The 56,145-nt window shown below is 71.9% G+C and carries 51 protein-coding genes, 1 tRNA gene, 1 pseudogene and 1 riboswitch (2 of these 54 running past the window's edge); of the genes and pseudogenes, 25 read left to right on the top strand and 28 right to left on the bottom strand.

Going from position 1 to position 56,145, the window contains the following annotated elements; genetic code table 11:
• Positions 1-1,030: the 5' portion of a DUF6801 domain-containing protein gene (locus OG917_RS28510; protein ID WP_328320981.1), read on the bottom strand. The gene continues 473 nt to the left of window position 1, outside the view; the window shows 1,030 of its 1,503 coding nt (coding positions 1-1,030); it begins with the start codon at positions 1,028-1,030; its stop codon lies beyond the left edge, outside the window.
• A 143-nt stretch (positions 1,031-1,173) separates the two neighbouring features.
• Positions 1,174-1,776 carry a hypothetical protein gene (locus OG917_RS28505; RefSeq protein ID WP_328320980.1) on the bottom strand — a complete coding sequence of 201 codons (603 nt, stop codon included), beginning with the start codon at positions 1,774-1,776 and terminating at the stop codon, positions 1,174-1,176.
• Between the two features lie 622 nt (positions 1,777-2,398).
• On the opposite strand from OG917_RS28505, the gene OG917_RS28500 reads away from it, so the two are divergent.
• The 3 genes from OG917_RS28500 (at position 2,399) to OG917_RS28490 (ending at position 5,442) form a co-directional block, all read left to right on the top strand.
• Positions 2,399-3,601, top strand: coding sequence for a helix-turn-helix domain-containing protein (locus OG917_RS28500; RefSeq protein WP_328320979.1), 1,203 nt, complete (start codon positions 2,399-2,401; stop codon positions 3,599-3,601).
• A gap of 143 nt (positions 3,602-3,744) precedes the next feature.
• The gene (locus OG917_RS28495) at positions 3,745-4,212 is read left to right on the top strand and encodes an SCP2 sterol-binding domain-containing protein (RefSeq protein ID WP_443059031.1); all 468 of its coding nucleotides are present in this window, start codon (positions 3,745-3,747) and stop codon (positions 4,210-4,212) included.
• A 15-nt stretch (positions 4,213-4,227) separates the two neighbouring features.
• Positions 4,228-5,442 (top strand): acyl-CoA dehydrogenase family protein, encoded by a 1,215-nt coding sequence (locus OG917_RS28490; RefSeq protein ID WP_328320977.1) that lies wholly within the window; start codon positions 4,228-4,230, stop codon positions 5,440-5,442.
• A 236-nt stretch (positions 5,443-5,678) separates the two neighbouring features.
• Here OG917_RS28490 and OG917_RS28485 read toward each other — a convergent pair whose 3' ends face one another.
• The 5 genes from OG917_RS28485 to OG917_RS28465 all read right to left on the bottom strand — a co-directional run bounded on the left by OG917_RS28485 (position 5,679) and on the right by OG917_RS28465 (position 9,816).
• A complete protein-coding gene (locus tag OG917_RS28485) occupies positions 5,679-5,945 on the bottom strand; it encodes a hypothetical protein (RefSeq protein ID WP_328320976.1) in 267 nt (88 codons plus the stop codon).
• Between the two features lie 57 nt (positions 5,946-6,002).
• Positions 6,003-6,590 carry a hypothetical protein gene (locus OG917_RS28480; protein WP_328320974.1) on the bottom strand — a complete coding sequence of 196 codons (588 nt, stop codon included), beginning with the start codon at positions 6,588-6,590 and terminating at the stop codon, positions 6,003-6,005.
• 365 nt (positions 6,591-6,955) lie between these two features.
• Positions 6,956-7,798, bottom strand: coding sequence for an ABC transporter ATP-binding protein (locus tag OG917_RS28475; RefSeq protein ID WP_328320972.1), 843 nt, complete (start codon positions 7,796-7,798; stop codon positions 6,956-6,958).
• Positions 7,782-8,834 (bottom strand): taurine ABC transporter substrate-binding protein, encoded by a 1,053-nt coding sequence (locus OG917_RS28470; RefSeq protein ID WP_328320970.1) that lies wholly within the window; start codon positions 8,832-8,834, stop codon positions 7,782-7,784. The genes OG917_RS28475 and OG917_RS28470 overlap by 17 nt, the downstream gene beginning before the upstream one ends.
• 106 nt (positions 8,835-8,940) lie before the next feature.
• Positions 8,941-9,816, bottom strand: a complete 876-nt coding sequence (locus OG917_RS28465) for an ABC transporter permease (protein ID WP_328320968.1) — start codon at positions 9,814-9,816, stop codon at positions 8,941-8,943.
• Positions 9,817-10,517: 701 nt separating this feature from the next.
• On the opposite strand from OG917_RS28465, the gene OG917_RS28460 reads away from it, so the two are divergent.
• From OG917_RS28460 to OG917_RS28440, 5 genes are all read left to right on the top strand, one after another.
• On the top strand, positions 10,518-12,581 hold the full coding sequence (locus OG917_RS28460) for an MDR family MFS transporter (RefSeq protein ID WP_328320966.1): 2,064 nt from the start codon (positions 10,518-10,520) through the stop codon (positions 12,579-12,581).
• A gap of 205 nt (positions 12,582-12,786) precedes the next feature.
• The gene (locus OG917_RS28455) at positions 12,787-13,158 is read left to right on the top strand and encodes a BlaI/MecI/CopY family transcriptional regulator (RefSeq protein ID WP_328320964.1); all 372 of its coding nucleotides are present in this window, start codon (positions 12,787-12,789) and stop codon (positions 13,156-13,158) included.
• Positions 13,155-14,096, top strand: coding sequence for a M56 family metallopeptidase (locus OG917_RS28450; RefSeq protein WP_328320962.1), 942 nt, complete (start codon positions 13,155-13,157; stop codon positions 14,094-14,096). The genes OG917_RS28455 and OG917_RS28450 overlap by 4 nt, the downstream gene beginning before the upstream one ends.
• Positions 14,097-14,183: 87 nt before the next feature.
• The gene (locus tag OG917_RS28445) at positions 14,184-15,434 is read left to right on the top strand and encodes an FAD-binding protein (protein WP_328322253.1); all 1,251 of its coding nucleotides are present in this window, start codon (positions 14,184-14,186) and stop codon (positions 15,432-15,434) included.
• 77 nt (positions 15,435-15,511) lie between these two features.
• On the top strand, positions 15,512-18,349 hold the full coding sequence (locus tag OG917_RS28440; RefSeq protein ID WP_328320960.1) for a glycoside hydrolase family 2 TIM barrel-domain containing protein: 2,838 nt from the start codon (positions 15,512-15,514) through the stop codon (positions 18,347-18,349).
• A gap of 57 nt (positions 18,350-18,406) precedes the next feature.
• On the opposite strand, the gene OG917_RS28435 is transcribed toward OG917_RS28440, so the two are convergent.
• Genes OG917_RS28435 through tdh form a run of 3 tightly spaced genes read right to left on the bottom strand, consistent with a single transcriptional unit; the run spans position 18,407 to position 21,559 of the window.
• Positions 18,407-19,321 (bottom strand): LysR family transcriptional regulator, encoded by a 915-nt coding sequence (locus OG917_RS28435; RefSeq protein ID WP_328320958.1) that lies wholly within the window; start codon positions 19,319-19,321, stop codon positions 18,407-18,409.
• Positions 19,318-20,505: a glycine C-acetyltransferase gene (locus tag OG917_RS28430; protein ID WP_328320956.1), complete on the bottom strand. Its 1,188-nt coding sequence runs from the start codon at positions 20,503-20,505 to the stop codon at positions 19,318-19,320. Before OG917_RS28430 ends, OG917_RS28435 begins: the two co-directional genes overlap by 4 nt.
• 25 nt (positions 20,506-20,530) lie before the next feature.
• Positions 20,531-21,559, bottom strand: coding sequence for an L-threonine 3-dehydrogenase (tdh, locus tag OG917_RS28425; RefSeq protein WP_328320954.1), 1,029 nt, complete (start codon positions 21,557-21,559; stop codon positions 20,531-20,533).
• A 349-nt stretch (positions 21,560-21,908) separates the two neighbouring features.
• On the opposite strand from tdh, the gene OG917_RS28420 reads away from it, so the two are divergent.
• The gene (locus OG917_RS28420; protein ID WP_328320952.1) at positions 21,909-22,304 is read left to right on the top strand and encodes a ribonuclease domain-containing protein; all 396 of its coding nucleotides are present in this window, start codon (positions 21,909-21,911) and stop codon (positions 22,302-22,304) included.
• A 54-nt stretch (positions 22,305-22,358) separates the two neighbouring features.
• Here the strand turns inward: OG917_RS28420 and OG917_RS28415 are convergent, their stop codons facing one another.
• On the bottom strand, positions 22,359-22,832 hold the full coding sequence (locus tag OG917_RS28415; protein ID WP_328320950.1) for a YchJ family protein: 474 nt from the start codon (positions 22,830-22,832) through the stop codon (positions 22,359-22,361).
• A 439-nt stretch (positions 22,833-23,271) separates the two neighbouring features.
• Here OG917_RS28415 and OG917_RS28410 point away from each other — a divergent pair, with 439 nt between their 5' ends.
• Entirely contained in the window at positions 23,272-23,565 is a 294-nt protein-coding gene (locus tag OG917_RS28410; RefSeq protein WP_328320948.1) for a YciI family protein, read from the top strand.
• Between the two features lie 187 nt (positions 23,566-23,752).
• Here the strand turns inward: OG917_RS28410 and OG917_RS28405 are convergent, their stop codons facing one another.
• Positions 23,753-24,403 (bottom strand): TetR/AcrR family transcriptional regulator, encoded by a 651-nt coding sequence (locus OG917_RS28405; RefSeq protein ID WP_328320946.1) that lies wholly within the window; start codon positions 24,401-24,403, stop codon positions 23,753-23,755.
• 183 nt (positions 24,404-24,586) lie between these two features.
• On the opposite strand from OG917_RS28405, the gene OG917_RS28400 reads away from it, so the two are divergent.
• Together OG917_RS28400 and OG917_RS28395 are read left to right on the top strand one after the other, a co-directional pair.
• Positions 24,587-25,489, top strand: a complete 903-nt coding sequence (locus tag OG917_RS28400; protein ID WP_328320944.1) for a phosphatase PAP2 family protein — start codon at positions 24,587-24,589, stop codon at positions 25,487-25,489.
• A complete protein-coding gene (locus OG917_RS28395; RefSeq protein WP_328320942.1) occupies positions 25,486-26,547 on the top strand; it encodes a DMT family transporter in 1,062 nt (353 codons plus the stop codon). The genes OG917_RS28400 and OG917_RS28395 overlap by 4 nt, the downstream gene beginning before the upstream one ends.
• Here OG917_RS28395 and OG917_RS28390 read toward each other — a convergent pair.
• Both OG917_RS28390 and OG917_RS28385 read right to left on the bottom strand, forming a co-directional pair.
• The gene (locus tag OG917_RS28390) at positions 26,438-28,648 is read right to left on the bottom strand and encodes an alpha-galactosidase (RefSeq protein WP_328320940.1); all 2,211 of its coding nucleotides are present in this window, start codon (positions 28,646-28,648) and stop codon (positions 26,438-26,440) included. The genes OG917_RS28395 and OG917_RS28390 overlap by 110 nt on opposite strands.
• A 144-nt stretch (positions 28,649-28,792) precedes the next feature.
• A complete protein-coding gene (locus OG917_RS28385) occupies positions 28,793-29,911 on the bottom strand; it encodes a chitinase (protein WP_443059030.1) in 1,119 nt (372 codons plus the stop codon).
• A 335-nt stretch (positions 29,912-30,246) separates the two neighbouring features.
• Here OG917_RS28385 and OG917_RS28380 point away from each other — a divergent pair, with 335 nt between their 5' ends.
• Positions 30,247-31,332 (top strand): terpene synthase family protein, encoded by a 1,086-nt coding sequence (locus OG917_RS28380; protein WP_328320936.1) that lies wholly within the window; start codon positions 30,247-30,249, stop codon positions 31,330-31,332.
• On the opposite strand, the gene OG917_RS28375 is transcribed toward OG917_RS28380, so the two are convergent.
• The 6 genes from OG917_RS28375 to OG917_RS28350 form a co-directional block, all read right to left on the bottom strand.
• Complete coding sequence (locus OG917_RS28375; RefSeq protein ID WP_328320934.1) at positions 31,326-32,831, bottom strand: cytochrome P450; 1,506 nt, start codon at positions 32,829-32,831, stop codon at positions 31,326-31,328. The two genes, OG917_RS28380 and OG917_RS28375, sit on opposite strands and share 7 nt — an antisense overlap.
• Before the next feature lie 149 nt (positions 32,832-32,980).
• A complete protein-coding gene (locus tag OG917_RS28370) occupies positions 32,981-33,595 on the bottom strand; it encodes a GTP-binding protein (protein WP_328320932.1) in 615 nt (204 codons plus the stop codon).
• On the bottom strand, positions 33,576-33,950 hold the full coding sequence (locus OG917_RS28365) for a DUF742 domain-containing protein (RefSeq protein WP_328320931.1): 375 nt from the start codon (positions 33,948-33,950) through the stop codon (positions 33,576-33,578). Before OG917_RS28365 ends, OG917_RS28370 begins: the two co-directional genes overlap by 20 nt.
• Entirely contained in the window at positions 33,947-34,354 is a 408-nt protein-coding gene (locus tag OG917_RS28360) for a roadblock/LC7 domain-containing protein (RefSeq protein WP_164266482.1), read from the bottom strand. Before OG917_RS28360 ends, OG917_RS28365 begins: the two co-directional genes overlap by 4 nt.
• The gene (locus tag OG917_RS28355) at positions 34,351-35,937 is read right to left on the bottom strand and encodes an ATP-binding protein (protein WP_328320923.1); all 1,587 of its coding nucleotides are present in this window, start codon (positions 35,935-35,937) and stop codon (positions 34,351-34,353) included. Before OG917_RS28355 ends, OG917_RS28360 begins: the two co-directional genes overlap by 4 nt.
• Before the next feature lie 259 nt (positions 35,938-36,196).
• Entirely contained in the window at positions 36,197-38,830 is a 2,634-nt protein-coding gene (locus OG917_RS28350) for an ATP-binding protein (RefSeq protein ID WP_328320921.1), read from the bottom strand.
• Between the two features lie 303 nt (positions 38,831-39,133).
• Here OG917_RS28350 and OG917_RS28345 point away from each other — a divergent pair, with 303 nt between their 5' ends.
• On the top strand, positions 39,134-39,907 hold the full coding sequence (locus OG917_RS28345) for a DUF2127 domain-containing protein (RefSeq protein ID WP_328320919.1): 774 nt from the start codon (positions 39,134-39,136) through the stop codon (positions 39,905-39,907).
• Here OG917_RS28345 and OG917_RS28340 read toward each other — a convergent pair.
• On the bottom strand, positions 39,897-40,520 hold the full coding sequence (locus OG917_RS28340; RefSeq protein ID WP_328320917.1) for a histidine phosphatase family protein: 624 nt from the start codon (positions 40,518-40,520) through the stop codon (positions 39,897-39,899). The two genes, OG917_RS28345 and OG917_RS28340, sit on opposite strands and share 11 nt — an antisense overlap.
• 192 nt (positions 40,521-40,712) lie before the next feature.
• Positions 40,713-41,282 (bottom strand): histidine phosphatase family protein, encoded by a 570-nt coding sequence (locus OG917_RS28335; protein WP_328320915.1) that lies wholly within the window; start codon positions 41,280-41,282, stop codon positions 40,713-40,715.
• A gap of 135 nt (positions 41,283-41,417) precedes the next feature.
• A riboswitch (adenosylcobalamin (AdoCbl) riboswitch) is annotated at positions 41,418-41,559 on the top strand.
• Between the two features lie 3 nt (positions 41,560-41,562).
• Here OG917_RS28335 and OG917_RS28330 point away from each other — a divergent pair.
• The 3 genes from OG917_RS28330 (at position 41,563) to OG917_RS28320 (ending at position 44,284) form a co-directional block, all read left to right on the top strand.
• Positions 41,563-41,787: a CbtB domain-containing protein gene (locus OG917_RS28330; protein WP_328320913.1), complete on the top strand. Its 225-nt coding sequence runs from the start codon at positions 41,563-41,565 to the stop codon at positions 41,785-41,787.
• A gap of 26 nt (positions 41,788-41,813) precedes the next feature.
• Entirely contained in the window at positions 41,814-42,581 is a 768-nt protein-coding gene (locus tag OG917_RS28325; RefSeq protein ID WP_328320911.1) for a CbtA family protein, read from the top strand.
• A 275-nt stretch (positions 42,582-42,856) separates the two neighbouring features.
• On the top strand, positions 42,857-44,284 hold the full coding sequence (locus tag OG917_RS28320; protein WP_328320909.1) for an alkaline phosphatase family protein: 1,428 nt from the start codon (positions 42,857-42,859) through the stop codon (positions 44,282-44,284).
• 116 nt (positions 44,285-44,400) lie between these two features.
• Here the strand turns inward: OG917_RS28320 and OG917_RS28315 are convergent, their stop codons facing one another.
• Entirely contained in the window at positions 44,401-44,835 is a 435-nt protein-coding gene (locus OG917_RS28315) for an HD domain-containing protein (protein WP_328322251.1), read from the bottom strand.
• A gap of 144 nt (positions 44,836-44,979) precedes the next feature.
• On the opposite strand from OG917_RS28315, the gene OG917_RS28310 reads away from it, so the two are divergent.
• The 5 genes and pseudogenes from OG917_RS28310 to OG917_RS28290 form a co-directional block, all read left to right on the top strand.
• Positions 44,980-45,705: a response regulator transcription factor gene (locus tag OG917_RS28310; protein ID WP_328320907.1), complete on the top strand. Its 726-nt coding sequence runs from the start codon at positions 44,980-44,982 to the stop codon at positions 45,703-45,705.
• Positions 45,706-45,772: 67 nt separating this feature from the next.
• Positions 45,773-47,776 carry a sensor histidine kinase gene (locus OG917_RS28305; RefSeq protein ID WP_328320905.1) on the top strand — a complete coding sequence of 668 codons (2,004 nt, stop codon included), beginning with the start codon at positions 45,773-45,775 and terminating at the stop codon, positions 47,774-47,776.
• Between the two features lie 181 nt (positions 47,777-47,957).
• Positions 47,958-48,401 carry a hypothetical protein gene (locus OG917_RS28300; protein ID WP_328320903.1) on the top strand — a complete coding sequence of 148 codons (444 nt, stop codon included), beginning with the start codon at positions 47,958-47,960 and terminating at the stop codon, positions 48,399-48,401.
• 122 nt (positions 48,402-48,523) lie between these two features.
• Complete coding sequence (locus OG917_RS28295; RefSeq protein ID WP_328320901.1) at positions 48,524-49,177, top strand: class F sortase; 654 nt, start codon at positions 48,524-48,526, stop codon at positions 49,175-49,177.
• A 140-nt stretch (positions 49,178-49,317) separates the two neighbouring features.
• A pseudogene (locus OG917_RS28290) lies at positions 49,318-49,749 on the top strand (SPW repeat protein); the annotation flags it as partial.
• A gap of 300 nt (positions 49,750-50,049) precedes the next feature.
• On the opposite strand, the gene OG917_RS28285 reads toward OG917_RS28290, so the two are convergent.
• The 3 genes from OG917_RS28285 to OG917_RS28275 form a co-directional block, all read right to left on the bottom strand.
• Positions 50,050-50,134: transfer RNA gene (locus OG917_RS28285), tRNA-Leu, on the bottom strand.
• Between the two features lie 91 nt (positions 50,135-50,225).
• Positions 50,226-50,921, bottom strand: coding sequence for a GntR family transcriptional regulator (locus tag OG917_RS28280; RefSeq protein ID WP_328320899.1), 696 nt, complete (start codon positions 50,919-50,921; stop codon positions 50,226-50,228).
• 101 nt (positions 50,922-51,022) lie between these two features.
• The gene (locus tag OG917_RS28275; RefSeq protein ID WP_328320897.1) at positions 51,023-51,961 is read right to left on the bottom strand and encodes a beta-ketoacyl-ACP synthase III; all 939 of its coding nucleotides are present in this window, start codon (positions 51,959-51,961) and stop codon (positions 51,023-51,025) included.
• 300 nt (positions 51,962-52,261) lie between these two features.
• Here OG917_RS28275 and fdhD point away from each other — a divergent pair, with 300 nt between their 5' ends.
• Together fdhD and OG917_RS28265 are read left to right on the top strand one after the other, a co-directional pair.
• A complete protein-coding gene (fdhD, locus tag OG917_RS28270) occupies positions 52,262-53,101 on the top strand; it encodes a formate dehydrogenase accessory sulfurtransferase FdhD (RefSeq protein ID WP_328320895.1) in 840 nt (279 codons plus the stop codon).
• A 77-nt stretch (positions 53,102-53,178) separates the two neighbouring features.
• The gene (locus tag OG917_RS28265) at positions 53,179-53,835 is read left to right on the top strand and encodes a hypothetical protein (protein ID WP_328320893.1); all 657 of its coding nucleotides are present in this window, start codon (positions 53,179-53,181) and stop codon (positions 53,833-53,835) included.
• Between the two features lie 19 nt (positions 53,836-53,854).
• Here OG917_RS28265 and OG917_RS28260 read toward each other — a convergent pair whose 3' ends face one another.
• Entirely contained in the window at positions 53,855-54,877 is a 1,023-nt protein-coding gene (locus OG917_RS28260) for a bile acid:sodium symporter family protein (protein ID WP_328320891.1), read from the bottom strand.
• 125 nt (positions 54,878-55,002) lie between these two features.
• Between OG917_RS28260 and OG917_RS28255 the strand changes: the two genes are divergently transcribed.
• A complete protein-coding gene (locus OG917_RS28255; RefSeq protein ID WP_328320889.1) occupies positions 55,003-55,869 on the top strand; it encodes a LysR substrate-binding domain-containing protein in 867 nt (288 codons plus the stop codon).
• A 46-nt stretch (positions 55,870-55,915) separates the two neighbouring features.
• On the opposite strand, the gene OG917_RS28250 is transcribed toward OG917_RS28255, so the two are convergent.
• Positions 55,916-56,145: the final stretch of an Lrp/AsnC family transcriptional regulator gene (locus OG917_RS28250; RefSeq protein ID WP_328320887.1), read on the bottom strand. 763 nt of this gene lie beyond the right edge of the window; 230 of the gene's 993 nt are visible here — the last part of the coding sequence; the start codon falls outside the window, past its right edge; its stop codon occupies positions 55,916-55,918.

The raw sequence follows: 56,145 nt of genomic DNA, 5'->3' as shown, positions 1-56,145 counted from the left end.
GCTTCAGGTCCGCCAGGGAGTCGAGCCGCAGATAAAGGCCGCCGGGCTGGACGCTGGACCTCACCGAGGAGTGGGTGACCGCCAGCACGCTGATCGTCACCGGCCGGCGTTTCGGGTCGTTGATGACCATCGCGCCGTTCAGCTTGCTGATGTTGGCCACGCCGATGGCGTACGCGCATCCCGGGCTCCCCGGCAGGTCGAACTCCCCGGGGGTGGCGCCCGGCGGCGCCACCGGAGCATCGCTGGGGTCCGCCTTGCCCTGCGGCACCACGGTCGGGCACTTGCCCACCGGGGCGGGGTCCGACCGGGGCTGGACCGTGACGCCGCCGCCCTTCCGGCGCCCCGTGTCCTCGCCCGGCTCGCTGGGCCCTGGGCTGCCCGGTGTGGCCGACGGCGCGGTGCTCCCGTCCCCCGGCACCGGAACGGTGCCCAGCCGCAGGTCCTGCCCGGCGACCGGCTCGCAGACCAGCGGAACGGTCTCCGGGGCGGCCTCCTGGCCCGCGGCGGGCGTCGCCGTCAGCAGCCCGAGCCGCAACTCACCGGCGGTCAGCGTCACATCGCCCGCGCCGCCGACCGTGACGGTGGGAACGGCGCCCGAGTGGACGAGTCGTACCTCGCCCTCAGCAGGGACCGGCGTGCTGGGAGCGGCGAGTTGCGACCACATCGCGGTGGCCTTCTGGTCGTTCTGGCTCACTTCGACGGCGAGCGATGCGGTGCTCAGCACCGCGGCGGTGTCCTTCGGCAGCAGCGCGGCGACGTCCGCCCGCGCGAGCCCCACCGTGACCTGCACAGGGCCCGGCTGCACCGGCTTGCCGACCTCGGCGGACGCCGGCAGGCGCGCCGCCACCTCGACGGTGGCGCGGACGGAACCGGAGGGCAGGCCGCAGTCGTAGGCGAGGGCGGCGGGGGTTCCGCCCTCGCCGGCGGCCGAGCCGTTGCCCGCCAGCAGTCCGGCGACGAGTGCCGCCGCAGCGGCGGAGGCCAGCCGTACCGGCCGCCTGCCGCCCCTCACAGGTGTCCTGGGATTCATGCCGGCCCCGCCCTCCGCCTCATACGCTCCGGTCCAGTTCTTCCGCTGCCGCCCGGCCCCGCCCGCGCGCCGGGCCCACAACGTGAAATCCGGGCCGGAGGCAGCATCCGCTGCCTCCGGCCCGTACCTCTGTGCCCATCGGGTTACGGGGTGCTGATCACCGGAAGGGTGCTCACCGCGTACGAGGCGTTGAACGACGCCACGTCACCGTTGTTGATGAGTCCGAGGCAGCTGGCGCCGGACGCGACGAGGCCGGTGCCGGTGCCGTCGATGACCAGGGCGTGCGCCGTGTTGTCGTAGTGGCCGTTGACCGTACCGGTGAAGTCAGCCGCGCAGCCGACCCCCGCGATGTGCGCCGAGATGGAGCTGACGGTGCCGTTCACCCAGGTCGGGTGGGTGGCGTTCACACTGACCGCGTTGATCTTCCACGGAGTGGCCTTCATCGTGACCTTGAAGGTGATGCCCGCGACGTTGCAGTTGGTGAAGGTGATGTTGTTGATGGAGCCGATCCCCACACCGGTGGGGCTCGTCGCCAGGAGCGAGCCCGCGGTCACGTCGGACGACGCACAGTTCAGAGTCGCCGCGGGGACCGCCAGCGAGGGGTTGACGGCGTGCGCGGTGTAGGCGCCGGAGTGGGTGACCGTCCACGAGGACGTGGCGGTGGCCGAGGCCGAGGTCGCGGCCAGCCCGACAGCCGCGCCGATGGCGGCGGTCACGAGTGCGGCTCTTGCGGCAAGCTTGTGCATGGTGTGATTTCCCTTCGTGGCGTCCTGATCAGATTCCCGGAGTTCCGTCCCGAACGGAACGGAGCCCCCACGAGGTTCACGTGGCCGGAAGGCGGTTTCGTCCCGGGCGACCGCCTGTTCCGACCGTGCGGCGATGACGCTACGAGTGAGTAACCTGAGTCCGCAATGGCCTGTACGAAGAAATCCGGGCGCGGTTTCCCCGCGATCAATTTCCTGTTGTCCGGCGAGTACAGGACCACGTCCGCATTAGCTGAAAGTGAGCAATTCCGCCGAGCCCTCCGTGTTCTCGGGTGACAGTTGCCCACGCCCGGCACCGACCGGATCCCGTGTCGGGCGCATCCGCACCGCACGCTCACACCGGGGCTTCCTGCTGTCAGAAAATGACAAGGAAAACACGCGGCCGGCCGAGAATTCAGCCCGGCCGTTCCGCCCGGCGGCCGCGGCACACGACACGAGTTGGCTGGATCCGCTCCCCCGCCCGTCCGCGGCCCTGTCCCGGCGGTGTCCACCGGCCCACGGATTCGACTATGTTCAGCAACTCACTGGTACGCACCTGAAGGTCTCCGGGAGCGCTCTCCCGTCGACCACCCCCACCGGGCGCTGGAGAGCAAGGGGTCGAGGAATGCCGGGAGTTGCACAACCCTCGGACATCGGAGAACCGCTGGGGCCGCTGCCTCAGGAGTTCGCTGCCGTCATGCGGCCCGAACTCCCCAGTCTGATCAAGGAGATCGGGCTTGAGGTCACCCGCGCCTACCCCGAGTACGCACGGCTGCTGGAGGGCCCCTACGCCCAGGGCATCCGTATCGGTGTGGAGCAGAACATCTCCGTCTTCGTCGACCAGGTCGCCGAACCCACCGCTCCGTCCGCGCTGCGGGACGAGATGTGCCGGAGGTTCGGCAGGTTCGAGGCATACGAGGGCAGGACCCTGGACCAGCTCCAGGGCGCGTACCGGCTCGGCGCCCGGATCGCCCTGCGCCGGGCGAAGCGGGTGGGGCGGCGCTACAACCTCTCCCCCACGCTGATGCTCACCTTCGCCGATGCGCTGTTCACCTACGTCGACGAGCTCGAAGCGCTCTCCCGCGAGGGCTATCTGGAGGTCAGGACCGCCGGCGGGGACCAGCTGGACACCCAGCGGCGCCGTCTGCTGCATCTGATCCTCGCCGGATCACCGGTGCCCCGCGCCGCCATCGCCGAACTCGCGGAGCAGACCTGCTGGACCCTTCCCGACCAGGTCACACTGGTCTCCCTGCGGCCGCCCGCGGGAATTCCGTCCGCCCTGCTGGACAACGATGTCCTCGCCGATCTCGCGGAGCCCCAGCCCCATCTGCTGATTCCCGGGCCGTTCGACGAGCGAAGACAGCACATGCTCGACGTCGCGCTCCCCGGGGCGCACCGCGCCATCGGCCTCACCGTCCCGCTCGCGAACGCCGCCGACTCACTCCGCTGGTCCCGCCGGGTACTCGACCTCATCGACACCGGAATCGTCCCGGACGCGCCGACCGTCCGCTGCGAGGACCACATGGTGACCCTCTGGCTGCTCTCCGACCGCGCGCTCCTGGAACAACTGGCCGGCCGTGAACTGGCCCCCGTCTCCCATCTCACCGCGAACCGCAGGGACCGCCTCCTGGAGACGCTGCACGCCTGGCTCGCGACCCGCGGCACCGCCGCCCACCTGGGTGAGGTACTGGACGTGCACGCCCAGACCGTCCGCTACCGCATGCGCACCCTGGAGAGCATCTTCGGCGAGCAACTGTCCGATCCCGAGCGGCGGTTCGCCATCGAGATCGTCCTGCGGGCGATGCGCCTCGAATCGGGCGACAGCTGATCCCGGCCGCCCCTCCGGGCCCCGGGAACGGCGCCCGGCCCGACACCTTGCACGGCAGGACACTTCGCCCGTACGCCCGCCTTGCCCGCGGCACCGTCGCGCCATAACCTGACCCTCCAGTAAGTTTACTCGGGAGTAAGGAAGTGTCCGTGGCGGACAACATCAGCGCGAAGCTCGCAGAGCTGGACTTCGCGTCCGTCTCCCCCCAGGAGTTCGCGGGCATCATCAAGGGGCTCTCCAGCCGGGAACTCGGCGAGATCGCCCGCGGTGAGCTGCGCCACCGCGTCCTTGCCGAGGTCTTCGGGCGCATGGGGCGGCAGTTCCGTCCGGAGAGCGCGGGTTCGCTCGCCGCCACGATCCGCTGGAAGGTCACGGGCGAGAGTGACGTCGTGTACGAGACCACGATCGCCGGGGGAGTGTGCACCGTCACCGAGGGCCGCTCGGACGCCGATCCGCGCACCACGCTCACCATGGGGGACGCCGATTTCCTCAAGCTGGTGTCCGGTAACGCGAGCCCGGTGACCCTCTTCATGCTGCGCAAGGTCAGGATCGCGGGCGATGTGGGCCTCGCCGCGGGGCTCTCCCGCTACTTCGACATCCCCAAGGCCTGAGGGAGGGCGCCGGACATGAGCGGATTCTCCCTCGAACTGACCGGGGAACAGCGTGACCTGAAGGAGTGGGTGCACGGTTTCGCCGCCGGGGTCGTGCGTCCGGCCGCCGCCGAGTGGGACGAACGCGAAGAGACACCGTGGCCGGTCATCAGGGAGGCCGCCCGGATCGGACTCTACGGTTTCGAATCGCTCGCCGACATGTACGGCGACCCCACGGGGCTCTCCCTCCAGATCGCCAACGAGGAGCTGTTCTGGGGTGACGCGGGGATCGGTATGGCGCTGTTCGGCACCTCGCTCGCCGTCGCCGGGATCTTCTCCTCCGGCACCCCCGACCAGCTCGCCGAGTGGGTCCCGCAGTGCTTCGGCGACCCGGACGACCCGCGGCTCGCGGCCTTCTGCGTCTCGGAGCCGGAAGCGGGCTCGGACGTCTCCGCGATGCGGACCCGCGCCCGCTACCAGGAGGCGACCGACGAGTGGGTGATCCACGGTCAGAAGGCCTGGATCACCAACGGCGGCATAGCCGATGTGCACGTCGTCGTCGCCTCGGTCGACCCGGAGCTCGGCTCACGCGGCCAGGCCGCCTTCATCGTGCCGCCCGGCACACCGGGTCTTGCCGCGAACCGCAGGATCAAGAAGCTCGGGCTGCGCGCCTCGCACACCGCGGACGTCTTCCTCGACGAGGTCCGGGTGCCCGGCCACTGCCTGCTCGGCGGCAAGGAGAAGCTGGACCGCAGACTGGCCCGCGCCCGGGAGGGCGGCCGGGCCAGGGGCCAGGCCGCGCTGGCCACCTTCGAGGTCAGCCGGCCGACCGTGGGCGCGCAGGCACTGGGGATCGCCAGGGCCGCCTACGAGTACGCGCTGGAGTACGCGGGCGAGCGGCACGCCTTCGGCCGCCCCGTCATCGAGAACCAGTCCATCGCCTTCGCGCTCGCGGACCTGCGGACCGAGATCGAGTCCGTACGGCTGCTGATCTGGCAGGCCGCCTGGATGGCCAGGAACGACAAGACCTTCGACGCGGGCCAGGGCTCCATGTCCAAGCTGCGCGCCGGTGAGCTGGCGGTCGCCGCGTCGGAGAAGGCCGTCCAGATCCTCGGCGGCGCGGGGTACAGCCGTGAGCACCCGGTGGAGCGGATGTACCGCGACGCGAAGATCTACACCATCTTCGAGGGCACCAGCGAGATCCAGCGGCTGGTGATCGCCCGGGCGATCTCCGGGCGCCACATCCGCTGACGGGGTCACTTTCGGCGGGGTCGGGTCGCACTGTCCGGCTCGGTCGGGTCTCATCAGCCCCCGAACGTACAGAAGGCCCCCGGCAGTAGCTGGGGGCCTCAAGTGAATCGCGGGCATACGAGCGCCACCGTGGGACACGGTGACGTACCAGTGATCAGCAGGTCGGGCAATGGTGCACACGGCCGCACGTGAGGATGCGGCCGCTCGGCCCACCAACCCATTCGAGTGGAGTTACGTCACACGCCGGGGACGCCTGCGCTGGCAGCGATCACGTTGTACCGGTCGAGGTTCTTCTCCAGCATGCGGTGGAGTTCACGCGCTGTGGTGGCGTGCAGGTAATGCTCGGCACCGTGGATGGTGACCTTGACGCACTCCTCGGCGTCGTCTCCAGTGAGCCCGACCCTTACATGGCTCTCAGGCCAGTTGGGGTGAGGGGTGGTGGGCTCGTGCGTCTCGCCGGCAGGGCGTTCGCGGCGGGGCTTGCCGACCTTGTCTCGTCCCATGAGGGCAGTCTCCTTCATCCATCGCGGGTTCTCGATACGGCGGGGGCGGGGCGCTGATCACTCCCAGCCACCGAGGAAGCCGCCGGAGAGCTGTGCAGAGCAGATGTTGTAACCGCCCTGCGCGTGGGCAGTCTTGGTCTTGCCACCTACCGACACTGAGCAGTGGATATCGCCTTTGCCCTGCAGCTGGGCGGTGACGTTGTAGTACATGGCGTCCTTGGAGACCTTCAGCGTCGTGGTCATCGGCACCCCGGATCCCTTGATGTTGTCCGAGTCGCTGCCATAGGTGATGTCGATCGGTCCGAGCGCACCGGCGGGGGCCGTGCCCCACACCTTGAACGTGACGACCTCGGCCTTCTTCTTCTCGGCGGGCTTGGCCTTCGGCTTCGCCGCGGGCTTGGCGTCGGCCTTCTCCGCGGGCTTCGAAGCCGAAACTGCGGGAGTGTCCTTCGCGGTGTCGGACTTCTTGTCGCCGTCGCTGCCGCCGAGGGCCGCACCGACGACGATGAGCGCTACGAGGAGGCCACCGAGGCCGATGAAGACGTTCCGGGCTGTGTGCTTCTTCTGCGGCTGCGGAGGTGCCTGGTAGCCGGGCTGGCCCCACTGGGGCTGGTGGCCGGGCCGCTGAGGGTCGAACTGAGACATAGCTTCCCCTTATGTGGATCAAGTGACGCACCCGTGGGGGGATCGTGAACATAGCGCTATCTCTTAACGTCTACTCACTTTTCGCTGAGATCGGTACGAATCGGTGACACCGACCTACGTGGCCCGCGATGACGTCACAGGCGGAGGGTGCCCGCACGGGAACGGTTCGCGCTCCATCCGCAAGCCAGGGCTCTTGATCCAGTACCGATGAAACGGGAAGTCCCGCACCCCCAGGGCCACGAGCGCGATAGCCCCGGCGGTGCCCGCCCGGCGAGCAAGGGACACTGGCATCAGCCGGGCGGCGCTGTCCGGCGCACCCCTCGGGGTGACCGGCGCAGCCCGCCCGGCCGGGGCGGTCCGCCGGTTCAGCGGGCGGCGTCGCGCACCGTCGCGCCGATCTCCGCGCGCAGCGCGGCGTACCCGGGCAGCCCGCGCAGCTCGTCCGGGTCCTCGCTCCCGGTGCGGGGCAGCTCGATCGGGATGTCGAGCGCGACGGTCCCCGGACGGGCACTCAGAACGACCGCGCGGGTACCGAGGAAGACGGCCTCGTCGACGCTGTGCGTGACGAAGACCGAGGTGATGCCGGTCTGGGCGCTCACGGTGCGCAGATCCTCCTGGAGCCGCTCACGGGTCAGCGCGTCCAGGGCGGCGAACGGCTCGTCGAGCAACAGCAGATCCTTGCCGCCCGCCAGCGCCCTCGCGATGGCCACCCGCTGCTGCTGGCCACCCGATATCTGCCAGGTCCTGCGGCCCGACGTCCCGGTCAGCCCGACGCGTTCCAGCAACTCCTCGACGCGTGCCGGACGTTCGGCCCTGGGGACACCGGCGAAGCGCAGCGCGAGCGAGATGTTGTCGCCGACCGTGCGCCAGGGGAACAGCCGTGGCTGCTGGAAGACCACTCCTGCCTGACGCCCCGGCTCCGGCGCACCGCCGTGCACGGCGACCGTGCCGGACGAGGCGCGCTCGAAACCGGCGATCAGCCGCAGCAGCGTGCTCTTCCCGCAGCCCGACGGGCCCACGAGTACGAGGAACTCACCCGCCGGGATGTCCAGCGTCAGCGGGCCGAGCGCCGTGACGGCGTCCGCCCCGCGGCCGTACCGGTGCCGCACCTCCCGCACGGCCACCGCGGCCGGGACGCTCGTGGCACCCGCGGCGGCTTCCCGGACGGTCGCGCTGCCCGGAGCGGGACCGTCACTCGGAGACGGCATCGCTGAGCCCTTCCACGTACACGGCCTTCTCCAGCGCGGGGAGTTCCGGCGCGGCCGGGATCTGCTTCTGTCCGACCAGGAAGTCCGCGGCGCTCTGCAGGTTCCGTGCCAGTCCGCCGACATGACCGGGGCGCCCCAGCCACTTGTCGTCGGCCTGTTCGGCGGGTTTGAGGAAGATGCCCTGCTTGAGCTGGGCGGCGGCGTCCCGGCTGGGGATCCCGAGCTGCTTCCCGACGGCCCGGGCAGCGTCCTGCGGGTCGTCGTGGATCAGGTTCAGGGCCCGTGCCTGCACCTTGCGCCAGGCGGCGATCACCTCGGGCTGGGACTTGATGAAACCGGCCGACGCCACTCCCAGGTCGAGGGTGGGCTTGCCTGCCGCGGCCAGCCGGCGGCTGGAGACCAGGGTCTTGCCGGTCTTGCCGAGTTCGTCGAGCGTGGGGAGCCAGACGTAGGCCGCGTCGATATCGCCGCGCGACCAGGCCGCGGCGATGTCCTGCGGTTCGAGGTCCAGCAGCTTGACCTTCGACGGGGCGACGCCCGCCTTGTCGAGTGCGGCGAGCAGGCTGTAGTGCGAGGTGGAACCGAACGGTGTCGCGACCTTGCGGCCCACCAGGTCCCTGACGTCCTTGATGCCGGAGCCGTTCCTGGCCACCAGCGCCTCGTTGTCACCGGCGACGTCCAGGACCCAGGTGACCCGGTAGGGGATGTTCAGCGGCTCGGACAGGCCACGCGCCACCGGGCTGGAACCTATCGCGGCCAGATCCACCGACCCCGCGACGAAGGCGGTGTTGATCGTCGCCCCCGAGTCGAACTTGATCCACTTGATCGTGCGGCCCGGCAGCGCCTTCTCCAGCCAGCCCTTCTCCTTGACGATCAAGTCACCGCTGGGGAAGGCCTGGTAGGCGATCCTGATCTCCTTGCCGCCCCCTCCGGCACCGGCTCCGGCGTCACCGGCGCCGCAGCCGGTGACGACGACCAGCGCTCCCAGAGCCGCGACGAGCGGGGAGGTGCGGCGCAGACCGCGTGTTCCGGGCATGGCGTAGTCCTTCATTTCGATGCAGGGGGCGGATGAGCGGGGAGGGGCGGGAAGCGGGGCCGCGGAAGGTGACGCGCGGCGCGGACGGCGGGCAGCTGTTGGAGCGTCAGGACAGTCGGCGCCAGGGGGCGAGCCGGTTCTCGGCGATCCGGAGCAACGCGTCGATCAGCAGGCCGGATATCCCGATCGCGAAGAGGCCGAGGACCACCACGTCGGACTGGTTGTAGCGCTGTGCGTCACGGATCATGCCGCCGATGCCGGGAAGTCCGTTGACGGTTTCCGCGGCGACGACCGAGGAGTAGGCGATCCCGAACGCCAACCGGACCCCGACCAGGATTTCCGGCAGCGCGGAGGGCAGGACGACGCAGGTCACGACCTGCGAGCGGCGTGCGCCGATGGCGCGTGCGGCCTCCACCAGCGAGGCAGGCGCGGAGGCGACCGCGGACGCGGTGGCCACGGCCACCGGCGGCATGGCGGCAATCGCCAGCAGCCACAGCTTGGGGGCCTCGTCGATGCCGAACCAGATGATCAACAGGCTGAAGTAGGCGAGCGGCGGCAGGGTGCGCAGAAAGGCCACCGCCGGTTCGAACACGACCCGCACCCACGGCAGGGTGCCCATCAGCAGCCCCGCCACGAGCCCGGCCAGCACCCCGGCGCCCGCCCCGATCGCGATCCTGCGCAGGCTGATGCCCAGGTGCTCGATCAGGGTGTGGCCCTGGTAACCGCGCACCCCGTCATGGGTTCCGGACGTCTCGACGAGCGCGTGCCAGACGGCCGACGGTGGTGGCACCAGCAGGGGTGACCACAGCCGCAGGGCCGTGACGGCCTGCCAGAGCGCGAAGAGCACGACCAGCGCGAGCAGCCGCAGCCCCGCCCTGCGCAGCAGCGCGGCCCGTTCCGGGGAACGGCGTCGCGCGGGAGGCGGCTCCGCGGCCGGCGCCGGGGCGGGCGGGTGGTTCCCGGTGGCGGTGGATGTGGTCAAGGCGGACTCCGGCGAGAGATACGGAAAGGCGGCAGGCCGCCAGGGAGGGGCGAGGCGGTACGGGAGGGGGAGACCGGCGGTGCGCACGGGCCACGGGGGTGGCCCCGGAGGCCACGCGTGGCCGCCGCACCGGACGGACCGGGCCGCTGACCGGCGCACGGGGGCGGCGGCCCGGTCCGTCCGGTCAGGCGGCAGGGAGCGGGAAGGCAGACGGACGACGCCGCGGGGTGCGGGATGTACTCAGCGCTGCCGGGCCAGGCTCAACAGGAGCAGCTGGTCACACGGCAGAGATCGATGGTGAGGCATTCCACCAGATACTGATCGCTGGTCACGGGGGATTTGTAGCACAGGCCCCAGACCCCCACCAGAGGCCGTCCGCCACCTGGTACGGAGCAGTCTCTCCCAACCCGCCTGGCGGGAAAGGGGATTGACCGGGCGGAGCGGGCGGCCCGGGCCCCTCCGGCGCTGATCGCACCGCGGGAGGGGCACGGACCGCGCGGTGCACGGCCCGGCCGGAGCGGCTGTCCGCGAGAGTGCCGGGACGAGCCGGTCCCTGCGGGCCCGCGGTGCAGCCCCGGGAGCGGGACGCGGTCACCGGGGCGCCCGCGGGTACCGCCGAAGGGCTGAACCGCACCGCCGGGTGATCGCTGGTCCGGCCTACAGCATGTGCGGCGTTCGCACCCCGGTGTGAGGGTGCCACTGTGACCACCGCCAGCACGGAAGCCCCTGCCGCACCACCCGTTCTCGATGTCCGGCAGCGGAATATCGTGTTCGGCACGATCATGCTGGGCGTGCTCCTGGCCGCTCTCGACCAGACGATCGTCGGTACCGCGCTGCCGACGATCGTCTCGGACCTGGGCGGGGCGGCCCATATGTCCTGGGTGGTCACCGCGTACCTGCTCGCCGAGACGGTCTCGACCGTCCTGGTCGGCAAGTTCGGTGACCTCTTCGGCCGCAAGCTGATCTTCCAGGTGTCGGCGGTCATCTTCATCACCGGCTCGTTCCTGTGCGGCCTCGCGACGAACATGCTGCTGCTGATCGCCTGGCGCGCCGTGCAGGGGATCGGCGCGGGCGGGCTGATGGTCACCGCGATGGCACTGATCGCGGATGTCATCCCGCTGCGCGAGCGTGGCAAGTACCAGGGCGCCATCGGTGCCGTCTTCGGCGTGTCCACGGTGATCGGCCCGCTGCTCGGCGGGGTGTTCACGGACCATCTGACCTGGCGCTGGGCGTTCTACGTCAACGTCCCGATCGCCATCCTCGTGGTGATCGCGGCAGCCCGCAACATCCCCTCGGTCAGATCCGCCGGCCGGCCGGTCATCGACTACGTGGGCATCACGCTGGTCACGGCCGGGGCGAGCGCGCTCATCCTCGCCACCAGCTGGGGCGGCAACCAGTACGCCTGGGGCTCAGCCACCGTCATCGGACTGTTCGCGCTGGGGCTGATCGCGCTCGCCCTGTTCTGCGTGGTCGAGACCCGTGCGGCGGAGCCGATGCTGCCCATGCGGCTGTTCTCCAATCCGGTGTTCGCGGTCTGCTCGATCCTCAGCTTCATCGTCGGCTTCGCGATGCTCGGCGCAATGACGTTCCTGCCGACGTATCTGCAGTACGTCGACGGGGACTCGGCGACGATCTCCGGCGTACGGACGCTTCCGATGGTCATCGGGCTGCTCATCGCCTCCGTGTTCAGCGGCAACGTCGTCAGCAAGACGGGCAGCTACCGGATCTTCCCCATCGTGGGCTCGCTGGTGATGGCGGTGGGACTGTTCCTGATGTCCCGGATGGGCCCGCACTCGGGCGTATGGCGTGAGTCGCTGTACATGTTCGTGCTCGGCCTCGGCATCGGGCTCTGCATGCAGGTGCTGACCATCGCCGTGCAGAACACCGTCGACTACTCGGATCTGGGGACCGCGACCTCCGGCGTGACGTTCTTCCGCACACTCGGCAGCGCTTTCGGTACCGCGGTGTTCGGCACCATCTATGCCAACACCCTGAAGCCGAAGCTCGGTTCGGCCATCGGCGAGGCGGCGGTCGCGACCGGTACGGGTCCGGCGCGGATCGCCAGGGCCGCCCAGGACCCGAAGTCGCTGCACAAGCTCCCCGGCGCCGCGGCGGAGCCGGTCATCCAGGCGTACGCCCACACCATCCACACGGTCTTCCTGTGGACCGTGCCCGTCGCGCTCATCGGTTTCGTCGTGGCGCTGTTCCTGAAGCAGGTGCGGCTCCGCGACTCCGCCCGCGCCGGGTCGACCGACATGGGCGAGGGCTTCGCCGCACCCGCGTCCGGCGACTCGGCCAGGATGCTGGAGTTCTCCCTCGCGAAGATCCTGCACAGCCAGGGCCCGGACACCGCCCGGCGGATCGTCGCGGATTCCGACACCCGCCTCGATGTGGCGGGCGCCTGGGCCGTGATGCAGGTCGAGCTGCTCACCCGGCTCGTCGGGCACGCGAGCATCGGACTGGCCGGGGCCCGGTACCGGATCCCGCCCGAGGTGCTGGTGCCGGTCTTCGACCGGATGGTCGACGAGGGCTATCTCACCCGGGACGGCAGTCTCTTCTCGCACACCGCAGCTGGCTTCCGGGAGGCCGAGACGATCACGGCTGCCTGGGCACAGTGGCTGAACGACCAGCTGGAGGCGGACACCGGCAGGCAGCGCAGCGCCGAGCTGCGGGCTGCTGCGGACGCCATCGCCAAGCGGCTGCTCGCCGAGGACCTGGCCACCGGGCTGCCGCGCGGCCGGGACACGGCCACGGCGGCGCGCTGATCCCGGCACGGCCACGGCGGCGCTGATCCCGGCGGGCTCTCCCCCGCCCGCAGGGCCGCGGGAGGCCGGGTTGCGGGCCCCTGAGCACGGACTCCGGGCTTTCTTTCATAATGGTGGACGGGGCTCCGCCGCGGAGACCCCGGACGACACAGCAGCGTGGCCCGTCCGCCGGATCAGCAGCGCGCATTCCTGGAGGAAGAGCCCCATGAGCGAGGAGCACCCGGAACGGCGCCCGGCCGGAGAGCTGGAGGCGAGTGTGCTCGCCGTGCTCTGGGCGGCCGGAAAGGCTCTGACCCCCGCCGATGTGCAGCGTTCCATCGACGGCGGGCTCGCCAGGACCACCGTGACGACGATCCTCAGCCGGCTGCACGACAAGGGGTGGGTCACGAGGACCCGCGAGGGCCGCGGCTTCGCCTACACCCCGACGGAGGACTCCCCCGGGCTCACCGCCCGCCGGATGCACTCCGAGCTGGAGAAGGAGCAGGACCGCTCCACGGTGCTCGCCCGTTTCGTCTCACGGCTGAGCTCCGACGACGAGCGGCTGCTGCGGGAGCTCCTGGAGAGCGAGGGCAAGTGATCTACGCCGTGTGGGTGCCCTTGCTGATGCCCCTGCTGGTGGCGCCCGCCGCCCGGTGGCTCGCGGAGCTGCTGGCGCCGCGGCAGGCCGTCCGGCTGCTGACGGCGGCTGCGGTCACCCTCGGCGGCTGCTCGGTCTCGGCACTTGGGCTGCTGGCCGTGGCGGGACTGCTGCGGCTGCCGCCGGTCGCCGCGGTCGGCCGGCTGATCCACCCGGTGAGCGACGAAGGACCGGCCACCGCGGTCGCTTCCGTGGCGGCCGGCGCCGCGCTCGCCGTCTGCGCCACCGCTCTGGTACGGACGGTGCTGCGTCAGCGCGCGGAGCTGCGGGAGGCCCGGCGTCAGGCCGGGGGCGGCGGAGAACTGGCCGTGGTGCGGGACCCGGCCCCCGACGCGTACGCCCTGCCCGGCCGCCCCGGCCGGATCGTGGTGACCACCGGCATGCTGCGGGCCCTGACCCCCGCCGAGCGAGAGGCGCTGTTCGCGCACGAGCGCGCACACCTCACGGGACGGCACCACCTCTTCATCGCGGTGGCGGAAGTGGCAGCCCTCTGCCACCCGGCGCTGCGCGGGCTGCGGGCGCCGCTCGGTTACGCCCTGGAGCGCTGCGCGGACGAGGCGGCGGCCGGCGCCGTCGGCGACCGCTCCCTCGCGGCCCGTGCCATCGGCCGCGCCGCGCTGGCCGCCCACCGCGGGGCCGCCGCACGCCCCGGCCTTGTACTCGCCGCCACGGCCGGGCCGGTCCCGCGCCGGGTCGCGGCACTGCTGGGCCACCGTCCGGCCGGGACCGGACACCCCGTATGGCGCGGACGGGCCGCGCAGGGCCTCGCCGCGGCGCTGCTGATCTGCCTCTCCCTGTCGGCGGGCGGTGCGCTGGACGCCGCGACGGACCTGCACGGCGGCATCGAGGCGGCCCAGGCCGGGGCCGGACACCGCTGACCCGCGCGCGCTGATCCCGCAGCCCCGGAACGCCTCACCGGATACTCCCCGGGCACCCCCTGCTGCGCCGCCCGGCCGCCGACTACGATCTCGAACATGTTGACGAACTGGGCGGGGAACATCACCTTCACGGCGCAGCACATCGACCGCCCGGTCACCCTCGGCGCACTGCGACGGCTCGTCGCCTCCTCCGCCCGGCTGCGCGTGCTGGGCAGCGGGCACTCGTTCAACACCATCGCGGACACCGAAGGCACGCTGGTCTCGGTGGCCGGTCTGCCCGCCGAGATCGAGGTGGACAGGGCCGGGTCGGCCGTCCGGGTCGCGGCGGGCGTGCGCTACGCCGAGCTGGCCCGGGAAGTGCACGCGCACGGACTCGCCCTGCCCAACATGGCCTCCCTCCCGCACATCTCGGTGGCGGGCTCCGTCGCCACCGGCACCCACGGGTCCGGCGCGGCCCTGGGCGGGCTGGCCACCTCGGTCAGGGAGCTCGAACTGGTCACCGCCGACGGTGAACTGCGCACGATCAGCCGCGACCGGGACGGCGAGCGGTTCGCAGGGGCCGTGGTCTCCCTGGGCGCACTCGGGGCGGTCACCTCGCTCACCCTGGATCTGGTGCCGGCTTTCGAACTGGCGCAGCGGGTCCACACCGGACTGCCGCTTTCCGTCCTGGACGCGCACTTCGACGCGGTGACATCGGCGGCGTACAGCGTGAGTCTCTTCACCGACTGGCGCGGCCCGCACTTCGGTCAGGTGTGGCTGAAGTACGCACCGGACCGGGAGCCCGATTTCCCCTGGGCCCCCGAGGCGCCGGGCCCGCTGCACCCCGTGCCCGGTGTGCCGCCCGTCCACTGCACCCAGCAGCAGGGCGTCCCTGGGCCGTGGCACGAGCGGCTGCCCCACTTCCGCGCGGAGTTCACGCCGAGCTCGGGTGCGGAGATCCAGTCGGAGTACCTCGTCGACCGGCGCCACGGTCTCGCGGCTCTGCACGCGGTCGACGCGATCCGGGACGTGATCGCACCGCTGCTGCAGGTCTGCGAGGTGCGGACGATGGCCGCCGACGCGCTGTGGCTGAGTCCGGCTTACGGCCACGACACGGTCGGGCTGCACTTCACCTGGGTCAAGGACACCGGAGCCGTCCTGCCGGTGCTCCGGCTGCTGGAGGAGCGGCTGGAGCCGTTCGCCGCGCGCCCGCACTGGGGAAAGCTGTCCACCGTGCCCGCCGGCCGGCTGCCCGCCCTCTATCCCAGGCTGGCGGACTTCCGCCGTCTGGCCGGGGAGCTGGACCCGCAGGGCAAGTTCACCAACGCCTTCCTGGCGCCGCTGCTCCGCGGCGCCTGAACAACACAGTCCCGGCGGCGGGGTGTCGAGATCCGTCCCGGCCGGGGTGTCCACCCGAGCGAGGAGATCCGGCAGCGATGAACACCCCGTACTACGAAGACGTCTCCCCGGGCAGCGGCGCCCTTCCGCCGCGCGCCAGGTACGCGGACTCCGACGCGATGACCCTCTCGCTCAACGGAAGGTGGCGCTTCCGGCTCTCGCCCACCGCCGATGGCGCCGACACCTCGTTCAGCGTGCCGGATCACGACGCGAGCGGCTGGGACGAGGTGGCGGTCCCCGGCCACTGGGTGCTCCAGGGGCACGGCGCGCCGGTCTACACCAACCACCTCTACCCCTTCCCGGTCGACCCGCCCCGCGTACCGACGGGGAACCCGACGGCGGACCATCTGCGCACGTTCGACCTGCCGCCGCGGTGGCCGTCGTCGGGTGACGCCGTGCTGCGGTTCGACGGGGTCGAGTCGTGCGCCCGGGTGTGGCTGAACGGCGAGGAGCTGGGCGAGTTCAAGGGCAGCAGACTGCCCCACGAGTTCGCGGTGGGGGCGCTGCTGCGGCCCGGCGGGAACGTCCTCGCGGTCCGGGTCCACCAGTGGTCGTCCGGCTCGTATCTGGAGGACCAGGACCAGTGGTGGCTGCCCGGGATCTTCCGCGATGTGACGCTGCTGCACCGCCCGGAAGGGGCCGCCGGTGACTTCTTCGTACACGCCGCCTACGACCGGCCGACCGGCCGGGGCACCCTGCGGGTGGACAGCGCGGTACCGGGCCGGGTGACCGTACCGGAGCTGGGGATCGAACTGGCGGCCGGTGACGAGGTGTCGGTACCGGCCGAGCCGTGGACCGCGGAGACCCCGCGGCTCTACGACGGTGAACTGGTCACGGCGGGCGAGCGGGTGGCGCTGCGGATCGGCTTCCGTACGGTCCGGGTCGAGGACGGTGTCATCACGGTGAACGGACGGCGGATCCTCTTCCGCGGGGTGAACCGCCACGAGTTCCACCCGGACACCGGCAGGACGCTGGACCTGGAGACCATGCGGGCCGACGTGACGCTGATGAAGCAGCACAACATCAACGCCGTGCGCACCAGCCACTATCCGCCCCACCCCGACTTCCTCGGTCTCTGCGACGAGATGGGGCTCTGGGTCGTCGACGAGTGCGATCTGGAGACCCACGGCTTCACCGAGCAGGACTGGCGGGGCAATCCGGTCGACGACGAGCGCTGGACCCCGGCGCTGCTCGACCGGGCCGCCCGCATGGTGGAGCGCGACAAGAACCACCCCTCGGTCATCGTCTGGTCACTGGGCAACGAGTGCGGGACGGGCCGCGGGCTCTCCGCGATGGCCGGATGGATCCGTGACCGCGACCCGGACCGGCTCATCCACTACGAGGGCGACCCGTCCTGCGCGGACACCGACATGTACTCACGGATGTACGCCTCGCACGCCGAGGTGGCGGCCATCGGACGCGGCGAGGACGGCGGCCCCCGGGGGCGGAGCGAACTCCCCTTCGTGCTCTGCGAGTACGGGCATGCGATGGGTAACGGCCCCGGTGGCCTCACCGAGTACCAACAGCTCTTCGACGCGTACCCGCGCAACCAGGGCGGCTTCGTCTGGGAGTGGATCGACCACGGTCTGACGCACCCCGGGTTCGGCTACGCCTACGGAGGCGACTTCGGCGAGGAGCTGCACGACGGCAACTTCGTCTGCGACGGGCTGCTCTTCCCCGACCGCACGCCGTCCCCCGCTCTCGCCGAGTACAAGAAGGTCATCGAGCCGGTCGGCATCGACGGGGACGGAGCGCCGGGGACGGTCGGCGTCGTCAACCGCTACGACTTCACCGGTCTGTCCCACCTCGTCTTCACGTGGTCGTACGACGTGGAGGGCGAGCCGGTTGCCGCGGGCGTCCTCGGCGTGCCTGAGCTGGCACCCGGCGAGCGGGCCGAGGTGCCGCTGCCGGCTCCGCCGGACACCGGCCAGGAGGCGGAGAGCCACTGGACGGTCCGGGCCCTGCTCGCCGACGGCAGCCGCCACGAGGTCGCCTGGGCGCAGCTGCCCGCCGCTCCCCGGCGGCCGGCGGCCGTGGCGACGGGGGCGGCGCCGCGCGGTTCGGGGGAGATGATCGGCCTCGGCCCCGGCTGCTTCGACGCGCGCACCGGAGAGCTGCGGAGCATCGGGGAGACCGCCGTGCGGGAGCTGCGGCTGGATGTCTGGCGTGCGCCGACGGACAACGACAACGGAGCGGACCCGGTGACCGGAGTCCGCCACGGGCCGCTCTGGCGTGAGCTGGGGCTCCACCGGATGCAGCACCGCCTGGACGCCGTGGAGCTGTCCGGCACCGCGCTGACGGTACGGACCAGGGTGGCGCCCGCCGCACGGGACGCCGGCCTGGTGACCGTGTACCGCTGGACCGGTGACGGGGACCGGCTGCGGCTCGCGGTCTCCGTCACGCCCGAGGGCGAGTGGCCGGCGCCCCTCCCCCGGCTGGGCATCCGCTTCGCACTGCCGGACGGCGCGGATTCGGCCGCCTGGTACGGCGGCGGCCCGGGCGAGGCCTACCCGGACACCCGCGCGGCAGCGCGGCTCGGCAGGTGGGAGTCGCCCGTCGGCGGCCTGCAGACGCCGTATGTCCGGCCTCAGGAGAACGGCGCGCGGGCCGGTGTCAGGTGGGCCGCGATCGGGGGTGTGCGGGTGGAGGGCGACCCGGAGTTCTGGTTCACGGCACGCCGCTGGACGACCGAGCAGCTGGACGCGGCGGACCACCGCACGGATCTGCGCCCGGGGGGCCGGGTCTGGGTGAATCTCGACCACGCCCAGCACGGCATCGGCTCGCAGTCCTGCGGGCCCGGCGTCCTCCCCGGGTACCGACTCCACGCGGCGCCCGCGGAGTTCGCCTTCACCTTCTCCGGGGCTCCGGCCTCCTGAGCGCGCGGCCGGGCCGATCACGGGCCGACGTACCCGGGCCCGCCACACCGGGTGCGGTCAGCCCGTGGTCAGCCCGGCCGCCGCCGCGACGAGAGCATCGAGGAGCGGCCGGAACAGCGGATGGTCCTCGGCACCGCGGCGTACGGCGGCGAACACCCGGCGGGTCGCGGCGGGGCCCTCCACCGGGCGGACGACCGCGTCCTTCAGCTCCATCCCGCGCAGCGCGGAGCGGGGCACCAGCGCGACCCCCGCCCCTGCGCCTGCCAGTGCGACCACGGCCCGGAAGTCGTCCGACGAGTGCACGAGACGGGGCTCGAACCCGGCGCGCTCACAGGCCAGGAGCACCACGTCGTGACAGGGGTTGCCCGGATAGGGGCCGATCCACTCCCGGTCGGCCAGCTCGGCGAGGGTGACGTGGGGGCTCCGGCCGAGCGGGTCCCCGGCACCGAGCACGGCGTCGAAGGGCTCGGCGTACAGCGGGACACGGGCGAGCCTGCGGTCGTCCTCACGGGGCGCGCCGCGGTACTCGACGGCGAGCGCCAGATCGGCCTCCCCGTCCAGGACCAGGGTGAGGCTCTCGTCCCCCTCCGAGTCCCGGACCCGGACCCGGATCCCGGGGCTGTGCGCGGCGAGGGTGCGGATCGCCGGGGCGAGCACCTCGGCGATCCCGGTCGCGAAGGCGGCCACGGTGACCGCGCCGGACGCGCCGCCCGCGTAGGCGGCCAGCTCGGCCTCCGCCCGCTCCAGCTGGGCGAGGACGGCGTGGGCGTGGGTGAGCAGGATCTCACCGGCTGCCGTCAGCCGAACCCCGCGACCGCTGCGGGTCAGCAGGGCGTGCCCGGTCTCCTGTTCCAGCGCGGCGAGCTGCTGGGAGACGGCCGAGGGGGTCAGATAGAGCGCTGCGGCCGCGGCGGTCACCGTACGGTGGTCCGCCACGGCCCGCAGGATGCGCAGGCGGCGGGGGTCGATCACCCTGCCATTGTCGCCCGTGCGTCGATGAACGCCGCCACGGCGCGTTCCACGTCGGCGGTGGAGTGCGCGGCCGACAGCTGGACCCGGATCCGTGCCTTGCCCATCGGGACGACCGGATACGAGAAGCCGATCACATAGACCCCGCGCTCAAGCAGCAGCTCGGCCATCCGGCCCGCCTCGGCCGCGTCACCGATCATCACGGGGGCGATGGCGTGATCGCCGGGCAGGATCTCGAAGCCCGCCTCGGTCATCCTCGTGCGGAAGAGGCGGGTGTTGGCGTCGAGGTGTTCGCGCAGCTCTCCTGCGGACTCGATGAGGTCGAGGACCTTCAGTGACGCGGCGGCGATCACCGGGGCCAGCGAGTTCGAGAAGAGATACGGGCGCGAACGCTGGCGCAGCAGTGCGACGATCTCGGCGCGCGCCGCGACGTACCCGCCGGAGGCTCCGCCGAGCGCCTTGCCGAGGGTGCCGGTGATGATGTCCACCCGGTCCATCACGCCGTGCAGCTCCGGGGTGCCGCGGCCGCCCGCGCCGACGAAGCCGACCGCGTGCGAGTCGTCCACCATGACCATCGCGTCGTAGCGATCGGCCAGGTCGCAGATCTGGGCGAGCGGGGCGACGTAGCCGTCCATGGAGAAGACGCCGTCGGTCACGATGAGCCGGCGGCGGGCTCCGCCCTCGGCCGCGGCCTTGAGCTGCTGCTCCAGGTCGGCGAGGTCGCGGTTGGCGTAGCGGAAGCGGCGGGCCTTGGAGAGGCGGATGCCGTCGATGATCGACGCGTGGTTGAGCGCGTCGGAGATCACCGCGTCCTCGGGGCCGAGCAGGGTCTCGAAAACCCCGCCGTTGGCGTCGAAGCAGGAGGAGTAGAGGATCGTGTCCTCCTGGCCGAGGAAGTCCGAGAGGCGCTGTTCCAGCTGCTTGTGGACGTCCTGGGTGCCGCAGATGAAGCGGACGGAGGCCATGCCGTAGCCCCAGCGGTCCAGCGCGTCCTTGGCGGCGGCGACCACATCGGGGTGGTCGGCGAGGCCGAGGTAGTTGTTCGCGCAGAAGTTCAGTACCTCGCCGGACGCGACGCCGACGGCGGCGCTCTGCGGGGTGGAGATGACACGCTCGGGCTTGAAGAGACCGGCTTCGGTGATCTCGTCGAGGGTGGCGCGCAGACCGTCGCGGACGGACTCGTACATCAGGGTGCTCCTCAGGGGGTTCGGGTCAGGCCGTCCAGTCGAGAATGATCTTGCCGCAGTCCCCGCCGGCCGCCTTGTCGAAGGCCGCGTCGAAGTCCTGGTAGGCGTACTTGCCGGTGATCACCGGGGAGAGGTCGAGACCGCCTTCGAGCAGCACCGTCATCGCGTACCAGGTCTCGAACATCTCGCGGCCGTAGATGCCCTTGACCGTGATCATCGAGGTGACGATCTTCGCCCAGTCCACGGCGAACTCCTCGGCGGGCAGCCCCAGCATGGCGATGCGGCCACCGTGGGTCATGTTGTCGACCATGTCGCGCATGGCCTCGGGCCGCCCGGACATCTCCAGGCCGATGTCGAAGCCCTCCTTGAGACCCAGGACGCGCTGCGCCTCGGCGATACCGCTCCCGGCCACGTTGAGCGCGAGGGTCGCCCCGGCCTTGCGGGCCAGGTCCAGGCGGTAGGGGCTGACGTCGGTGATCACGACGTTCCGCGCGCCGGCGTGCTTCGCCACGGCCGCGGCCATGATGCCGATCGGGCCCGCACCGGTGATCAGCACGTCCTCGCCGACCAGCGGGAAGGAGAGCGCGGTGTGGACGGCGTTGCCGAACGGGTCGAAGATCGCGGCGACATCGAGGTCGACCTCGGTGCGGTGCACCCAGACGTTCGACGCGGGAAGCACCACGTACTCGGCGAACGCGCCGTCGCGTCCTACGCCGAGGCCCACCGTGGAGCGGCACAGGTGCCGGCGTCCCGCGAGACAGTTGCGGCACTTTCCGCAGACCAGGTGGCCCTCGCCGCTGACCAGATCGCCGACGGCGACATCGGTGACGCCGGCGCCCACCCCTGCGACCTCGCCGACGAACTCGTGGCCGAGGATCAGCGGCGTCCCGACGGCCTGCTGCGCCCAGCCGTCCCAGGAGCGGATGTGGAGGTCCGTCCCGCAGATCCCGGTGCGCGCCACCTTGATCAGTACGTCACCCGGGCCGGCCTCGGGCTCGGGGACGTCCATGAGCCAGAGCCCGGGCTCGGCATGCTGCTTGACAAGGGCCTTCATCGCGGCGGCTCCAGGCGTGACGGTGACGTTCGGTGGACTGGGCACCAATCTGCCGAGCCGCGGCCCTCCAAGTCCATCGAGGATTTCTTAAGCGGGGTCACAGCGGAGCTTCACGCGGCGCGCCCGGGGGCCTCCCCGCCGGGTGCCGCGGTCCGGTGCGGAACCCGGGCGGCAGAGGCCCCGACGGCCCGGACGCCCCTCCCGCATCACTCCCCGGCACCACACAGCGGGCGGCCGTGCACGCGCATTGCGTGAAGGTTCGGTAGAGGTCAATCGGCCCCGGGTAAAGCGGAAGTGACGGTTCATCACACCCCTTCCGCTGGGCCCCCGGCAGCCTCATCCTGGACCCATGCGAATCACTCTACGCGCGTTGCGCACCCGTGCTGCCGCCGTCGGCATCGCCACCGCGATCGTCGTCACGCCTACCGTGTTCCTCGCGACCGAAGCCCACGCCACCGTGAGCGGCACCATCTGTTACGGCGCTCTCCCGTCACAGGCTCACGACACACTGGACCTCATCAAGACCAACGGCCCCTTCCCGTACTCCCAGGACGGCGTCGTCTTCCAGAACCGGGAGGGCGTGCTGCCGTCGCAGTCCACCGGCTACTACCACGAGTACACGGTGAAGACGCCGGGGAGCCCGACCCGCGGGACGCGGCGGATCATCACCGGTGAGAAGACCGCCGAGGACTACTACACCGCCGACCACTACGTCACGTTCAAGCAGGTCGACTTCACCTGCTGACCCCACGGGCCCCGGCCTCCGGCCTCCCGGCCGGGGCCCGGGCACCGGACCGGCTCAGCCGTCCGCCCGGTCGTCCTCGTCACCGTCCACATACACCCAGGCACCGTCGTACCGCTCGAACCGGCTGTGCTCGCGCAGCTCGCCGGGCTCCCCCCGGAAGGTGTAGCGGGCGCGGAAGGTGACCGTGCCGGTGGTGTGGAAGGCGGAGCCCTCGCCGGTCGCCAGGATCTCCAGTTCGTGCCACCGCTGCCCCGCGTCGAAGTCGACGCGGGGCGGCCTCGTCTCCGGGTGCCAGCTGCGCAGCAGGTACGCGGCGTCCTCGACCGCGAACGCGCTGAACCTGGACCGCATCAGGGCCTCGGCCGTGGGGGCGGCGGACCGCCCGCTGTGGAAGCGGCCGCAGCACTCGCCGTACGGGGCGGGAAGACCGCAGGGACAGGGCGACTGCGCGGAGACGCGGCTCGGCCGCGCCCGCTGGATGTGCTGAGCCGGCTGGGGTCTCCGGGAGCGGGGGGTGCGTCGGGACATGGCAAGCATTCTGCCCGCAGCCGGGGTACGGCGGCGCCGGGGCTCCCGGTGCCGGTCCCCCCTGCCCCGTCCGCCGGGTGCGCCCCGCCGCCGCAGCCGGCTTCACCGAACCGGTCGTCCCGGGCAGCGGCCCGGGCGACGCACCAGCACCACGGCACCGGCGTACTCCCGGGACACCGCGGGCGCGTACCGGCCCGCTGGATGAAGCGGCGTGGATCCGGCGGACCCGCGAACGTCACCCGGACCTCGCGGGGCTGCTCACGGCACCGCCGGCAGCAATCTGCCCGTCAGGGCCGTGAACGACACCCCGGGCTACGCGCCGACCCACCGCGCGGCCGAGTACCGACTCGGCCCGGGCACGAGCGGAGAGAGCGAGGACCACCGGCCGGCCCGGACGGGCGAGGGGCCCCCGGGACGGGCGCCGACTAGCCTGCCGGTCATGTTCGTACTGGAATTGACCTACACCGGCCCCATCGAACGCGTGGACGAACTGCTCGGGGAGCATGTCGCCTGGCTGGACGCGGCCTACGCAGCGGGCGCCTTCATCGCGTCGGGCCGCAAGAAGCCGCGCGACGGAGGGATCATCCTGGCCGTCGGCGAGGACCGCGCGGCGATCGAGAGGCTCACGGCGACCGACCCGTTCACGGCCGCAGGGGTCTGCGCCTACCGGATCACCGAGTTCACCGCGACGAAGACCGCGCCCGGACTCGCCGCTTTCCGGCAGGAGTTGTAAGCGGAGCGGATCACCCGCCGAGTGGCCCCTGCGCCGCCCGGAGCCTGCCCGCTGTACGGGCGGGCTCCGGGCGGAGGGGCGCGCCGCCCCCGTCCCCACGGTGCGGCGCAGGCGGTCCGCCGTCATCCGCTCGGCGACGGCCGCCAGTCTTCGGGGCCCGGTGGACCCGGACCTCAGTTCCCCGGGGTCAGGCCCGGCGCGCGGGGTCCGGCACCTTCGGGGCCGTACGCTCCTTGCCGCCCGCCAGTCCCAGTGCGGGGAGCACGGCACCCTCGACGAAGCGGATGAGGTACTCCGCGTCACCGTAGTGCCCCTCCAGCATCGGCCGGATCCGCATCGCCCCCATCAGCTGCGGCGCGACGAACTCCAGCGCCGGGTTGTCCGGCGCGACCTCTCCCCTGGCCACCCCGCGGGCGACCATCGCGTCGATGGCCGCCGCCGCCGGCTCGACCAGCCCTTCGCGCAGCGCCTCCAGCAGCTCCGGATTCTGCAGAGCGGCGTGGCTGAGCGCGTGCATCAGCGGAGTGTCCCGCCCGGAATGCGCCCCCAGCGACCTGGCGGTCTCCCGCAGGTCCCCCGCGAGCGTACCGGTGTCGATGGTGGTGAGGCTCCCGGCGCGGGTGCCACGCAGGGCGCAGGCCACCAGCTGCGGCTTGCTCCCCCACTGCCGGTAGAGCGTGGACTTGCCGCAGCGCGAGCGCGAGGCGACGCCTTCCATGGTCAGCGAGTCGTAGCCGCCCTCCCTGAGGAGCTCCAGTACCGCCTCGTAGAACTCCTGCTCACGCTCCGGTGTGATCTTGGAGCGCGAGGACGGCGTCGCGGAGTCCTGGGGCGGCATGAGCTCTCCCTCTCGGTGTGACGAGCAGCATCGGCACTTCATCGTACCGATACGCCAGTGTACCGATACGCTGGTGTACCGATACGTCTCCGTATCGGTACACTGTCGTTTCGATGGGGTGCGTACCGGACTTCCCGGCACCCCCCGGACATTCTGTTGGGCAATGCGAAGGGGGCCGGGGTGATGAGTGCCCTTACCGAGCCGGTCGAGAGGGAGCCGCACACCGCGGCCCGCCCGCCACTCGTACGTGAGCTCCTGCTGGTCGTCGGACTCTTCCTCGTCTACAAAGTGGGCCGGCAGGTGGCGAGCGGTCACGTCGGCGAGGCGTTCCACAACGCGGACCGCGTCTGGAGCTTCGAGCGCGCGGTGCATCTGCCCGGCGAGGGCTCGGTGCAGCGGGCGATGCTGCACAGCGACGCGCTGACCCATGTGGCGAACACGTACTACGCGGCCGTGCACTTCCCCGCGATCGTCCTCTTCCTGGCCTGGCTCTACTGGCGCCGGCCACGCCACTACGTGTGGGTGCGCCGCGTCCTGACCGCGCTGACCGGCGCGGCGCTGGCCCTGCATCTGCTCGTACCGCTGGCCCCGCCACGGATGCTGGCCGAGGCCCACCTGGTCGACACCGGGCAGGTCTACGGGCCGTCCGTCTACGGGTCCGCACCCGCCACCGACTCCGTGGCCAACCAGTACGCGGCGATGCCTTCGCTGCACTTCGGCTGGGCCCTGATGATCGCGATCGGCCTGATCGCCGCCACCCGGTCCCGGGCGCGCTGGCTGTGGCTGCTCCACCCGCTGGTCACCCTGCTGGTGATAGTGGGCACGGCCAACCACTACTGGCTCGACTCCCTCGTCGCCACGGCGCTGCTCGCCCTCGCGCTGGCCCTCATCCGGCTGCCCCGCGAGGCGGCCGGCACCCGCCGGCCGCCGGCCGGGGCGAAGCTCCCGGCCCGCGCGGCCGAGGCCGGCACCGGCGCACCGGTCCCGGCACCCACAGCCTTCGTACCGGCGCCCTCCGCGCCCTCCGACCCAGAGCCGTACTCCGAGCCCGTCCGCGCGCTCGCCGCCCGTGGAGCGTGCCCGTGAACGCCACCCTGGCCGCCGTCGCCCTCTCCCTGCTGTCCGCCGTCGGGTACGCCACGGCCGCGGTCGCCCAGGAGCGTCTCGCCTCCCGTTCCGGACCGGGTTCCGGGCTGCTGCGCCTGCTCGGCCACAGCGCCTGGTGGTGGGCCGTCGGCCTCAACGCGGCAGCGGCGCTCCTGCATGTGGCGGCGCTGAAGTACGGGTCGCTCACCCTGGTGCAGCCGCTCGGCGCGCTCACCCTGGTCGCGGCCGTACCGCTGGGCGCGCGCCTCGCCGGCCGGCGGGTCTCCCGGATCGAGTGGCGCGGTACCGTCCTCACCCTGCTCGGCCTGGCCGCGCTGCTGCTGGCCGCCGGTGGCACCCCTCCGCACGAGACGCTCTCGCTGCCCGAGGCGCTGGGTGTCGCGGCGGTGGCCCTCGTGCTGGTCGCCGCGCTCGTCCGGCGTGCGGGGCGGCCGGGCGCACGCCCCGGTCTGCGGTTCGCCACCTCGTCCGGGATCGTCTCCGGGGTCGCGTCGGCGCTCACCCAGACCGTGACCGTCTCGGTCACCGACCACACGCAGGGCCCGGCGCCCGGCTGGCGGACCGCCGTCGTGGCGCTGCTCGTCGCGGGCTTCGCGGTGGGCGGACTGCTGCTCTCGCAGACCGCGTACCGGGGCGGGCTCGGCGCCCCCCTCGCCCTGGTCACACTCGCCAACCCGGTCGCCGCTTCGGTGATCGGCCTGGCCCTGCTGGGCGAACGCCTCCAGGGCGGCGCCGTCGGCGTGCTGCTGGCCGCCGTGGGCGCGGGAGCCGCCGCCCGGGGAGTGATCCTCCTCACCCGGGCGACCGGCGCGGCGCAGGGCCCGCCGCGTCCGGCGGACGTACCGGCGCCGGCCTCGGCACCCGAGCCGCCGCGCGCGCTGCGCGTGTCCGTCCGGCCGGAGCTGCCGACCACACAGCCGCGCACCGTCACACCCCGGCCGCAGTCCGCACCCGCGTCGTCCGTGCCGCCCGCCGTACCTCGATCAGCAGCGCCTGGCCCGGATCGAGCACCGGCATCGGCACCCCTGCTCCGCTGAGCACCGGCCCCGGCAGCTCCACCCAGCCGCCGAGGGCGGCGGTGACCCAGGCGGGCGCCACGACCTGGCGGAACGAGGGCAGCCCGGCCTCGGTCCTGACACGGACCCGGTAACTGCCGGCCCGGTCCAGTCCCGGCAGCGCGACCCGGCCCGGCTGGGCCTGTGGCGAACTGGCCGTCTGCGCCCAGCAGTACACGGCGGCGCTCGCGTCGGCGGCCACCACCCCGTGCAGCAGCGCGCTGTCCTCGCCGAGGTCGGCGCGGACCACCCGGCCGCTGTGCAGCAGCGGCCGCAGCTCCTTGTAGAGGGCGCCCCAGGCCCGTAGCTCCGCCAGCTCGCCAGGGGTGCAGGCGGCGAGGTCACGCTCGATTCCGGCGTGCGCGAACAGCGCGGTGAGCAGCCGGAAGGAGCTGTCCGTGATCCGTCCGGTGGTGTGGCTGCGGGCATCGCCGACGTGGGAGCCGATCAGCTCGGGAGGCAGCAGCTGACCGGTCCAGCGCTGGATCGCCTGGCGCTCGACGGGGTCGTTGCAGTCCGACGCCCACACCCGGTCGGTATGGGCCAGGATTCCCAGGTCGACCCGGGCCCCGCCGCTGGAGCAGCTCTCGATCTCCAGTCCGGGGTGGCGGGACCTGAGCGCGTCGAGCAGCCGGTACAGCGCCTCCGTCTGGGCATGGACACCGGGGCGGTCGCGGCCGTCCGCCGCACGCCGGACCGCCTCGTGCAGGTCCCGGTTGTGGTCCCACTTCAGGTAGTCGACGGAGTACTGGGTGACGATCGTGTCCAGCGACTCCAGCAGATACGCCCATGCCTGCGGGTTTCCGATGTCGAGCGCGTACTGATGACGGGAGCCGGGGCCGAGACCCGCGCTCGGGCCGAGGATCCACCCCGGACGGGCGCGGGCCAGCTCCGAGTCCAGGCTGAGCATCTCCGGCTCGACCCACAGCCCGAACTGCATGCCGCGCGCGTGCACCCGGTCGGCGAGCGGGGCAAGCCCGTCCGGCCACACCGCCGGGTCGACGGTCCAGTCCCCGAGTCCCGCGGTGTCGTCCCGGCGTCCGAGGAACCAGCCGTCGTCCAGCACGAACCGCTCCACGCCGATGTCGGCGGCCGCGTCGGCGAGGGCGACAAGACGCCCGGGCCGCTGGTCGAAGTACACGGCCTCCCAGCTGTTCAGGGTCAGCGGGCGCGGTGTAGCGGGATGCGAGGGGCGGGACCTGAGCAGCGTGTGAAAGCGGTCGGCGAGGCCGTCGAGGCCGCTGCCCGACCAGCCGAACCAGCAGACCGGCGAGGTGTACGTCTCCCCCGGCGCGAGCCGTATCTCACCGGGGGCGAGCAGTTCCCCGCCGCCCAGCACGGAGGCGTGCGTCCCGGCTCCCTCGGGCAGCCGCTCGGCCAGCCAGCGCTGATTGCCGCTCCACCCGATGTGCACGCCCCACACCTCGCCGGTGCGGAAGCCGAAGCCGGGCACTCCGACGGTGAGCAGGTACGGGGCGTCCTGGCCGGTCCTCCCCCGGCGCTGTTCCCGTACGTGGCCGCCGTACCCGAGCGGCCTGCGCTGCGGGGACCGTTCGCGGCACCACCTGCCGGTGAAGTCGAGGACCTCCGATGCCCTGTGCGGCAGCGGCAGCAGGGTGGTGACGGCGCTGAGGTCGTACGGGGCGGGGCCGGCGTCCGGGCGCCGTGCGATGGTGGTCCGCACGGCGAGCACCCCGGAAGGGCCGAGCCGGTAGGCGAGGGTGAGGTCGAGCCCCGCGCCGTCCTCGGCGAGCCGCAGGACCAGTTCGCCGTCGTGCTCCTCGGCTGCGACGAGACGGGGCTTCGGCGTGGTGGCGGTGCCCGCCGCATGCCCCTGATGGGCGGGGGTGCCCGACCAGCCGTCGGCCTCGGTGGGCCAGACGGTGAACTGCCGTGGTTCGTCGAGCGAGTTGTGCAGCACAGCGCCATCCGCGGTGAGAGCGAGCGCGCCGCACTCCTCGTCCGTGAGCCCGCCGAGGTCCTCGCCCCAGTGCAGGATCCGTGGCAGCGGTGCGCACAGCTCGACGACCAGACCGACGCCCGCCGCACGCAGCTGGACGGTCCTGGGGAGGGTGCGGGGCATACGGGGCGTCCTCTCTCGTCTCCCGGGCGGCCCGGGAAGGTCATCGGTGCCCCGGCCCGGGACCGCGTATGCCTCCGTGGTCCGCGCCCCCGGCGCCGCGAGCGGGACGGCACCGGGGGCGGACGGGTCCAGGCGGTGGGCGGGTCAGCCCTGGTACTGCGCGAGGATCTTGCTGAACTGCCACGGGTCCTGGGAGACGCCCGAGCAGGTGTCGTCGTTGGGGTAGCTCCCGGGGCAGGGCCGGTCACGGTTGACCGACCAGAAGGTCAGCCGGGCCAGGTGGTGTTCCGACGCGTAGTCGGTGATCGCCTGGAAGTCCGCGGTGGTGACGGTCTCCTGGTTGTCCGTGATGCCGTTCATGGAGGAGATCCCGCTGTGCCGGTAGGCCTCGTCGTCGCTGTACCCGTAGGCGCTCTTGACGGAGTTCTTCAGCCCGTCCGCGGCCTGCTCGGTCAGGTCGGCCATGTTCTTCCCCGCCCCGCCGAAGTCGAACGGCATGATCGTCCAGCCGTCCACCGTGAGCCCGGCACCGGCCGCGCGCCGGATCATGCTGTCGTCGGGACCGCTCTGGTCGCTGGGGAACGTCACGTACGTGACCAGACCCGGGTTGTCGGCCTTGACCTGCTTGAGCGCGTCGACGGTCTTCTGCTGGGTGGCCGCGCTGTTGTACGCGTCGCCCTCGATGTCGATGTCGATCGCCTTGAGGCCGTACGCGTCGATCACCTTCTGGTACGCGCCCGCCAGCGCGCCCGCGTCCGCGCAGGACTCCTCCAGCTTGTTGCCGCTGGCACCGCCGAACGACGGCACCACATCGCCGCCGCCCTGCCGTACGGCGTTCACCGTCTGCTGGTCGACATCGCCGGTGAGCGGCCTGGAACCGTCCCACTTGGGGTTGCAGCCGCCGTCGCTGAGCACGAAGGCGAGGGTGAACCAGCGCACCCCGGTGGCCTGTTGTACCTCACTGGGGTCCGGCGGGCTGCCCCATCCGTTGTAGAGGTACGGCGCGACGGCCTGCGGCGCCGCGACCGGAGCGGGGGCCGCCTGTGCGCTGAAGGCGGTGCCCGAGGCGACGGCCGTCACCGCGACGGCGAGGGAGAGCAGACGGAGGCGGCGGCTCGGCGGCCGGACGCCCTGCCGGGAGGGGTGGCTCATGGGGAGCCTTCCTGATGTGGGGGAGGGAAGGGGCTGCGTTCCTGCAGGGGGGGGCGGGCGGGGGTGCGTGCAGGGTGTGCGGGAGTGCGCGCGGGGGTGTGTGACCGGCACGCGCCTGTCGGATCGTGGACAGCACGGACCCCTCGCATTGGTCCGGACTTTGATGCCGCGCCCGAGTCAACCCGCGCCGGTTGCCCGCGTCAACCACCTTGACCGGGAACGGGGATGAAGACGGCGGGGACAGGCGCGGAGCCTCTGCGGGCGGGCCCCGGCCGACGACGGGACACCAGAGGATCGACCGCAGGACGCACCTGCGCTAGATTCGATTCAAGACAATTATTGGTCAATTGAGGCCACTCGTCTGCTAGTTGTATCGTAAACAACGATCGGGCGTGGGCGTATACGCTCCAGCGCACCGTCAGGCATTCCGCACTTGGAGGCTGATTATGACCATCGCCCCGCATCAACGGCTGGTTCAGCAGCTCCCAGCAGCGCCTTTCTACTGCCCGGTGCCGCCCAGTACCCACCCCGAGGCCGCCTCGCTGAACGAGGCGACCGTACGGTGGATGCTGCAGCAGGACCTCGACACCGACGAGCAGCAGCGGCGCCGCCTCACCCTCTGCGATTTCGGCGGCCTCACCGCATCGACCATGCCGTACGGACGGATCGAGCCACTGACCCTGATGGCGCGACTGCACGCCGTGCTGTTCTCCCTCGACGACGGACTGTGCGACGAGTCGTACGCCACCGCGGGCCTGCTCGCCCAGGAGACCGGCCGCATCATGCGCGCCGTCGAGGCCCCCTACGCCGCTCCCGCACCGGGCGAGTCCGCGCGCACGGCGGCGCTGCGCTCCATCCGGCTCGACCTCGCCCGGCATGCCACGCCGGCCCAGCTGCGCCGGTGGACGGAGGCCATGCGCGTCTACACCTCCGGACTCGTCTGGGAGGCGTCCTGGCGCAGCAGCCCGGGCCTCCCCTCCCTGGACGACTACATCACTCTCTGGATGCGGGCCATAGGGATGGCCCCCTCCACCGCGATGATCGACATCGCCGGAGGGCTGACGCTCACCGACGAAGAACTGGACCATCCCCGGATACGCGCCCTGACCGAGATCACCTGGACACTGGTCAGCTGGGACAACGACCTCTACTCGCGCAACAAGGAAATCCTGCGGGCCGACGACGATCTGAACCTGATCGACGTACTGGCCCAGGAGTACGACATCGACGCACACCGCGCCCAGCAGGAGGCCGTGGTGATGCGCGACCGGGTGATGGTGCTCTTCATGCGGCTGCGGGAGCAGGCGCTGCGGGATGCCGGACTCCAACTGCAGGGCTACATCGACGGGTTGGCACAGTTCGTCCGCGGTCACCTGGACTGGGCATCGGTCTGCCCCCGGTACACGGTGCCGGGCGCCCCGGCGACCGGCCCCGACAGCTGGTGGAAGCGGCTCCCGGCCGTGGTCGACCAGGACCCGCTCCCGCTTGCGTCCGTCTCGTGGTGGTGGAAACAGCTCGACGACGGTCAGTAGCCGCGCCACCAGCCTGCCAGCGCCCGCCACAGCCGCTTGGGCGCCGAACCGCGCTGCGCCGGTACGGCGGCTGCGGGCGGTGTGGCCTGCGCCGGCGGGGTGGGGGCAGGCAGCGCCGGCCGCTGCGGCACGACGGGCGCCGCGGGGGCCGCGTGCGTGGTGACCTCCCAGTCGTCACGCGGCGGTGGCATCGCCGCGGGGGACGGCGCCACCATGATGTCCTGCGGCGGACGCGGCGCGAACGTGACGGGCAGCTGGTCCAGATGACGCGACATCAGCGAACCGGTCCAGCTCAGCTCGTGCTCCTCCAGGGCGAGTTCCACATCGGGGAGCCGCATCAGCAGCGCGTCGACACCCACGTCGGCGATGGCACGCCCGATGTCCTGCCCCGGGCACTCGTGCGCACCTCCGCTGAACGCGAGATGGGCCCGGTTTCCCTGCATGGAGGCGTTCGGGTCAGGACGGACGACCGGGTCGATGTTGGCTGCCGCGATCCCGACGACCAGGGCGTCGCCCGCCCTGATCCGCTGGCCCCCCAGCTCCGTGTCACCGACGGCCCAGCGCCCGAAGATCGTGGTGAAGGGCGGCTCGTCCCAGAGCGTCTGCTCGACCGCCTCGGGGACCGTCATATGACCACCGCTCAGCTGGGCCCTGAAGCGGGGATCGGTGAGGACCATGCGCAGCACGTTCGCGATCAGGTTCGCGGTGGTCTCGTAGGCGGCGATGAGCACCAGCCGCATGTGCTGGCTGACCTCGTCGTCGGTGAGTCCGGCCGGATGTGTGATCAGCCGGCTGGCGAAGTCCTCCTGCGGGGCCGACCGGCGCTGGGCGACCAGCCGGTTCAGCGCCGCCATCACATAGGAGTTGCTCACGATGGCGGTCTCGGTGCCCTTGATCATGTCGCGGGCGGCCTGCACCAGCCGTTCGCTGTACTCCTCGGGCATACCGAGGATCTGGCACATCACCATCATCGGCAGGTGTTCGGCGAACCGGCTGACGAGATCGGCCTTCCCGTCCCGGCAGAAGTCGTTGACCAGCCGGTTGCTGTAACGGTTGATGAAACGCCGGGTGTTGCGGGTGTCGATGTGCGACATCGCGTCGGTGACGGCGCCGCGCAGCCGCTCGTGTTCGGCGCCGTCGGCGAAGACACAGATCGGCTGCCAGGTGAAGATCGGGGCGAGCGGGTGGTCGGGCGGCGCCGAACCGTCCTGGAGGGCGCGCCAGCGGCGTGAGTCACGCGAGAAGAGCGAGGGCGTACGGGTCATGTACAGGTTCTCGCTGTGGCCGAGGACCAGCCAGGCGGGCACGTCCCCGTGGAGCAGGACCGGTGCCACCGGACCGTGCTCGGTGCGCAGCTTCTCGTACAGGCCCATCGGGTCCTGCTCTGCCTCGGTCCCGTACAGCCGCCGAAGGCCGCCGGGCCCGAGCCCGTGGGCCGGGCACTGCGGCGGCGGGACAGCCGCGCCGGTGCCGGGCTGATGGTCGAAGGGGGTTGTCACGATCACTCCAATACGTACGGACGGGACACGAGGGCTGGGGGTGTTGCGTGCGGACCGGGCGGGACCGGCCCGGCATGGTCCTGCTGGGCCGGGGGGCCGGGGGGGGCCGCACCGCCGCGTCGTCGTCCGGACGGCGGTGCGGTCCCCTCCTAGGCCCGTCGCACGGCGAGGGAGTGCAGATAGCGCATGAGGGCCATCAGGGTGTCGCGGCTTGAGGCGCGCTGGCGGGCGTCGCAGTCCACGATCGGGACCTCGTCGGGCAGGTCCAGCGCGACCCGCAGCGCCTCCAGGCGGTGCCGGGGCGCGTCGGGGAAGGTGTTGATGGCGACGATGAACGGCACGCCGCGCTCCTCCAGCCGGCCGATCACGTCGAAGCTCACCTCAAGCCTGCGGGTGTCGACCAGCACGACGGCGCCGAGCGCGCCTTCGAAGAGGCCGTTCCACAGGAACCAGAAGCGCTCCTGGCCGGGGGTGCCGAAGAGGTAGAGCACGAGTTGTTCGCTGATGCTGATCCGGCCGAAGTCCATCGCCACGGTGGTGGCGGTCTTGCTCTCCACACCGGAGTTGTCGTCGACTCCGACCCCGGCCTGGGTCATCGTCTCCTCGGTGGTCAGCGGGCGGATCTCGCTCACCGAACGCACCATCGTCGTCTTGCCGACCCCGAACCCGCCCACGATCACGATCTTGACCGCGGCCGTGGCCGTGTCGGGCAGTACGTCTTCCCTCCTGGGGCCTGCGATCGTGTCAGAGCTTCTGGAGTCCATGCATCACCGCTTCGAGAAGGGCCCTGTCCGGCAGCGCGGCGCGGACGATGGGCGCGCGCGACTCGACCAGTTCGGCCGCGAGGAGATCGGTCAGCAGCGCGGTCACCACGCTGAACGGCAGGCGCAGATAGGCGGAGATCTCAGCCACGGACAGCGGTGAGTCGCACAGCCGTACGATCGCTGCCTGTTCCGGCTGGACGGTCGGGGAGGGCTCGGCCCGGGACACCACGATGGTGACCAGGTCGAGTGCGGCCCGCTCGGCCCCGTCCGGCCCGCCGGTGATCACATAGAGCCGTTCCGGGTCCCCCGAATCCGGCTCGGCCTTCCGGCGTTCTCTGGGGGGCGGCACATTCATCCGGCCTTCCCGTCGTGCCGGGGCGGGCTGGCCAGATGGGCACCGATCCGTACCACCATGTCGCGCATCTGCGCGCCGACCAGGCCTGCTTCGACCCGTTCGTCGGTGAGGACGGCGAGATACGAGCCGGTGCCAGCGGCCATCAGGTAGAAGAACCCGCCGGTGATCTCGATGACGACCAGCCGCATTCTGCCGTCGCTCTCCGGGATCTCGGTGGCGACCGCCGCGGCGAGGCTCTGGAGCCCGGCGCAGGCCGCCGCGAGGCGGTCCGCGCCGTCCGGGTCACCGCCGTGCCGGGCGATCCGCAGGCCGTCGGCGGAGAGCACCACGATCTGCTGGATCCCGGGGACCCCGTCGGCCAGCTCCTTGAGCATCCAGTCCATGCTGCCCAGTTGCTGAATCACGCCAGGTCCCCCTTGTCCCGCGGATCGCCGGGCTCTCCGACGCCGGACGGCTCCTGCGGCACTCCGTTGGCCGCCTTGGTGAAGGCCTCAAGCCAGATTCCCGGCTGGGGCTCGTCCTTCTCCGGTTCCTGCGAATCCCCGGGCACCCGTGGCGTGCGGGGATCGGACTCGGTCGCGGGGGCCGGCACCGTCGCGGGAGCCTGCTCCGAGCCGAAGGACGAGCGGAGACGGCTGCGGCGCTGCGGCAGTCCGTTCGGGGTCCACTCGGTCACCACCGGTACGTCGTCCTCCATCGACAGCGCTGCCGGGGCGGGGCGCTTGGGCACGGTGGCCTTGCGCGGGGCCCTGGAAGGGACGCGGTCGGCGAACGCGCCGATGTCCGTGTCCGCTCCGGTGCGGGGCTGTCCTGCCGCACCGATTCCGTGTGCGATCCCGGTGGCGGGGCCCGTGGTGATCATCTCGCGGGGCACGATCAGCACCGCCCGGACGCCGCCGTAGGCCGACTGACGCAGCGCGACCTTGAGGTTGTACATCTGGCTGAGCCGCCCGACGACGGCCATGCCGAGCCGGGGCGACTCGCCGAGGTGGTTCAGGTCGGCGCCGGCCTGCGCCTTGAGCAGCATGCCCTCGGCACGCTTGCGGGCCTCCTCGCTGAGGCTGACCCCGCCGTCCTCGATCTCGATGGCGATCCCGGTCTGCACCTCGACCGCGGTGACATGGACGCGGGTCTGCGGCGGCGAATAGCGGGTCGCGTTGTCGAGGAGCTCGGCGACGGCGTGGATCAGCGGCTCGACGGCCGGGCCCACGATGGCGACCTTGGCGATGGAGTGCAGATCGACCCGCGGGTACTCCAGGATGCGGGACATCGCTCCGCGCAACACGCTGAACAGCGGTACGGGCTTGGGCCACTGGCGTCCCGGGCGGGCGCCGCCGAGCACGGAGATGCTGTCGGCGAGGCGCCCGATGAGCGCGTTGCCGTGGTCGAGGCGGAGCAGGTCGTCGAAGACCTCGGGCTGGCGGCCGTGGTCCTCCTCCATCTCCCGCAGCTCCGCGGCCTGCTGGTGGACGATGGCCTGGACGCGGCGGGCGATGCCGACGAACGCGAACTGCGCCCCCTCGCGCTGCGACTCCTCGTCGTCGACGATCTTCAGCAGCGCGGCGAGGATCTCGCGCTGCGCGGAGGGGAGGTCGCGGTACATCTCGTTGTCGTCGACGAGGATGCGCATGACCTCCAGGGGCGACTCACCGTGCTTGAGCCGGTGGATCGCGGCCGGCATCAGCTCCTTGGCGAGCCGTACGGTCTCCGCGTCGTGCGCGGCGAGCCGCTGCTCCAGGAACGCCAGCCGCTCGCCGTAGGCCCGGTGGAGCGTGCGGGTCGCCGAGGCGCGACGGACGAGCGCGGTGACGAGTACGGCGATGACGACGGTGGCCAGGGCGCCGGCCCAGACAAGGGGTATCCGGGCGGCCCGGTCGACCACGACCGCGCCCACGGCTGTGGCTGCCGACGTCGTCACGACGGAGAGCAGCAGCGCACGAACCAGTGGCGCTGTCCGCTCGGTTGGAGGCGCCTCAACGCGAACCATGTAATCCCTCTGGCAGTTGACGGTGGGCAGAATCGAACTATCAAGACATGTGGGAACAAGTGCATGAATACATGTCATCTCAACTCACAATGAGCGAGCGTAGCCCGATCAGATCACCGCGGCGGCATATTCTTCCAACCTTGTGCGGTGGCCACTTCAGAGGAATAGACTCACCGGTTTTGCACAGTCAGCTCTCGTTCACACACGGGGAGTGACCGAACATCTGTCCCAAGTGCCCCCGGAAGGGGACAGGTTGGTGTCAGCGCAGGTGCAGGGCGCGGCGGGCCCTGTCCGCCAGGCCGTCGGCGCCGCAGGACTCGGCGAGGGCGAGCCCGCGTTCGAGGTCGGGCCGGGAGCCGGCAGCCATGCCGAACTCGACCCGCGCCTGGGCGTGTTCGTAGGCGCACGGGGACGCTTCGAGATAGGCGACGGCGCCGCCGAGCAGCTCCACGGCACGGCCGCCGCTCTCCAGGACCGCGGCGATCCGCAGCGATTCCCCGATGGCGGTGTCGGTGCCGAACCGCTCGGCGCGGTCCCGGACGTACGTCACCAGCTCCGCTGCGCGCTCCGGGTCCTCGGTGGCGAGAGCGCGCACCAGATCGCCCGCCCAGGGCGCCATGACGCTGTTGTGCCGGCCGCGCACCCGCAACGCATCGCCCGCCGCCTCCAGTTCGGCGATGGCCTCCTTCGTGCGGCCGCAGGCGAGCAGCAGCCTGCCACGCACCGATGGCGCGTCGGGAATCACGATCGCGGAGGGGTACGGCGCGGCGAAGCCGTACCGCTCGGCCGCCTCGCGGGCGGCATCGACATGGCCGCGCGCCAGCAGGGTGTCGATGAGCATGCAGGCCGCGTCCCAGTTCATCGGGAGGCCGTTGCCGACCCGTTCCGCGAGCCGCAGGCTCTCCCGCAGATAGGTCTCGGCCTCGGCCAGCCGGCCGCGCCTGCGCTGGAGGTAGCCGACGAGGGCGTTGGCGAACGAGAGATGGCCGCCGCTCCAGCCGGACACCTCGAACGAGCGGAGCGCCTCGGAGAAGAGGCTCTCGGCCCGGTCGAGCCGGTCGGCGTAGGCGTACGAGAGGCCGAGGAGCGCGGCCGGTTCGAATCCCCACGAGGTGCCGGTCCAGCCGATGCCGGGAGGCAGCCGTCCGTTGACCAGGGCCCGGTCACAGATCCCGACGATCTCCTCGGCGTTCTCACCGCGGGCCGTGCCGTCGAACGCGCGCAGTATGAGCAGGATCCGCTCGGAGTTGTCCTGGCCGCCCAGGCTGTCGGTCATCGCCGCGAGGCGCCGGGAACGAGCGGGGCCGTCGTCCTCGACCGCCTGGACGCCCTCCCAGAGGAAGTGCGCGGTCTGCAGGCGCCGTCTGGCGGGGCCCGGTTCGGTCACCTCCGCCTCGGCCGCCACCGCCTCCGCGGCCTCACGCGTCTGGTTGTTGTGGGTCAGTGCCTGGGCCAGCCGGAAGACGGCGTCCACCCGCAGGGCGGCGTCGAGCCCCGGCTCGGCGAGCGCGGCCCGCAGGTGCCCGACCGTGGTGGCCGGTGAGGTCAGCAGCGTGGCGCAGCCGAGCTCGTAGAGCACACCGGCGCGCACGGCGGGCAGCGGCGGTTCTTCGAGCGCCCGCTCCAGACAGCGCCTCGCCGCGTCCGGAGCGCCCACCGCGAGGTGTTCGGCCGCGGCCTCCCGCAACTGCGCGACCAGTTCGGGGTCGTCGTCGGGGTGGACCTGGAGCAGATGCGGTGCGGCTGCCGCCGCACCCCGGCCCGCCATGGTGACGGCCCAGGCCGCCTGGCCGTGCATCGCGGTGCGGGTGGCCTCGGGGACAGCCCGGTAGACGGCGCCGGCGATCAGCGGATGGACGAACTCCATGGGATCGGTGCCGGTCAGGATCCGGGCGGCCCTCAGCCGCTCGGCGCAGTCGGCCGCCTCCGCCTCGCCCATGCCCGCCAGCCGTGCGGCCAGGCCCAGCGAGATGCCGGTGCCCAGGATTCCGGCGGCCCAGGCGAACCGGGTGGCCCCGGTGCCCAGTTCCTCCAGACGTGCGATCAGGCCCGACCCGCGGGCCGAGGCGCCCAGCGCTCGCAGGGCGCCCGCCGAATCCTCCACCGGGTCCAGGGCGTCGTCCTGCACACGGGCGAGGAGCTCGACGGTCTCGTAGGCGTTACCGCCCGTCACCGCCCAGACCTCGCGGCAGAACGGGTCGTCGGCGTGCTCCCCGAGCGCACTGCGGGAGAGCTGGGCGATGGCGTCGGGGGTGAGTGCCCGCAGCACCACGTTCTTCCGGGCCGCGCCTTCCAGCAGGCGGAGGTACCCGATGGCGTCCCCCACCGCCTCACCCGTGCGGTACGCGAGCACCACCAGCACCGGGGGCCCGCCCTCGCGCCGGGTGAACGAGGCCAGCCAGGCGAGCGTCTCCAGGTCGCACCACTGGGCGTCGTCCACGATGAAGACCAGCGGTCGGAACAGCTCTGCGAGCCGCGCGGCCACCGCGTCCAGCCCGTCGCGGACACCCTGCGGGTCGGCCTGCTGCGCGCTGGGCGGGGCGACGCCGAGCGCTGGTCCGACGATGTCGTACCGGTCACCGAGCAGATCGCGTGCGTCCCGGATCCCGGGCATCGTGAGGGCGGGCTGGAGGAGTTGGCGTACGACGTGGAAGGGGACGGAGGTGAGCGTCTCGCCGCCGCGGGCCGACCACACCGTGCAGCGCCCGGCTGCCTGGGCACTCACCGTGTCGAGCAGCGCGGTCTTGCCCAGACCGGCCTCACCGCTGTAGATGAGGAGACCCCCGGCGGACTCACCCGCGCACAGCGCGTCCACGGCGTGCGCACCCACGGCGATCTCGTCCTCCCGCTCCAGAAGCGGTACAGCCGCCGGGCGTTCCTTCCGGGACCCCATCGTTCCTCCCCTGCCTGCACAAACGGATTCTGAGAATATCCCGGCAGGCCGCGGCCGCGGGGCGGTCCGGAAGGACCGGTTCACGAGTGAGCAGAAGTCCCCATGCCCTGCGGGCGTTGGCAGTAATCTTTCTGCTCGCTTCTGCCCTGGAGGATTCCCGCGTCCCGGGACCCGGGTCCCACCTGTCGGTGGCCTGTCATCCGGTGCATCCGATGCCCTGCTACGGTCCGCGCTGGACCGGTACGGCCGCCACCGGCCGGCGCCGGGCATCACAGGAACCAACAGTCACGGGGAAGACCGAACATGAAGATCGACTGGGACCGGCGCACCTGCGCACGGCGTGGGCATGTGACGTACGCCCCGCAGGAACCGGAGCTCGCGGCGCGGCTGCGCGCCGAGACAGGGCTCGGCGAGGCCTGGCGCTGCCTGCGCTGCGGGGACTTCGCGCTGGGCGGCCCGCACGGGGCGGGCCCCGCGCAGGACGCCCCGCTCGTGCCGCGCGGCAAGGTACTGCGCGATCTGTTCATCCTGCGCTTCCTCGCCGTGGAGCGGGCGGTGCGCGGCGTGTTCATCGTGCTGGTCGCCGTGGCCGTGTGGAAGTTCAGCAACAGCCAGGACGCGGTGCGCCGGCTCTTCGACGAGAACCTGGACGTCCTGCGCCCGGTGTTCCGCCACTTCCACTACGACCTGGACCACTCACCGGTCGTCGGCACCATCCAGAAGACCTTCGGCTACAAGCACTCCACGCTGGTCCTGGTGGCCACCCTGCTGGTCGTCTACGCACTGATCGAGATCGTCGAGGGCGTCGGACTGTGGCGCGCGAAGCGCTGGGCGGAGTATCTGACCGTCGTCGCCACGGCGGTGTTCCTGCCGCTGGAGGTGTACGAACTCACCGAGAAGGTCAGCTGGCTGAAGATCGCCACCCTGGCGGTCAACGTCCTGGCGGTGCTCTACATCCTGCTCGGCAAGCGCCTGTTCGGGCTGCGGGGCGGGCACGCCGCCTTCGAGGCCGAGCGGCAGAGCGCCTCGCTGCTGGAAGTGGAGACGACGGCCGGGACGGCGCCCGTCACCCGCTGACGGGCCCCGGGACCTGGTTCCAGACGGCGAGGGCGGGCCGGCCGTGTTCGGTGCCGATCCGGCTCACGGATGCGGTGTCCAGCCGGAAGAGCGCTCCCGCGGAGGCCGGCAGGCCGAGGCGGCGCGCGGTCAGCACCCGCAGGAAGTGGGCGTGGCCCACGAGGACGACGTCTCCGCCCTCCCCGTCGAGGTCCGCGTCGCGCAGCGCCACGTCGACCCGCTTCAGGAGGCGGTCGGCGCGCTCACCGACCTGCTGCGGGGTCTCGCCGGGGTGCTCGGGCGGGCCCTCGGCCACTCCGTCCGTCCACAGGTCCCAGTCGGGCCGGTCCCGGTGGATCTCCACGCTGGTGATGCCCTCGTACGCGCCGTAGTCCCACTCGTGGAGGTCGGCGTCGGTGTGGGCGGGCGCGAGGCCGGCCAGCTCGGCGGTCCGCCTGGCGCGGGTCAGGGTGCTGGTCAGGGTGAGCGCGATCCGCCGCTGGGCCAGCAGCGGCGTGACCGCGCGGGCCTGCTCCTCGCCGGCCGCGGTCAGCGGCAGATCCGTCCAGCTGGTGTGCTTCCCGGTGCGGCTCCAGCTGGTCTCACCGTGCCGTACGAGAATCAGCTCTCCCATGACCGCCCTGCCTTTTCGCGTCTGTCACCTCGATGCCGGTGGAGCCGGTGACCTCGGTGACCTCGGTGTTGATGTCCTTCACTTCAGCCTGTCACGACCGGCGAGGATTCCCGCCGGGGCGGCCCGCGGATGTGATTCTCGGCGCACCGCTGCCTCCAGCGGAGCGCACCGGCCGCGTACGCGCATCCCGGGTCATGGCTCCAGCGGCCGTCCGGTGCGCAGGTTCCACCGTCCGGCCCTGCCGCTCAGCTCGGTCAGCGTCAGCGGGGCCACGTCCAGGCGCCAGAACACCCCGGCGGGCAGGGCCAGCGCATGGAGTACGGCTGCCCGCACCACGGCGGGCCCGGCGACCGCGAGCACCCGGCCGCCCTCGCCTGCCAGCCCCTCCAGCCAGCCGCCTGCCCGCTCGCACAGCCGGTGCAGGGACTCCCCGCCGTGCGGCGCCGCGGAGGGATCGGCCAGCCAGGCGGCCACCGCATCCGGTTCGCGCCCGGTCAGTTCGTCCAGGGTGGCGCCGGTCCAGCGGCCCAAGTCCCATTCCCGGATGGCGGGTTCGGGCGTGGCCCGCAGACCCAGCGCGCCGGCCGTCTGCCGGCAGCGGCCATCCGGAGCGGTCAGCAGCCGGCCGGCCCCCGGTACGGCGTCCACGGCCCGCTCCGCGCTGCGCAGACCCGCCTCGTCCAGTGGTCCCTCGCCGCCGAAGCGGGCCTCCCGCAGCGCGGCGCTGCGAGCAGGTGAGATCAACATCACGCGTACCGTCATCACTGTTCCCGTCCGCCGTCCGGCCGCTCGGCAGGGCAAGCAGATCACGTGGGCCGGGGAGGCCCGCACGGGGTGTGACGGCCCGTCCGGCCGGACGGGCCCGTAGCGGAGCCGCCCCGGCAGGCGGTACGGTCCACGTGAACATGACGAAGGCGTAATGGAAGTCCGGTGGAAACCCGGCACGGTCGCGCCACTGTGAACCCGCCCCGCGGGAAGTCAGACCCAGCACCTTCGTCTCAGGCACCACGATCGGGACGCGTGTTCCCCAGGAGGTTCTGCCATGGCAAACTCCCTTGCCCCCGCACCGAGCGCCCCCGCCACTCCGGCGATCGCTCCCCTCTCCCTCAAGGCCATCGCCCCCTGGGCGGTCTTCTTCGGGATCCTCATGCTCATCCTGCTGTACTTCGTCGGCGCCGAGCAGGGAGCGACCTCTCTCGTCTCGGGAACGGACGTGCACGAGTGGGTGCACGACGGACGTCATCTCCTCGGCTTCCCCTGCCACTGACCACTGACGTCCAGGGGACCTCATCCATGAACTCCATATCCATACGCGCCCTGCTCGTCCGCGGCATGCTGGCCGGTCTCGTCGCCGGCCTGCTGGCCCTGGTCGTCGCCTACCTGCTCGGCGAACCGCGGGTGGACTCGGCCATCGCGTTCGAGGACGCGCACAGCCACGAGCACGAGATGGAGGTGGTCAGCCGCTCCCTCCAGTCGACGGCGGGTCTTGCCACCGGTGTGCTCGTCTTCGGAGTCGCGATCGGCGGTATCGCCGCGCTCGCGTTCTGCTTCGCGCTCGGGCGTATCGGCCGGTTCGGGCCGCGGGCGACCGCCGTGCTGATCTCGGTCGCCGCGCTGATCGCCGTGTACCTCGTGCCGTTCCTCAAGTACCCGGCCAACCCACCGTCGGTGGGCGAACCCGACACGATTGGCAAGCGCACCACGCTGTACTTCCTGATGATGGTGCTCAGTGTGCTGCTCGCCGTCGCCACTGTGATCCTCGGCAAACGGCTCGCTCCCCGGCTCGGCAACTGGAACGCGACCGTCACGGCCGGGGCCGCCTTCCTGGTGGCCGTCGGTCTCGCCTACGCGTTCCTGCCCGCCGTCAACGAGGTGCCCGGGGACTTCCCGGCCACCCTGCTCTGGCAGTTCCGGCTCTCGGCGCTCGCCATCCAGCTCACCCTGTGGACCGCGTTCGGACTGCTCTTCGGCCACCTCGCCGAACGTCATCTCCTGCCGCGGACGGCTCCGGCACAGGACGCGGACGGCCCGGCGGCGCGGAGCACCGCTCCCGTCAACTGAGCGCGCGTACCGCCGGAGTGAACCGGCCTCCCCCGTGAACCGACCGGTTCCGCCCAAGCCTTCGTCTCCGCGCGGTGGCGGCCGAGGAGCCCTGCCCGGGCCGTGTCCGGGCAGGGCTCCTTCCGTGCGGCAGCACCGGGCCATGGCTTGGCGAACCCCTTGCCACTCATTGGCCGCCTGTTCACCGTTTCGCTCCTCCGCCCCTCACCGGCGGCCCGCGAGAGTTCCGGAGGGTCCTGCACAAGGGCCCGTCCGAGCTTGCGGAGGGGATGTTCATGGCCGGTTTGACGCGACGCAGACTCCTTGGATCAGCGGCGGGCGCGGTCGGCGGCGCGGCGGCGCTCTCGCTGCTGCCGCCCAGCGTGCAGAAGGCCGTCGCGGCCGGGCCGCCGCGCCACGGCTCGCTGCGCGATATCGAACACGTCGTCCTGCTGATGCAGGAGAACCGCTCGTTCGACCACTACTTCGGCACGCTGTCCGGTGTGCGGGGCTTCAGCGACCCGCACGCGCAGAAGCTGGCCGACGGCAGGCCGGTCTTCTACCAGCCCGACGCGGTGAACCCGAAGGGCTATCTGCTCCCCTTCCACCTGGACACGCACACGTCGAGCGCCCAGGCCATCCCGTCCACCAGCCACGCCTGGTCGGTGCAGCACGAGGCGTGGAACGGCGGGCGGATGGACCAGTGGCTCCCCGCCCACCGCAAGGCCGACGGCCTCAACGGCCCCTATGTCATGGGCTACTACACCCGCGAGGACATCCCCTTCCAGTTCGCGCTCGCGGAGACCTTCACCATCTGCGACAACTACTTCTGTTCGGTGTTCGGACCCACCTGGCCGAACCGGCTGTACTGGATGACGGGCACGCTCGACCCGGGCGGCACCCAGGGCGGGCCGATCCTGAACAACACCGCGCCCACGCCGTACCGCTGGACGACGTACGCCGAGCGGTTGCAGGCGGCGGGCGTCAGCTGGAAGGTCTACCAGCAGGACGACGACTACGGCTGCAACATGCTGGAGAACTTCCGGACGTTCAAGGACGCCAGGCCCGGGGACGAGCTGTACGAGCGCGGGGTCCGCCCGCAGCCGGAGGGGACGTTCGAGGACGACGCCCGCAACGACCGGCTGCCTGCCGTCTCCTGGATCATGCCGACGAGCTACCAGTCCGAGCACCCGGACTACCTCCCGGCGGCGGGCGCGGACTTCGTGGCCCAGAAGATCGAAGCCATCGCGTCCAACCCGAAGGTATGGGCGAAGACCGCCTTCATCCTCAACTACGACGAGAACGACGGCCTGTTCGACCATGTGGCACCCCCCACTCCGAAGGCGGGTACCACGGACGAGTTCGTCCAGGGTCTGCCGATCGGCGGCGGCTTCCGGGTCCCGGCGATCATCGTGTCGCCGTGGACGGTGGGCGGCTGGGTCGCGGGCGAGCAGTTCGACCACACGTCGGCGCTGCAGTTCCTTGAGCGGTTCACCGGGGTACGGGAGCCCAACATCACCCAGTGGCGCCGCCGTACCTTCGGCGATCTGACCTCGGCCTTCCGCTTCTCCGACGGCCACCACCGCCCGCCGCACCTGCCGGACGACACAGCCGGGCAGCTGGAGCAGGCGAAGGAGGAGGTGGCCACGCTCCCCAAGCCGACACTGCCCGGAGCCGACCAGCGGTTCCCCCGGCAGGAGCGGGGGCACCGGCCGCGCACGTAGAGCCCAGGGCCTGTCGGCAGCCGCCGCGCGGCCCGCCCCGGAGGTGTGCTCCCGCGCGGCCGTCGCGGCGGGGCGGGGCCCCGGTGGCGGCTGCGCGGCGGGGTGCGACGGGCAGGTCAGCCGAGCCCCAGCAGGCCGCGCATCCTGGCGTACTTGGCGGTGAGCCGCTCCCGGACCGGCGCGTCGAGCACCGCGAGCCGCTGCGGGTCGGCGTTGTGCGCGAGGTCGGCTTCCTTGATCAGCAGCGCGCCCGGGACCGCGAGGATCCTGGCCGCGTACGCCTCGGGGCTCTCCCCCGCCCGCTTGGTCATGGCGGCCACCATGTCCTTGACGGCGCGCGACAGCGGCGCCGACTCCAGCCAGGACGCCGTCAGCGCGCCGTCCTCGACCGCGTCGTGCAGCCAGGCGGCGGCGATCTGCTCATCGGTGCCGCCGCGTGCGGCGACTCCTTCCGCGACCGCGGCCAGGTGCACGGTGTACGGCTGCCCCGCCTTGTCGGTCTGCGCCGCGTGCACCCGCCTGGCCAGCGCCTCGGCCCCGGCCGCACCCATCCGGCCTTCCCGCTCCCCCGGGACGGCGGACGGCGCGCCCGGTACGTCACCGGCCGGCTGACCGGCCCTCTCCCAGTTCTCCATGCGGCCCCATCGTAGGCGGCGGCCGTCCGGGGGTTTCCGGACTCATCTACGATCAGCGGCGTGTGCGCACATGTCATCGTCGCTGAAGACGACGAGAAACAGGCCGAACTGGTCCGCCGTTACCTGGAACGCGAAGGACACGCGGTCACGGTGGTGGGTGACGGCCTAGCGGCCCTGGAGGAGGTGCGGCACGGAACACCGGATCTCCTGGTGCTGGATGTGATGATGCCGCGCGCCGACGGGCTGGACGTCGTACGGGTCCTGCGCGCGGAGTCACGGGAGTTGCCGGTCCTGATGCTGACGGCCCGCACCACCGAGGACGATCTGCTGCTCGGTCTCGACCTGGGCGCGGACGACTACATGACCAAGCCCTACAGCCCACGCGAGCTGATGGCGCGGGTGCGCACCCTGCTCCGCCGCTCCCAGCGCCCCGCGGACACGGCGCCCGCCGCCGACCGGCCCCTCTCCGTGGGCGCGCTGGTCGTGGACACGGCGCGGCACTCCGTGTCCGTCGGGGGCGAGCAGGTCGACTGCACCCCCGGCGAGTTCCGGGTACTGGCCACGATGGCCGCCGAGCCGGACCGGGTCTTCACCCGGCAGCAGCTGCTGGCCGAACTGCACGGCTTCGACCGGTACATCAGCAACCGCACGGTCGATGTGCACGTGATGAACCTGCGCAAGAAGATAGAGGCGGCCCCGCGCCGGCCGGTCCGGCTGCTCACGGTGTTCGGCGTCGGCTACAAGCTGACCGACCCCGCGAAGGGCGCCCCCGTTGCGGCGCGGTGAAGGGCGCGGAAGGACGCGGGCCCCGGCCTCCCGCGCGGGAGGCCAGGAGGGCGCCCGGCGGACGCGAATGCCGTTGCGCAAGAGCCTGCTCGGCCGGCTCCTGGCGGTGTCGGCGCTGGTGGCAGCCTGTTCGGTGGTGGCGACCGCCTGGCTCGCCGCCCAGACCACATCGGGTGCGATCAAACAGGAGCAGGGCCAGAACCTCACCGCCGACACCCGTATCTACAACACCCTGCTCGGCTACGCGGCGGCGCATCCCCGGTGGGACGGTGTCGGGGAGACGGTACGCAAGCTGGCCCGGCAGTCCGGCCGGCGGATCGCCCTGACCACCGAGAACCACCAGCCCGTCGCCGACTCCGCGCCCCGCAGGCCGCCGGCCGCGCTGCCGCCCCAGGTGTCGGCCGTGGTGGACCCGCTCTCCCTGGACACCACACTGGCGGCCCGGAGTTCCACCGGTGGGGGCGCCCCGGCCGACCGGATCGACCCACGGGCGGTCGGGCCGTTCCGGCTGCCCGACGCGGAGCGCCGAAGGCTGAAGCGCGCCGCCGACCACACCGTGGACTGTCTCGGCGCGCTGGGAATCGCGGCGGACTCGGTCGAGGGGCCGAGCGGTCGCCCCCGCATCCAGGCCGTGGGCAACGACCCGGACCGTACACAGGGGACCAGGTGCGGCACGGAGGCGCTGGACGCGCCCACCGCGACGGAGCGGAAGGCGCTCACCGCCCTCGACCACCTGGCCGACGCCTGTCTGCACCGTCAGCACCGCGGCGGGATCGAGCTGTCCCTGAGTCTCTCCTGGAACGACTTCCCGGCCCCCGAGCCGAAGGCAGCCGCGGCCCTCCCTTCCGTCTCACCTGTCCCGGCCGTCCCGGACTCCCGCGCCGGTACGGCGCCGGAGCCCAGCGCCCGCAACAGCGACGACGACCGGGCCATCGCGTCCTGCGTCGGCACCGCACGCCGTGAGCAGCTCAGCTCGTACGTCGCGTCCCCGGCGCTGCTGTTCATCGGCGATACGGGCGGGGCCACCGTCCCCGGGTTCGACCTCTCTCCGGCCAACACCGCCCGTATCGCGGGGGCCGCCGCACTCGTTCTCGCGCTCACGGTCGGTGTCTCGGTCCTCGCCGGGGCCCGGCTGGTGCGTCCGCTGCACGCGCTCACCCACGCCGCGCAGCGGATGCGCGACAGCGGGAGTTCGGATCCCGTCGAGGTCACCACGGACAACGAGATCGGCCGGCTGGCGGCCACGTTCAACGACATGTCGGCGCACCGTGCCCGCCTGGAGGAGCAGCGCAAGGCGATGGTGAGCGATGTCGCGCACGAACTGCGCACCCCGCTCAGCAACATCCGCGGCTGGCTGGAGGCCGCCCAGGACGGCCTGGCGGAGCCGGACCCGGCGTTCGTCTCGTCGCTCCTGGAGGAGGCGGTGCAGTTGCAGCACATCATCGACGATCTCCAGGACCTGTCGGCGGCCGACGCGGGGGCGCTGCGGCTGCATGTGGAGCCGGTACGGATCCGGGAGCTGCTGGCCCAGGTCGCCTCGGCCCACCAGGCGCGGGCTGACACGGCCGGGGTGACGCTGGTGGTGAGCGACCCGCCGCCGGGGACAACCGTGCCGGTCCTGACGGCCGACCCGGTCCGGCTGCGGCAGGCCGTGGGCAATCTGGTCTCGAACGCGGTCCGGCACACGCCGGCCGGTGGACGCGTCGACCTGCGGGTACGGGCCGGTGCGCCGGGCCCGGCGGTCGCGGCGAAGGCCTCCCCGGGCAGTGCCCCCGCGGACCCGGCCGTCTCCGAAGTGGTGGTGGAGGTCGCCGACACCGGTACGGGCATCCCGGCCGGGGACCTTCCGTATGTCTTCGACCGCTTCTGGCGCGCCGAGAAGTCACGTAACCGCCGCACCGGCGGCAGCGGGCTGGGGCTCGCGATCGTCCGCAAACTGGCCGAGAGCCATGGCGGCAGTGTCAGCGCGGCGAGCACGGAGGGCCAGGGTTCGGTCTTCACGCTCAGACTGCCCGTGCAACGTCCCGGGGCAGCGACCGCGGGGGACGGCGCCGGACGGCCGGAGGAGTAGCCGGACGGGGGAAAGGCGGGGCAGGTCAGGGTGGTGAAACGCTTCCGTCGCTGCCCTGATCCGTTGACCACAGCGTCCTGACAGCTTCCTCACAACCGCTTGCGAGTCTGTCCGCGTGCCCGGCGCCTGCCGCGAACCGCGGTCAGGGATCACCAAGGCCGGGCTGGAACTGGAGCTGTTCATGTCCCCACGTCTGTCCCTGCGCACTGCCGTGCTCGCCGCTGTGGCGGTCGGCACGGTGCTCGTCCCGTCGACCGCGGCTTTCGCGTCCGACAGCCCCAAGCCCGCTGCCGCCAAGACCGAGCCGTCCGCGGCGCCCGCCGACCGCAGCGAGGCCGCCGCGCGCGCGAACGCCCCGCGGGCCGTACGGCCCGGAACCGCCCCGCGGGGCGGCGTCGCCGCGGGCGACAAGCCCGCGCCGAAGGCGCGGGTCGCCACGCCGGTACCGAAGGACAGGGCCGCCGCAGCGCCCGCCCCGCGGGGCGGTGTCGCCGCAGGTGAGCGGCCCACCGGGAACAGCGGCACCACCCCGGCGCTCATCGGTTCGGCAGCCGGGGCCGTACTCCTCGCGGGCGCCGGCACGGTCGTCCTGCGCCGGCGTTCGACCGCGCAGCGCAACGGCTGATCCACCCCACAGCAGTGGCGCCGTCCCTCACAGGGCGGCGCCACTGCCTGCTTACCCGCGCGGCCCGGTCCCCGGCCGTCCCCGCACATGCCTCCCCCACCACCGAACGTCCTGGAGCTCTCATGTCCCGTACGCACCAGCCGATATGGCGACGCGCCGCCCTGCCCTCAGCCGTCCTCTGTCTCACCCTGGCAGCGCTCACGGGGTGCTCGTCCGGGGCGTCGGACCCGGCCGGGAACAAGCACGCGGCGGCGGGTACGGAGTCGGGCTCGGACGCGGGCAAGGGCGCACCGGCCGGAGCCAGGAGCGACGCCACGACGGACCCGGAGCAGGCCGCACCCCCGCAGCAGGTGTCGATCCCTTCGATCGGGGTGACCAGTTCGCTGCTGCGGCTCGGCCTCAACGCGGACCGTACGGTCCAGGTCCCGCCGGCGGACAAGGGCATGACCGCGGGCTGGTACACCGGGAGCGCCACCCCCGGCGAGCAGGGAGCCGCCGTGCTGATCGGCCACAACGACACCCGCTTCGGCAAGGCCGTCTTCCACGACCTCCGCAAGATCCGCAAGGGCGCGGACATCACCGTCCGCAACACCCTCGGCAAGACGTCCCACTTCACGGTGACCGGCACGGAGAGCGTCAGCAAGAAGGCCTTCCCCACCGACAAGGTCTACGGCAGGACCACAGCCCGCGCCCTGCGGCTGATCACCTGCGACGGTGCGTTCGACGCCCAGGGGCACCCGGTGAACAACCTGGTCGTCTATGCCACGTTGCGCTGACGGGACCGGGCCGGCGCCCGCCGTCGGGGACTGCGTTTTATCTTCTCTATACAAAGCGGACAAACAGGCGCAGACTGGTTATTGCGCGGTGAAACCGCGCAGTCTCGGCCGTACTTGCAGCGAAGAAGGAGGCGAGTCGCATGGCCGACGTCTCACACACAAGAGGCGATCTGGCAACCCACCCTGACGTACCCGAAATGCGGGCCCGGTATGACCGGATGCTCGGCGGGCGCGACGTGGCGCTTGTGGACGGGCCGGTGTTCCTCGTCGGCGTGTACTGCGCGGTGTCCGCGTGGGTGATCCACTTCTCGGGCACCCAGTCGGCACTGACGACGCACAATCTCATCATGGGCATCGCGATCGCCCTGCTGGGCCTGGGCTTCACCATCATGCCGGAGCGGATGTACGGACTCAGCTGGGCCATGGTCGTACTGGGCGCCTGGCTGATCGTCGCCCCGTGGATCGTGGGCAGCAGTCCGGACAAGGGGATCATCTGGAGCAACGCGGTCATCGGCGGCATCACCGCCCTGCTGGGGTTGGTGTGCACCGTCGTGGCAGCCAAACGCAGTCGCACCGCCGGCACCATGGGCGCCAAGGGGAACAAGGCAGCCATGGGCACGAAGGGGGCCAGCCGGCTCAGTCGCGCGGACCGTCCCGATCACACCGAATGATGTGACATCCGGTGGCTGACACCGTCAGCGGGCCGGAGGGGCACCAGCACGAGAACCGCGAGAAGAGACAAGGACCGGGAACAGACAGAGACAGGTGGTGCGGGCCGGATATCCGGCCCGCACCACCTGTCTCCGTACTGCTCTGCCTCTGTACTGCTCATCTGCTGCCCAGTCAGAGCATGTACTGCTCAGTCAGCAAAGTGTCCGAGGGGGGACTTGAACCCCCACGCCCGATAAAGGGCACTAGCACCTCAAGCTAGCGCGTCTGCCATTCCGCCACCCGGACAAGGTGTCTGTCGGCCGCGACTTTGTTCCCCGCGGCGACAAGGACAACAATACCAGGGGTTCGAGGTCGTCCTCACCCGCATTTGCCGTGGTCAGCGGCTGGGATCGGTTCGGCCCTGCTCGCGCTGGTGGTAGGTCCTGCGGGTGTGCTCGGTGTGCGTCTGCATGATCTCCGTCGCGGCCTTCTCGTCCCGGGCCGAGACCGCAGCGATCAGCGTCCGGTGCTCGATCCAGGACTGGGTACCGCGCCGCCGGGCGACCGGCTGGTAGTACCAGCGCACCCGGCGGTCCACCTGCCCCGCCAGCTCCGCCAGGACGACGTTGCCCCCCAGCTCCATGACCTTGGCGTGGAACTCGGCGTTGGTCGCCACCGCCAGATCCACGTCGTCGTCGGCGACGGCCCGCTCGCCCCTGGCGCAGAGCTCCTCCAGCGCCGCGATCCCCGCCGGCCCGGCGTTGGCCGCGGCCAGCCGGGCGGCCTCCGCCTCCAGGAGCGTACGGACCGAGAGCAGCTGGTCGGCCTCCTGCTCGGTGGGCTCATGGACGAACGCGCCCTGCGCGGGCCGCAGATCGACCCAGCCCTCGGTGTTGAGACGCTGCAGCGCCTCACGTACCGGCTGGCGCGACACCCCGAGATGACCGGCGAGCTCGCTCTCGACCAGATGCTGGCCGGGCTCCAGCGCCCGCGTGGTGATGAGTTCGAGCAGCGCCTCGTACACCCGCTCCCGCAGCGGCCCCGGCCGCTCCAGCTTCGGTACGGCCCCTTGCGGCAGTCCCCTGGACAACATCACGGTCCCCCCTTCTGGCCCGGCGGGGCCAGCGGCGTGTCGGCAGTCGGCGTAGAGCAATTGGCTATCGTCTACAGTCTACTGAGCGCCTTCGCGAGCCGTCACGGGCAGCGGACGACCTGCCCGGCGTACGAGAGGTTCCCTCCGAAGCCGAAGAGCAGGACCGGTGCGCCCGACGGGATCTCCCTCCGCTCCACCAGCTTGGACAGGGCCATCGGGATACTGGCCGCCGACGTGTTGCCCGAATCGACCACATCGCGGGCGATCACCGCGTTCACGGCGCCGATCTTCGCGGCGACGGGCTCGATGATCCGCAGGTTGGCCTGGTGCAGCACGACAGCCGCCAGCTCCTCGGGGGTGATACCCGCCTTCTCGCACACCTTGCGGGCGATCGGCGGCAGCTGGGTGGTGGCCCAGCGGTAGACGGACTGCCCTTCCTGGGCGAAGCGCGGGGGCGTCCCCTCGATCCGTACGGCGTTGCCCATGGTGGGGACCGAACCCCACAGCACGGGGCCGATGCCGTCCTCCTCGCACGCCTCGACCACGGCGGCGCCCGCCCCGTCGCCCACCAGGACACAGGAGGAACGGTCGGTCCAGTCGGCGATCTCGGCCATCTTGTCGGCGCCGATCACCAGCGCACGTACGGCGGACCCGGCCCGCACCGCGTGGTCCGCGACGGCAAGGGCGTGGGTGAAGCCCGAGCACACGACGTTGAGGTCCATCGTCGCCGGCGAGCCCATGCCCAGCTTGGCGGCCACCCGCGCCGCCATGTTCGGCGAGCGGTCGATCGCCGTGGAGGTCGCGACGATGACGAGGTCGATCTCGCCCGGCGTCAGACCGGCAGAGGCGAGGGCCTTGGCTCCGGCCTGGGCAGCGAGTTCGTCGACCGGCTCCTCGGGGCCGGCGATGTGGCGGGTCTTGATGCCCACCCGGGTCCGAATCCACTCGTCACTGGTGTCGACGAGGGCGGCGACATCGTCATTGGTGAGCACCTTGGCCGGCTGGTAATGGCCGAGTGCGGCGATGCGTGTTCCGGTCATGCCCGGGACCCCTCTGCTGCTGATGTCAGGAGCCCTCCAGTCTCGTCAGCGACTCACGGGTACGGCGGCACGTAAAGCACCAAGATTCGGGCGTTCCTCTTGGAGGCTTCGGATCACTTCCCCGTGTCGTCCGGGCAGCGCCGCACCCGCGGGGAGCACCGCACAGGACCCGTCGGGCCGGGCACGGGCTCCGTCGTCACGCGCCCTGTCCACGAGAATGAGACCGTTGAGGTCACCTCGCCGGACGACGGGACAGTGACCGATCGCCGCAGCACCGAGCGAAGAGTAGGACTGATTGCCATGGGCCGGGTCACCGAACGCCGCCGCACCATCCGCATCCGGGACGGAGCCGTGACCACCCGTCCCGACACCCTGGTGGCCGAGGAACCGCTGGAGATCCGGCTGAACGGCAAGCCGCTCGCCATCACCATGCGCACCCCGGGCGACGATTTCGCCCTGGCCGCCGGATTCCTGGTCAGCGAGGGCGTGCTCGGTTCCGCGGAGGAGCTCCAGTCGATCGTGTACTGCGCGGGCGCCACCGCCGACGGCTCGAACACGTACAACGTGGTGGACGTCAGGCTGGCACCGGGCGTCGAGCTTCCCGACATCACGCTGGAACGCAACGTCTACACCACCTCGTCGTGCGGCCTCTGCGGCAAAGCGAGCCTGGACGCGGTCCGCACCACCGCGCGTTTCCCGATCGCCGACCGGCCGCGCGTCCGGGTGGAGCCGGAGGTGCTCGCCGTCCTCCCCGACCGGCTGCGGGCGGCGCAGCAGGTGTTCGACAGGACCGGAGGGCTGCACGCGGCCGCGCTCTTCACCCCGGAGGGTGAGCTGCTCGACATACGCGAGGACGTGGGACGCCACAACGCGGTGGACAAGCTGGTCGGCCGGGCCCTGCAGAGCGGGCGGCTCCCCCTCTCCCAGGTCGTTCTCCTGGTCTCGGGCCGGGCCTCCTTCGAACTGGCCCAGAAAGCGGTGATGGCGGGCATCCCGGTGCTCGCGGCCGTCTCCGCCCCTTCCTCACTGGCCGTCGACCTGGCCGCGGAGTCCGGCCTCACCCTGGTCGGATTCCTCCGCGGCTCTTCGATGAACGTGTACGCGGGTGACGAGCGGGTCGCCCTGCCCACCGGCGTCTGACCTGCCGGACGCCCCGGCCCCCGGCGGGACCGCCCGACCGCTGTTCCATGCGGTGCGGCGGCAGTACGGTCGGGGTCATGACCCGCCAGCCGTCCCCTGCCCAGCGCCGGACGATCCGCTCCGCCGACGCCGAGTCCGGGCTGCTCCAGGGCCCGGCGGTGATCCTGGCCTCGCTGGTCACCCAGGGGCTCGCGCTGCGCCATCCGCGCCCCCCGCACCGGCACTACCTGACACCGGCCGGGCAGCGCGCACGGGAACGGCTCGCCGCCGAACCGGTCAGGCTCGTCCCGTCGCCGGAGCCGGATCCCGTCCCCGGTCCGGGCTCAGCCGCCGTGCGGCGTCCGGGGATCTTCCGCGCCCGCACCACCACCGGACCGCCCGGGGAGGGGGACGACGCCGCAGCCGACCCGGACCCCGTGCGGGAGCAGGAGGTCCGCAGCGCCTGGGCCGGCCTGATCGAGATGCGCCGCGTCACCAACGCCGACCGCTCGGTGGAGCGGCCCTGCGACTGGGAGCGTACGCATCTGACGCAGGCCGCAGCCCTGGCGCTGGAGGCGGGCTGCTGCCGGGGATATCTGGTGAGCGAGTCGGCGCAGCCGGAGGCGGTACGGGTGGACGGGCCGGACTCCCCGGCGTACGCGGAGACGCTGGAGCGGGCGGGCTGGCAGGCCTCGGCCCACGCGGACCGGCGGGCGGGCGCGCCCTATCTGCTGGCCTCACCGCGCCGCACCTGACCGCCGGGGCGGGCGCCGGTCACCGCAGAGCGGCCTCGGCGGGGACGGCCTGGTCCACCTCTTCGGGCAGCGGGTCGCGCGAGCGGCGCTTGGCGATCACCGCGCAGACCATCAGCTGCATCTGGTGGAAGAGCATCAGCGGCAGCACGGCGAGTGATGCCTGTGCGCCGAACAGCACGCTCGCCATCGGCAGTCCGGCCGCCAGGCTCTTCTTCGACCCGGCGAACTGGATCGCGATCCTGTCACCGCGGCCGAATCCGAGCCGCTTGGCCCCGTACCAGCTCACCGCGAGCATCACGGCGAGCAGTACGGCCTCGACCCCGAGCAGCCCCAGCAGCCGGACGACACTCACCTGGTGCCAGACACCGCGCACCATGCCCTCACTGAACGCGGTGTAGACGACCAGCAGGATCGAGCCGCGGTCGACATAGCCCAGCACCTTCTTGTGCCGTACGAGGAAACCGCTCACCCAGCGCCGCAGCAACTGCCCCGCCAGGAAGGGCACCAGCAGCTGCAGCACGATCTTGAGGAGGGAGTCGGCGGAGAAGCCGCCCCCGCTGCCGCCGAGTACGAGACCCGCGAGGACCGGGGTGACGACGATACCGGCGAGCGAGGAGAAGGAACCTGCGCAGATCGCGGCGGGCACATTGCCCCGGGCGATCGAGGTGAAGGCGATCGAGGACTGGATCGTCGAAGGCACCAGGCAGAGGAAGAGCAGACCGTTGGAGAGCTGGGGCGTCAGCACGTACGGGACCAGCCCCCGGGCCGCGAGACCGAGCAGCGGGAACGCGACGAAGGTGCAGACCAGGACCGTGAGATGGAGCCGCCAGTGCTTCACCCCCTCGACCGCCTCCGCGGTCGAGAGCCGCGCGCCGTAGAGGAAGAAGAGCAGGGCCACCGCCCCGGTGGACACCCCGCCCGCCACATCGGCCGCCGCACCACGGGCCGGCAGCAGCGCCGCCACGGCGACCGTGCCGATCAGGGCCAGGATGTACGGATCGATCGGCAACCAGGAGGGAAGCTGCGGCTTGCGGCGGCTCATGTTCTCCACTTGCTCTCGGGTTCGGAAGGCGGCGGTGTGGCGGTTCTATCGTCCCCGCGATTGCCCTGATCGGGAATCCTGCATACCACTCTGACTGACATCACGATGCGCGATAACATCGGATCATGTACGACCCGGCACAGCTGCGCACCTTCCTCACCGTGTCGCAGACCCTGAGTTTCACCCAGGCCGCTCACCGCCTGGGGCTGCGTCAGTCGACGGTGAGCCAGCACGTCCGCCGCCTGGAGGACGCGACGGGGCGGACGCTCTTCACCCGCGACACCCACAGCGTGGAGCTGACCGAGGACGGCGAGGCGATGCTCGGCTTCGCCCGCACCATCCTGCAGGCACACGAACGGGCAGCGGCCTTCTTCAGCGGCTCCCGGCCGCGCGGCAGGCTGCGGTTCGGCGCGTCGGAGGACTTCGTCCTGACCCGGCTGCCGGAGATCCTGGAGTCGTTCCGCACCGCGCACCCCGAGGTGGATCTGGAACTCACCGTCGGGCTCTCCGGCATCCTGCACGAACAGCTCGCGGCCGGGGCGCTCGATCTCGTGCTCGCCAAGCGGCGCAACGGCCACGGCCACGGCGAACTCGTCTGGCGCTCCACCCTCACCTGGATCGGCGCCCCCCGGCTGCGTATCGACCCCGAGCGTCCGCTCCCGCTGATCCTCTTCCCGCCGCCCGGTATCACCCGCGCCCGTGCGCTGGAGGTGCTGGAAGAGGACGGCAGGGCCTGGCGCATCGCGTGTACGAGCACGAGCCTCAGCGGACTGATCGCGGCGGCCCGTGCGGGCCTCGGCATCATGGCCCATACCCGCGGCCTGATCCCGCCCGGGCTCACCCAGATCCCGGCCCGGGCCGGGCTGCCCGACCTCGGCGATGTGGACTTCGTCCTGCTGCACGGGCGTACGGGAGGGAACGCCCAGGAAGCCGCCGACGCGCTGGCGTCGGCGATCCTGGCGGGCGCCGACCGGCTGCACCGCCAGGTCTGAGAACCACGCCCGGCCCTGCGGGTCCCGGAATTCCGGGCTCACAGCCTCAGGAGAGCGTGCGGCCGGTGCGCCCTTCCTCGTACTTCAGCTGCTTCACCCGCCGCAGCATCGGGGTGCACTCCACGTGCTGCACCCCTTCGAGCCGGCCGAGCCGGCGGCTCACGTAGGCGTACAGGTCCGGGGTGTCGCGGCAGACGACCACCGCGAAGAGGTTGCAGGGGCCGGAGACCGCGCTGGCGGTGGCCACCTCACGGTGGGTGGCCAGGGCGCACCCGA

The sequence above is a fragment of the Streptomyces sp. NBC_00388 genome (assembly GCF_036061255.1).
In the GTDB taxonomy this organism is placed as follows: domain Bacteria; phylum Actinomycetota; class Actinomycetes; order Streptomycetales; family Streptomycetaceae; genus Streptomyces.
Note: the sequence above shows the minus strand (reverse complement) of the source record. Positions and strands in the feature narration are given on the sequence as shown.

Coding starts and splice junctions, on each gene's coding strand:
- OG917_RS28490 (WP_328320977.1), top strand. CDS start 4,228: ATGAGCGGATTCTCCCTCGAACTGACCGGGGAACAGCGTGACCTGAAG.
- OG917_RS28390 (WP_328320940.1), bottom strand. CDS start 28,648: ATGCCCCGCACCCTCCCCAGGACCGTCCAGCTGCGTGCGGCGGGCGTC.
- OG917_RS28380 (WP_328320936.1), top strand. CDS start 30,247: ATGACCATCGCCCCGCATCAACGGCTGGTTCAGCAGCTCCCAGCAGCG.
- OG917_RS28420 (WP_328320952.1), top strand. CDS start 21,909: ATGCGAATCACTCTACGCGCGTTGCGCACCCGTGCTGCCGCCGTCGGC.
- OG917_RS28335 (WP_328320915.1), bottom strand. CDS start 41,282: ATGACGGTACGCGTGATGTTGATCTCACCTGCTCGCAGCGCCGCGCTG.
- OG917_RS28275 (WP_328320897.1), bottom strand. CDS start 51,961: ATGACCGGAACACGCATCGCCGCACTCGGCCATTACCAGCCGGCCAAG.
- OG917_RS28280 (WP_328320899.1), bottom strand. CDS start 50,921: ATGTTGTCCAGGGGACTGCCGCAAGGGGCCGTACCGAAGCTGGAGCGG.
- OG917_RS28330 (WP_328320913.1), top strand. CDS start 41,563: ATGGCAAACTCCCTTGCCCCCGCACCGAGCGCCCCCGCCACTCCGGCG.
- OG917_RS28365 (WP_328320931.1), bottom strand. CDS start 33,950: ATGAATGTGCCGCCCCCCAGAGAACGCCGGAAGGCCGAGCCGGATTCG.
- OG917_RS28255 (WP_328320889.1), top strand. CDS start 55,003: ATGTACGACCCGGCACAGCTGCGCACCTTCCTCACCGTGTCGCAGACC.
- OG917_RS28350 (WP_328320921.1), bottom strand. CDS start 38,830: ATGGGGTCCCGGAAGGAACGCCCGGCGGCTGTACCGCTTCTGGAGCGG.
- OG917_RS28370 (WP_328320932.1), bottom strand. CDS start 33,595: ATGGACTCCAGAAGCTCTGACACGATCGCAGGCCCCAGGAGGGAAGAC.
- fdhD (WP_328320895.1), top strand. CDS start 52,262: ATGGGCCGGGTCACCGAACGCCGCCGCACCATCCGCATCCGGGACGGA.
- OG917_RS28345 (WP_328320919.1), top strand. CDS start 39,134: ATGAAGATCGACTGGGACCGGCGCACCTGCGCACGGCGTGGGCATGTG.
- OG917_RS28260 (WP_328320891.1), bottom strand. CDS start 54,877: ATGAGCCGCCGCAAGCCGCAGCTTCCCTCCTGGTTGCCGATCGATCCG.
- OG917_RS28430 (WP_328320956.1), bottom strand. CDS start 20,505: ATGTACGAGTCCGTCCGCGACGGTCTGCGCGCCACCCTCGACGAGATC.
- OG917_RS28305 (WP_328320905.1), top strand. CDS start 45,773: ATGCCGTTGCGCAAGAGCCTGCTCGGCCGGCTCCTGGCGGTGTCGGCG.
- OG917_RS28455 (WP_328320964.1), top strand. CDS start 12,787: ATGAGCGAGGAGCACCCGGAACGGCGCCCGGCCGGAGAGCTGGAGGCG.
- OG917_RS28355 (WP_328320923.1), bottom strand. CDS start 35,937: ATGGTTCGCGTTGAGGCGCCTCCAACCGAGCGGACAGCGCCACTGGTT.
- OG917_RS28485 (WP_328320976.1), bottom strand. CDS start 5,945: ATGGGACGAGACAAGGTCGGCAAGCCCCGCCGCGAACGCCCTGCCGGC.
- OG917_RS28300 (WP_328320903.1), top strand. CDS start 47,958: ATGTCCCCACGTCTGTCCCTGCGCACTGCCGTGCTCGCCGCTGTGGCG.
- OG917_RS28295 (WP_328320901.1), top strand. CDS start 48,524: ATGTCCCGTACGCACCAGCCGATATGGCGACGCGCCGCCCTGCCCTCA.
- OG917_RS28440 (WP_328320960.1), top strand. CDS start 15,512: ATGAACACCCCGTACTACGAAGACGTCTCCCCGGGCAGCGGCGCCCTT.
- OG917_RS28325 (WP_328320911.1), top strand. CDS start 41,814: ATGAACTCCATATCCATACGCGCCCTGCTCGTCCGCGGCATGCTGGCC.
- OG917_RS28265 (WP_328320893.1), top strand. CDS start 53,179: ATGACCCGCCAGCCGTCCCCTGCCCAGCGCCGGACGATCCGCTCCGCC.
- OG917_RS28410 (WP_328320948.1), top strand. CDS start 23,272: ATGTTCGTACTGGAATTGACCTACACCGGCCCCATCGAACGCGTGGAC.
- OG917_RS28475 (WP_328320972.1), bottom strand. CDS start 7,798: ATGCCGTCTCCGAGTGACGGTCCCGCTCCGGGCAGCGCGACCGTCCGG.
- OG917_RS28400 (WP_328320944.1), top strand. CDS start 24,587: ATGAGTGCCCTTACCGAGCCGGTCGAGAGGGAGCCGCACACCGCGGCC.
- OG917_RS28340 (WP_328320917.1), bottom strand. CDS start 40,520: ATGGGAGAGCTGATTCTCGTACGGCACGGTGAGACCAGCTGGAGCCGC.
- OG917_RS28405 (WP_328320946.1), bottom strand. CDS start 24,403: ATGCCGCCCCAGGACTCCGCGACGCCGTCCTCGCGCTCCAAGATCACA.
- OG917_RS28320 (WP_328320909.1), top strand. CDS start 42,857: ATGGCCGGTTTGACGCGACGCAGACTCCTTGGATCAGCGGCGGGCGCG.
- OG917_RS28500 (WP_328320979.1), top strand. CDS start 2,399: ATGCCGGGAGTTGCACAACCCTCGGACATCGGAGAACCGCTGGGGCCG.
- OG917_RS28470 (WP_328320970.1), bottom strand. CDS start 8,834: ATGCCCGGAACACGCGGTCTGCGCCGCACCTCCCCGCTCGTCGCGGCT.
- OG917_RS28505 (WP_328320980.1), bottom strand. CDS start 1,776: ATGCACAAGCTTGCCGCAAGAGCCGCACTCGTGACCGCCGCCATCGGC.
- tdh (WP_328320954.1), bottom strand. CDS start 21,559: ATGAAGGCCCTTGTCAAGCAGCATGCCGAGCCCGGGCTCTGGCTCATG.
- OG917_RS28480 (WP_328320974.1), bottom strand. CDS start 6,590: ATGTCTCAGTTCGACCCTCAGCGGCCCGGCCACCAGCCCCAGTGGGGC.
- OG917_RS28415 (WP_328320950.1), bottom strand. CDS start 22,832: ATGTCCCGACGCACCCCCCGCTCCCGGAGACCCCAGCCGGCTCAGCAC.
- OG917_RS28315 (WP_328322251.1), bottom strand. CDS start 44,835: ATGGGTGCGGCCGGGGCCGAGGCGCTGGCCAGGCGGGTGCACGCGGCG.